This window comes from Azospirillum sp. Sh1, from assembly GCF_008365135.1.
Lineage (GTDB): Bacteria > Pseudomonadota > Alphaproteobacteria > Azospirillales > Azospirillaceae > Azospirillum > Azospirillum oryzae.
The window spans coordinates 1-57,671 of the sequence record NZ_VTTK01000042.1; the positions used below are offsets into that span (position 1 = coordinate 1).

46 protein-coding genes (1 of these 46 running past the window's edge) are annotated in these 57,671 nt (G+C 68.5%); 22 read left to right on the forward strand and 24 right to left on the reverse strand.

What is annotated here, in order from left to right; translation table 11 throughout:
• Positions 1–185 (forward strand): hypothetical protein (locus tag FZ029_RS33395; protein WP_211104245.1); only part of this gene is annotated, 185 nt, incomplete at its 5' end.
• A 419-nt stretch (positions 186–604) separates the two neighbouring features.
• The gene (locus FZ029_RS28175; RefSeq protein ID WP_149273017.1) at positions 605–2,302 is read left to right on the forward strand and encodes a monovalent cation:proton antiporter-2 (CPA2) family protein; all 1,698 of its coding nucleotides are present in this window, start codon (positions 605–607) and stop codon (positions 2,300–2,302) included.
• A gap of 5 nt (positions 2,303–2,307) precedes the next feature.
• On the opposite strand, the gene cysA is transcribed toward FZ029_RS28175, so the two are convergent.
• From cysA to FZ029_RS28195, 4 genes are read right to left on the reverse strand one after another with little or no spacing between them, the layout of a single operon-like run.
• Entirely contained in the window at positions 2,308–3,345 is a 1,038-nt protein-coding gene (gene cysA, locus FZ029_RS28180; RefSeq protein WP_149273019.1) for a sulfate ABC transporter ATP-binding protein, read from the reverse strand.
• 28 nt (positions 3,346–3,373) lie between these two features.
• On the reverse strand, positions 3,374–4,261 hold the full coding sequence (cysW, locus tag FZ029_RS28185; RefSeq protein ID WP_149273021.1) for a sulfate ABC transporter permease subunit CysW: 888 nt from the start codon (positions 4,259–4,261) through the stop codon (positions 3,374–3,376).
• Positions 4,251–5,153: a sulfate ABC transporter permease subunit CysT gene (gene cysT, locus FZ029_RS28190; RefSeq protein ID WP_149273023.1), complete on the reverse strand. Its 903-nt coding sequence runs from the start codon at positions 5,151–5,153 to the stop codon at positions 4,251–4,253. Before cysT ends, cysW begins: the two co-directional genes overlap by 11 nt.
• A 3-nt stretch (positions 5,154–5,156) precedes the next feature.
• Complete coding sequence (locus FZ029_RS28195) at positions 5,157–6,164, reverse strand: sulfate ABC transporter substrate-binding protein (RefSeq protein WP_149273025.1); 1,008 nt, start codon at positions 6,162–6,164, stop codon at positions 5,157–5,159.
• Positions 6,165–6,700: 536 nt separating this feature from the next.
• Here FZ029_RS28195 and FZ029_RS28200 point away from each other — a divergent pair.
• From FZ029_RS28200 to FZ029_RS28210, 3 genes are all read left to right on the forward strand, one after another.
• Positions 6,701–6,952 carry a hypothetical protein gene (locus FZ029_RS28200; RefSeq protein WP_149273027.1) on the forward strand — a complete coding sequence of 84 codons (252 nt, stop codon included), beginning with the start codon at positions 6,701–6,703 and terminating at the stop codon, positions 6,950–6,952.
• A gap of 61 nt (positions 6,953–7,013) precedes the next feature.
• A complete protein-coding gene (locus FZ029_RS28205) occupies positions 7,014–8,573 on the forward strand; it encodes a glycosyltransferase (protein WP_149273029.1) in 1,560 nt (519 codons plus the stop codon).
• A 3-nt stretch (positions 8,574–8,576) separates the two neighbouring features.
• Entirely contained in the window at positions 8,577–9,818 is a 1,242-nt protein-coding gene (locus FZ029_RS28210; protein WP_149273031.1) for a hypothetical protein, read from the forward strand.
• Between the two features lie 6 nt (positions 9,819–9,824).
• On the opposite strand, the gene FZ029_RS28215 is transcribed toward FZ029_RS28210, so the two are convergent.
• The 11 genes from FZ029_RS28215 to FZ029_RS28270 all read right to left on the reverse strand — a co-directional run bounded on the left by FZ029_RS28215 (position 9,825) and on the right by FZ029_RS28270 (position 28,453).
• A complete protein-coding gene (locus FZ029_RS28215; protein ID WP_149273033.1) occupies positions 9,825–13,259 on the reverse strand; it encodes a DEAD/DEAH box helicase in 3,435 nt (1,144 codons plus the stop codon).
• Between the two features lie 138 nt (positions 13,260–13,397).
• On the reverse strand, positions 13,398–14,192 hold the full coding sequence (locus tag FZ029_RS28220) for a hypothetical protein (protein WP_149273034.1): 795 nt from the start codon (positions 14,190–14,192) through the stop codon (positions 13,398–13,400).
• Positions 14,193–14,234: 42 nt separating this feature from the next.
• A complete protein-coding gene (locus FZ029_RS28225) occupies positions 14,235–15,422 on the reverse strand; it encodes a polysaccharide pyruvyl transferase family protein (protein ID WP_149273036.1) in 1,188 nt (395 codons plus the stop codon).
• 197 nt (positions 15,423–15,619) lie between these two features.
• Entirely contained in the window at positions 15,620–16,933 is a 1,314-nt protein-coding gene (locus FZ029_RS28230; protein WP_149199406.1) for a glycosyltransferase family 4 protein, read from the reverse strand.
• A 199-nt stretch (positions 16,934–17,132) separates the two neighbouring features.
• Positions 17,133–19,328 carry a hypothetical protein gene (locus FZ029_RS28240; protein ID WP_149273038.1) on the reverse strand — a complete coding sequence of 732 codons (2,196 nt, stop codon included), beginning with the start codon at positions 19,326–19,328 and terminating at the stop codon, positions 17,133–17,135.
• The gene (locus FZ029_RS28245; protein ID WP_149273040.1) at positions 19,325–20,713 is read right to left on the reverse strand and encodes a glycosyltransferase family 4 protein; all 1,389 of its coding nucleotides are present in this window, start codon (positions 20,711–20,713) and stop codon (positions 19,325–19,327) included. The genes FZ029_RS28240 and FZ029_RS28245 overlap by 4 nt, the downstream gene beginning before the upstream one ends.
• Positions 20,710–21,552: a class I SAM-dependent methyltransferase gene (locus tag FZ029_RS28250; protein WP_149273042.1), complete on the reverse strand. Its 843-nt coding sequence runs from the start codon at positions 21,550–21,552 to the stop codon at positions 20,710–20,712. The genes FZ029_RS28245 and FZ029_RS28250 overlap by 4 nt, the downstream gene beginning before the upstream one ends.
• Positions 21,549–23,840: a glycosyltransferase gene (locus FZ029_RS28255; protein WP_149273043.1), complete on the reverse strand. Its 2,292-nt coding sequence runs from the start codon at positions 23,838–23,840 to the stop codon at positions 21,549–21,551. Before FZ029_RS28255 ends, FZ029_RS28250 begins: the two co-directional genes overlap by 4 nt.
• A gap of 141 nt (positions 23,841–23,981) precedes the next feature.
• Complete coding sequence (locus FZ029_RS28260; protein ID WP_149273045.1) at positions 23,982–24,800, reverse strand: calcium-binding protein; 819 nt, start codon at positions 24,798–24,800, stop codon at positions 23,982–23,984.
• Positions 24,801–25,376: 576 nt separating this feature from the next.
• Positions 25,377–26,732 carry an HlyD family type I secretion periplasmic adaptor subunit gene (locus FZ029_RS28265; RefSeq protein ID WP_149273046.1) on the reverse strand — a complete coding sequence of 452 codons (1,356 nt, stop codon included), beginning with the start codon at positions 26,730–26,732 and terminating at the stop codon, positions 25,377–25,379.
• On the reverse strand, positions 26,729–28,453 hold the full coding sequence (locus FZ029_RS28270) for a type I secretion system permease/ATPase (RefSeq protein ID WP_149273049.1): 1,725 nt from the start codon (positions 28,451–28,453) through the stop codon (positions 26,729–26,731). The genes FZ029_RS28265 and FZ029_RS28270 overlap by 4 nt, the downstream gene beginning before the upstream one ends.
• A 546-nt stretch (positions 28,454–28,999) precedes the next feature.
• Here FZ029_RS28270 and galE point away from each other — a divergent pair.
• The 3 genes from galE to FZ029_RS28285 are packed head-to-tail and all read left to right on the forward strand — an operon-like array spanning position 29,000 to position 31,865.
• Positions 29,000–30,013: a UDP-glucose 4-epimerase GalE gene (galE, locus tag FZ029_RS28275; protein ID WP_149273051.1), complete on the forward strand. Its 1,014-nt coding sequence runs from the start codon at positions 29,000–29,002 to the stop codon at positions 30,011–30,013.
• Between the two features lie 48 nt (positions 30,014–30,061).
• The gene (locus FZ029_RS28280) at positions 30,062–30,622 is read left to right on the forward strand and encodes a winged helix DNA-binding protein (RefSeq protein WP_247892538.1); all 561 of its coding nucleotides are present in this window, start codon (positions 30,062–30,064) and stop codon (positions 30,620–30,622) included.
• 16 nt (positions 30,623–30,638) lie between these two features.
• On the forward strand, positions 30,639–31,865 hold the full coding sequence (locus FZ029_RS28285; protein WP_149273054.1) for a DUF2336 domain-containing protein: 1,227 nt from the start codon (positions 30,639–30,641) through the stop codon (positions 31,863–31,865).
• A gap of 5 nt (positions 31,866–31,870) precedes the next feature.
• Here the strand turns inward: FZ029_RS28285 and FZ029_RS28290 are convergent, their stop codons facing one another.
• Positions 31,871–33,214, reverse strand: coding sequence for a nitrate regulatory protein (locus FZ029_RS28290; protein WP_247892539.1), 1,344 nt, complete (start codon positions 33,212–33,214; stop codon positions 31,871–31,873).
• A 244-nt stretch (positions 33,215–33,458) separates the two neighbouring features.
• On the opposite strand from FZ029_RS28290, the gene FZ029_RS33225 reads away from it, so the two are divergent.
• On the forward strand, positions 33,459–33,653 hold the full coding sequence (locus FZ029_RS33225; RefSeq protein WP_211104246.1) for a hypothetical protein: 195 nt from the start codon (positions 33,459–33,461) through the stop codon (positions 33,651–33,653).
• A 113-nt stretch (positions 33,654–33,766) separates the two neighbouring features.
• Positions 33,767–34,981 (forward strand): alpha-hydroxy acid oxidase, encoded by a 1,215-nt coding sequence (locus FZ029_RS28295; protein WP_282184186.1) that lies wholly within the window; start codon positions 33,767–33,769, stop codon positions 34,979–34,981.
• Between the two features lie 82 nt (positions 34,982–35,063).
• On the opposite strand, the gene FZ029_RS28300 is transcribed toward FZ029_RS28295, so the two are convergent.
• Entirely contained in the window at positions 35,064–35,774 is a 711-nt protein-coding gene (locus FZ029_RS28300) for a hypothetical protein (protein WP_149273058.1), read from the reverse strand.
• Between the two features lie 177 nt (positions 35,775–35,951).
• Between FZ029_RS28300 and FZ029_RS28305 the strand changes: the two genes are divergently transcribed.
• A complete protein-coding gene (locus FZ029_RS28305; RefSeq protein ID WP_247892540.1) occupies positions 35,952–36,395 on the forward strand; it encodes a hypothetical protein in 444 nt (147 codons plus the stop codon).
• Positions 36,396–36,538: 143 nt separating this feature from the next.
• Here FZ029_RS28305 and FZ029_RS28310 read toward each other — a convergent pair whose 3' ends face one another.
• From FZ029_RS28310 to FZ029_RS28320, 3 genes are all read right to left on the reverse strand, one after another.
• Positions 36,539–37,603 carry an ABC transporter ATP-binding protein gene (locus tag FZ029_RS28310; protein ID WP_149273059.1) on the reverse strand — a complete coding sequence of 355 codons (1,065 nt, stop codon included), beginning with the start codon at positions 37,601–37,603 and terminating at the stop codon, positions 36,539–36,541.
• Positions 37,596–39,263, reverse strand: coding sequence for an iron ABC transporter permease (locus tag FZ029_RS28315; protein ID WP_149273061.1), 1,668 nt, complete (start codon positions 39,261–39,263; stop codon positions 37,596–37,598). Before FZ029_RS28315 ends, FZ029_RS28310 begins: the two co-directional genes overlap by 8 nt.
• A 220-nt stretch (positions 39,264–39,483) precedes the next feature.
• Entirely contained in the window at positions 39,484–40,587 is a 1,104-nt protein-coding gene (locus tag FZ029_RS28320) for an ABC transporter substrate-binding protein (protein WP_149273063.1), read from the reverse strand.
• Between the two features lie 182 nt (positions 40,588–40,769).
• Between FZ029_RS28320 and FZ029_RS28325 the strand changes: the two genes are divergently transcribed.
• From FZ029_RS28325 to FZ029_RS33760, 11 genes are all read left to right on the forward strand, one after another.
• The gene (locus FZ029_RS28325) at positions 40,770–41,435 is read left to right on the forward strand and encodes a response regulator transcription factor (protein WP_149273065.1); all 666 of its coding nucleotides are present in this window, start codon (positions 40,770–40,772) and stop codon (positions 41,433–41,435) included.
• Between the two features lie 13 nt (positions 41,436–41,448).
• Positions 41,449–42,909 carry a sensor histidine kinase gene (locus tag FZ029_RS34005; RefSeq protein WP_149273067.1) on the forward strand — a complete coding sequence of 487 codons (1,461 nt, stop codon included), beginning with the start codon at positions 41,449–41,451 and terminating at the stop codon, positions 42,907–42,909.
• A gap of 484 nt (positions 42,910–43,393) precedes the next feature.
• Positions 43,394–43,540 (forward strand): hypothetical protein, encoded by a 147-nt coding sequence (locus tag FZ029_RS33230; RefSeq protein ID WP_170307224.1) that lies wholly within the window; start codon positions 43,394–43,396, stop codon positions 43,538–43,540.
• A gap of 136 nt (positions 43,541–43,676) precedes the next feature.
• On the forward strand, positions 43,677–44,312 hold the full coding sequence (gene pncA, locus FZ029_RS28335) for a bifunctional nicotinamidase/pyrazinamidase (protein WP_149273069.1): 636 nt from the start codon (positions 43,677–43,679) through the stop codon (positions 44,310–44,312).
• 164 nt (positions 44,313–44,476) lie between these two features.
• A complete protein-coding gene (locus tag FZ029_RS28340) occupies positions 44,477–44,971 on the forward strand; it encodes a GFA family protein (RefSeq protein WP_149273070.1) in 495 nt (164 codons plus the stop codon).
• Between the two features lie 129 nt (positions 44,972–45,100).
• The gene (locus tag FZ029_RS28345; RefSeq protein WP_149273072.1) at positions 45,101–45,592 is read left to right on the forward strand and encodes a BLUF domain-containing protein; all 492 of its coding nucleotides are present in this window, start codon (positions 45,101–45,103) and stop codon (positions 45,590–45,592) included.
• A gap of 109 nt (positions 45,593–45,701) precedes the next feature.
• Positions 45,702–47,138: a mechanosensitive ion channel family protein gene (locus FZ029_RS28350; RefSeq protein ID WP_149273073.1), complete on the forward strand. Its 1,437-nt coding sequence runs from the start codon at positions 45,702–45,704 to the stop codon at positions 47,136–47,138.
• A gap of 536 nt (positions 47,139–47,674) precedes the next feature.
• A complete protein-coding gene (locus FZ029_RS28355) occupies positions 47,675–49,450 on the forward strand; it encodes an N-acetylglutaminylglutamine amidotransferase (protein WP_149273075.1) in 1,776 nt (591 codons plus the stop codon).
• 112 nt (positions 49,451–49,562) lie between these two features.
• The gene (ngg, locus tag FZ029_RS28360; protein WP_149273076.1) at positions 49,563–51,323 is read left to right on the forward strand and encodes an N-acetylglutaminylglutamine synthetase; all 1,761 of its coding nucleotides are present in this window, start codon (positions 49,563–49,565) and stop codon (positions 51,321–51,323) included.
• 185 nt (positions 51,324–51,508) lie between these two features.
• The gene (locus FZ029_RS28365; RefSeq protein WP_188052093.1) at positions 51,509–52,567 is read left to right on the forward strand and encodes an osmoprotectant NAGGN system M42 family peptidase; all 1,059 of its coding nucleotides are present in this window, start codon (positions 51,509–51,511) and stop codon (positions 52,565–52,567) included.
• A 62-nt stretch (positions 52,568–52,629) separates the two neighbouring features.
• Positions 52,630–53,292, forward strand: coding sequence for a nucleotidyltransferase domain-containing protein (locus tag FZ029_RS33760; protein WP_247892541.1), 663 nt, complete (start codon positions 52,630–52,632; stop codon positions 53,290–53,292).
• A 25-nt stretch (positions 53,293–53,317) separates the two neighbouring features.
• Here FZ029_RS33760 and FZ029_RS28375 read toward each other — a convergent pair whose 3' ends face one another.
• The 4 genes from FZ029_RS28375 to FZ029_RS28390 all read right to left on the reverse strand — a co-directional run.
• Positions 53,318–54,982 (reverse strand): hybrid sensor histidine kinase/response regulator, encoded by a 1,665-nt coding sequence (locus tag FZ029_RS28375; protein ID WP_149273078.1) that lies wholly within the window; start codon positions 54,980–54,982, stop codon positions 53,318–53,320.
• Between the two features lie 107 nt (positions 54,983–55,089).
• A complete protein-coding gene (locus FZ029_RS28380) occupies positions 55,090–55,857 on the reverse strand; it encodes a response regulator (RefSeq protein ID WP_149273080.1) in 768 nt (255 codons plus the stop codon).
• Positions 55,854–56,999, reverse strand: coding sequence for a chemotaxis-specific protein-glutamate methyltransferase CheB (cheB, locus tag FZ029_RS28385; protein WP_149273082.1), 1,146 nt, complete (start codon positions 56,997–56,999; stop codon positions 55,854–55,856). Before cheB ends, FZ029_RS28380 begins: the two co-directional genes overlap by 4 nt.
• Positions 56,996–57,671, reverse strand: the 3' portion of a protein-coding gene (locus FZ029_RS28390; protein WP_149273083.1) for a response regulator. 1,574 nt of this gene lie beyond the right edge of the window; the window shows 676 of its 2,250 coding nt (coding positions 1,575–2,250); its start codon lies off the right edge, out of view; its stop codon occupies positions 56,996–56,998. The genes cheB and FZ029_RS28390 overlap by 4 nt, the downstream gene beginning before the upstream one ends.

Genomic DNA, 57,671 nt, shown 5'->3' on the forward strand with positions numbered 1-57,671 from the left:
TACTGTTACAGTTTCTCTGCTCAAAAGATGCACAGACGATCCTCATTGTGCCGATCCCCTTCCGGAAACCCAACACCTCAAGGCCGCAACGGCTACCAACTGCCGCCGCCTGCGCATCCCTTCTCGACTTCACGATCTACAATGTCCAAGATCCAGCCCGATCACGACAGATCATCGACCGGTGAACCGGATCGATGCATCGTCAATTTGAGATCGGAGGAGCGCAAACCGACCGGTTTGCGCTGGCAGGCATCTTTTCTAGCTCTCTCAGCCGATCGGGTCAAGCCCTTTTTTTCGGCCTCTCCACCGAAGCGTCGGCGGAGCAATGAGCGGAAACGACCCTGCCCCAATCCATCGGGGCCTCGGCAATCGGCGTCTTCGCTTCCGCAAGGCCGCCGCCGGTCGAGGGCCGGGTATATACGCAGCCGATCGCGGCTCGTCCAGGACAAAATGCGACCGCCTTGCGATTTTGCGGTACCTCACCTGTCCCGAGATCGAAGCAGGCTGGCCAGCCGCGAAATGCGACCGTGCCGTGCCATCGCACTTGCGGGATAGGCGAGCGGGAGACGATACAGGGGCGCCCCTGCCCTTTCCCGATCCGGCCATGCACGACCCTACCCTTCTGCTCGACGTCCTGTTCCTGCTGCTGGCGGCGATCCTGGTGGTCCCGCTGTTTCAGGCCCTGCGCATTCCGGCGGTGCTGGGTTATCTTGTGGCGGGCGCGATGCTGGGTCCGCACACGCCGGGGCCTGTGGTCGATCTGGCGGTGCCCCAGGTGCTGTCGGAGTTCGGCGTCGTCTTCCTGCTGTTCGCCATCGGATTGGAATTGCCGGTCTCGCGCCTGCGCGCCATGCGGCATTACATCTTCGGGCTGGGGTTGATGCAGGTCGGGCTGACCAGCGCCGCCATCGGCCTTGCCGCCTGGTGGCTCGGGCTCTCGCCGGAAGCCGCCCTGATCGTCGGCGGCATGCTGGCTTTCTCCTCCACCGCCACGGTGCTGAAACTGCTGGTCGAGCGGGGAGAGACGGTCGCCCGCTTCGGCCGGATTTCCGTTGCGGTGCTGATCTTCCAGGATCTCGCGGTCGTTCCCCTGCTGACCCTGCTGCCGCTGCTGGCCGATCCGGATGCCAGCATTCCGCTGGCGCTGGCGCTTGCCGCGGCGAAGGCGGTGGCGGCGATCCTGGTCATCATGCTGCTGGGCCGCTTCGTCGTGCGGCCGGCTTATCGCTTCATCGCCTCCGCCGGCAACCCGGAGCTGTTCACCGCCACCAACCTGTTCGTTGTCCTGGCGGTCGGCTGGCTGACGGCCGAGGCCGGCATGTCGATGGCGCTGGGCGCCTTCCTGGCCGGCATGCTGCTGGCCGACACCGCCTATCGCCATCAGGTCGAGGCGGATATCGAGCCGTTCCGCGGGCTGCTGCTCGGGCTGTTCTTCATGACGGTGGGCATGTCGCTGGACCTGCCGGCCATGGCCGCCGAGGCGGAGACGATCGCAGCGCTGACCGCCGCTCTGCTGGTCGGCAAGAGCCTGCTGCTGTTCGTACTGTGCCGGCTGTCGGGGCTTGGGCTGGCGACCTCGCTCAGAATCGGATTGCTGCTGTCGCAGGGCGGCGAGTTCGCCTTCGTCCTGGTCGGCAAGGCGGTCGGCCTGTCGGTTCTGGACGGTCATACCGGCCTGCTGCTGTCCTCCTCGGTGGCGCTCAGCATGGCGGTGACGCCGGCGATCGGCGCGGTCGCCCAGCGCCTGGCCCAGCTGATCGAAGCGCGGATGGGGGCCGAGGCCTTCGGAATCGAGACCAGCGATCTGAAAAGCCATGTGCTGATCTGCGGCTATGGCCGCGTCGGCAAGGCGGTGGCCAGGCTGCTGACCGAGCACAACATCGCCTATGTGGCGCTGGACCTTGAGCCGCAGCGGATCGCCGCAGCCCGCCATGACGGGCTGCCGGTCTATTACGGCGACGCCAGCCAGGGCACCGTGCTGCGCGCCGCCGGGATCGAGCGGGCGCGGGCCGCCGTCATCACGCTGAACCGGCCGGATGCCGCCCACCGGGCGGTGGAGGCGATCCACGCGACGGCCCCGAAGCTGCCGATCATCGCCCGTGCCCATGATCTGGGGCAGAGCGCCACGCTGACGGGAGCCGGCGCCAGCGCCATCGTGCCGGAGACGATGGAGGCCAGCCTGCAATTGGCCGGCCTCGTCCTGCGCAGCGCCGGCGTCGATTCCGCCGCCATCGACCTCAGCCTGAAATCCTACCGGGACGGCAATTACCGCGCCCTGGCCGAGCAGAAGGTGGCTGAATAAAGGTCCTACCGCGCGAACACCCGCGCCCGGTCGATATGGACGGCACAGCGGTCACCGGCGACGATGCCGAGCGTGGCGAGGCGCTCGCGGTCCATCTCCGCTTCCAGCGCCAGACCGGCGAGGTCGATGTCGATGCGGGCGTCCGGGCCGACGACATGGATGCCGGAGATGCGCGCCGGACCACCGACGGCCGGTGTGACGCCGAGATCGTGCGGGCGAACATAGGCCACCGCCCGCCCCTGCACCCCGCCATCGGTCGCAATGGCGAGCGCGCCGTCGCCGACATGGGCGATGCCGCCTTCCACCGTGCAGTCGAGCCGGTTCACCTGCCCGAGGAATTCATAGACGAAGGCCGACGCGGGGTGATCGTAGACCTCCGCCGGGGTTCCGATCTGCTCGATCCGACCCTGGTTCATCACCACCACGCGGTCGGCCAGTTCAAGCGCCTCCTCCTGGTCGTGGGTGACGAAGACGGAGGTGACGTGGATGTCTTCGTGCAGCTTGCGCAGCCAGCGCCGCAGCTCCTTGCGGACCTTGGCGTCGAGCGCGCCGAAGGGCTCGTCGAGCAGCAGCACCTTCGGCTCGATGGCGAGTGCGCGGGCGAGCGCGACGCGCTGGCGCTGACCGCCCGACAGTTGCGCGGGATAACGACCGGCGAAGGGCGACAGTTGCACCAGATCCAGCAATTCGGTCACCCGCCGCCGGATCTCGGCCGAGCTTGGGCGCTGGCCGCGCGGCCGCACCTTCAGACCGAAGGCGACATTGTCGAAAACGGTCATGTGGCGGAACAGGGCGTAATGCTGAAAGACGAAGCCGACCTGCCGGTCGCGCGGCTTCAGCCCCAGCGCCTCCTCCCCATTCAGCAGCAGGCCGCCGGCGTCGGGGCTTTCAAGCCCGGCCATGATGCGCAGCAGCGTGGTCTTGCCCGAGCCGGAGGGACCGAGCAGGGCCAGAAGCTCCCCCGACCTCACTTCCAGATCGACGGAGTCGAGCGCGGTGAAATCGTTGAAGCGCTTGGTGATGCCTGAAACCTGGATCGCCATGGATTGCGTTTCCTCTGCCTGCCGGCGATCAGTGCCGGGTCGCCGCCAGCTCTTCCCCGAAGCGCCACTCCAGCGCGGTCTTCACGACCAGCGTGACCAGCGCCAGCATGGCCAGGAGCGAGGCGACCGCGAAGGCGGCGACGAAGTTGTATTCGTTGTAGAGAATCTCGACATGCAGCGGCATCGTGTTGGTCTCGCCCCGGATATGGCCGGAGACGACCGACACCGCGCCGAACTCGCCCATCGCGCGCGCGTTGCACAGCAGCACGCCGTAGAGCAGGCCCCACTTGATGTTGGGAATGGTCACCCGCCAGAAGGTCTGCCAGCCGGACGCGCCCAGCACCAGCGCGGCCTCCTCCTCGTCGGAGCCCTGTTCCTGCATCAGCGGGATCAGTTCGCGCGCCACGAAGGGGAAGGTGACGAAGATGGTGGCGAGCACCAATCCCGGCACGGCGAAGATGATCTGGATGCCCATGTCGCGCAGATAGGCACCGAACAGCCCGTTCATGCCGAACAGCAGGACATAGATCAGGCCCGAGATCACCGGCGACACCGAGAAAGGCAGGTCGATCAGCGTGATCAGCAGGTTCTTGCCGCGGAAATCGAACTTGGCGACGCACCAGGATGCGGCGACGCCGAACAGCAGGTTGGCCGGCACCGAGATGGCGGCGACGATCAGCGTCAATTCGATGGCGGCGACCGCGTCCGGTTCGGTCAGCGCCACCCAATAGGCGTCGAAGCCGTGGCGCAGAGCCTCCGCGAACACCGCCACCAGGGGCAGCAGCAGGAACAGCGCCAGGAACAGCAGGGCACCGCCGATCAGGAGAATGCGGACCCAGGCCGGCTCGGTCAGGGCCGACCGGGCCGGCGCCACCGCGATGGAGGCTGGGGCGGTCAAGCTTGTATCAGCGGGCATGGCGTGACCTCATCCATTGCTGGAGGAGATTGAGGATCAGGAGCATGACGAAGGACACCGCCAGCATCGCCGTGCCGACCGCGGCTGCCCCGGCATAATCGTACTGCTCCAGCTTGATGACGATCAGCAGCGGCAGGATTTCGGTCAGGCCCGGCATGTTCCCGGCGATGAAGATGACCGAGCCGTATTCACCGATACCGCGGGCGAAGGACAGTGCGAAGCCGGTCACCAGGGCCGGCATAATCGCCGGGACGATGACGCTGCCGAAGGTCTGCAGTCGCGACGCACCCAGCGAGGCCGCGGCCTCCTCCTCCTCCGGCGGCAGATCCTGGAGAATCGGCTGCACGGTGCGGACGACGAAGGGAAGCCCGATGAAGGTCAGCGCGATGGCGATGCCGAGCGGCGTGAAGGCGACCTTCATACCGAACAGCTCGTTCAACGGCTTGCCCAGCCAGCCGTTCGGGGCATAGAGCGCGCTGAGCGCGATGCCGGCCACCGCCGTCGGCAGGGCGAAGGGCAGATCGACCAGCGCATCCACCAACCGCTTGCCGGGGAAGTCGTAGCGCACCAGCACCCAGGCGACCAGGAAGCCGAAGATCGCATTGGTCAGCGCGGCGGCGAATGACAGCCCGAAACTGACCTCGAAGGCTGCCAGCACCCGCGGCGTCGTCACCGCCGACCAGAAACCGCTCCAGCCGAGACCGCTAGACCTGACGATCAGCGCCGCCAGCGGAACCAGCACGATGACGCTGAGATAGCTGACCGTGAAGCCCAGCGTCAGCCCGAAACCGGGAAGGACGCTGGGCTTCCGGAAGAGGGGAACGGGGGCGCGGACCGTCACCGCGTCCCCCTTTCCTGCCAGAGCGGTGTCGCTGTCGGCAGCGGCGACCATGGGTCAACGGCCCTTTTGGAAGATCTGGTCGAAGACACCACCGTCCGAGAAGTGCTTCTGCTGTGCGGCACGCCAACCCCCGAATTGGTCGATGGTAACCAGCTTAACATCGGCGAAGCGTCCCGCATACTGGGCCGCCAGTTCCGGCGACCGCGGACGGTAGAAGTTCTTGGCGGCGATCTCCTGTCCTTCGCGGGTGTAGAGGAACTGGAGATAAGCCTCCGCCACCTTGCGGGTTCCCTTGCGGTCGACGACCTTGTCGACGACGGCGACCGGCGGTTCGGCGAGGATCGACAGGCTGGGAACCACGATCTCGAACTTGTCGGCGCCGAATTCCTGCAGCGACAGAAACGCCTCGTTCTCCCAGGCCAGCAGGACGTCGCCGATTTCACGCTGGGTGAAGGTCACGGTGGCGCCGCGGGCGCCGCTGTCCAGAACCGGGACGTTCTTCAGCAGCTCCGCCACGAATTCCTTGGCCTTGGCCTCGTCGTTGCCGTTGGCCTGCATCGCGTAGGCCCAGGCCGCCAGATAGTTCCAGCGCGCGCCACCGGAGGTCTTCGGGTTGGGCGTGATGACCTGGACGCCCGGCTTCACGAGGTCGTTCCAGTCCTTGATCCCCTTCGGATTGCCCTTCTTCACCAGGAACACGATGGTCGAGGTGTAGGGGGAGCTGTTGTTCGGCAGGCGGCTCTGCCAGTCCTTCGGCAGCAGGCCGGCGTCGGCGATGGCGTCGATGTCATACCCAAGCGCCAGGGTCACGATGTCCGCGTCCAGCCCGTCGATGACCGAGCGGGCCTGCTTGCCCGATCCACCATGCGACTGACGCACGGTCAGGATCCGGCCGGTTTCCGCCTGCCAGGTCTTGGCAAAGGCCTTGTTGAACTCGACATAGAATTCCCTAGTGGGATCGTAGGACACGTTCAGCAGCGTATCCTTGGAATCCGCGGCGGCGACACCCAACCAGGCCACCGTCAGGCCGGCGGCGAGAAGAGTGAGACGACGAAGCGACATGGCAGGGACCTCCTTCGGTGGCTGCCGATTTCCACTATATTCTTTCGTGGTATATCCGGCGCTTTTTCTATCACTCTCGTAGAGTTTGCATGCGGAAAGCGTGCTTGGGAAGCGGTTTTTTGCGTTCGGCTGCGGGAAAACCGCGCGCGGTCATCAACCCGTTGGCGTTACGGCGAAAAGTGGCTGAGGGAACTCCGTTCGGCATGGCGCGGTCATTCTCGTGCCGGACGGGGGATCATGATCGGAACCGGCAACTTTGCCGGTCTTGCCCTGTTGAGTACCGAAATCGACACTGTCAGGAGCAAACACGATGGCTGGCCCTTTCCGGAAAGTGGGCACTGAACTCCCGAAGGCCGGCACCTCTCGGGGCATGGGGCGCCCCGCCATGTGGAGCATTCTGGGTATCCTTGCCGTACTGGCCCTGCTGCTGCTGTTCTTCCCGACCTGGTAACGGCGGCCGGCGGCGATCCCGGTCTGCGGCGATCTGGAGGTTTGCGAGGACCCGCGCCTCCGGATCGCAAGGCTGAGATGCCGCCTTGCTGGTGGACCCGCAGGCTGCCTACGCCATCGTGGACGAAGGGCAGGGGCTGTCGGGCAGTTCCTTCGGCGCCGCCGCCGACTGGCTGGATCGGCTATTGGATCTTCGCGGCTGGCAGCGACCCGCCGGCGGCCGGCGAACACCGCCGGTACGAGGAGCGGCAACGGCGATATTGTTTGCCGCCGAAGGGCGCGGGATGATTGCATTGACACCCGGCGGCGTCACTCCTATGGGTGGAAACGGATGCTGACCGTGTCCCGCCCGTCGAGGCGCCGCCGGCGGTCATCGTGCCAACCGGGACCGTTCGAACGATGCATGCCTCCGACTTCCACGCCGCGACGATGACCGACCTGATCGCCCGGCTGCACGGTCCGGCCGGGACCGGGGAAGCTTTGAAGGCGATTTCGGAAAGCTGCGAAGCTGCGAGGGCGACAGGACTGGGCAGCGATGCCGGGGCGATGGACGCGCTGGACGCCGCGACCATCGGCCTGGACCCGATCCTGCGGGAATCGGCGCTGGCCGCCGTGTCCGGCGACCTGCGGCGATACCTGCACATCCTGGACATGCTGGACAATGTGCTGGATCTGGCGTCGCTGGAGGGGATCAACCAGATCTACTGGTCCATGCAGCGCCAGCTTTTCCTGATGCGCATGGATATGGCGTCCGTACCCGATTTCGTCGCGGAGCACCTGTTTGCCTTCTACGAACGCTTTCTGCGGCAGATCGCGTTGCGTCTGGGGCTGACCCCGGCGGCAAGGCAGGCGGGGATGCCCGATACCGGGCGGGTCGTCATCGTGACGAACCAATTCCTTTCGGCCGAACACCAGCCGTCGCGCGACCTGCTGCTGCTGGCGGTCCGGCTTCAGCGCGACCTTGGCCGGACGGTCCTGGTGCTCAACACCAACATGATGCCGGACCGCTATTACAGCCCGTTCGTCCCGCCTTTCGCCGCCGCGCTGGAAGAGAGGCTGTCGGGGGAGCAGACGATCCGCTGCGGCGGCGAGCGGATCCGAATGCTGTCGTCCACCGCGCCCGGCATCACCGCGGAGAAGCTGGGCTGTTTCCTGTCGGCGGTGGAGGCGTTCGACCCCGATCTGGCGATCGCCTTCGGCGGCTCGGTGATCGTCGCCGACCTGCTGGAATGCGCGCGTCCGCTGATGTGCATCCCGACGACCAGCGGGCGGATCGTCTCGCTTGCCGACATCGTGCTGGATTTCGGCGGCCACGCGCCGCCGGCCGGCGACGGGCGGCTTGCCCGGTCCTGGCGTCCGTCGCGCTTCGGCCTGTCGCTGCGCCGCACGGGGGACACCGCCACGCGCGCCGAGTTCTCTCTGCCGGACTCCGCGTTCGTCTGCGTCGTGGTCGGCAACCGCCTGGATGCCGAGGCCGACGGCGCGTTCCTGGACCTGCTGGGGCGGATCCTGGACGCCGTGCCGCAGGCGCTGGTGCTGTTCGCCGGCGGGGTGGAGACTTTGCCCGGACGGCTGGCTGCGGACGGACATGCCGGGCAACTCCGCAGCCTCGGCCATGTCGCCCGGATGGAGGCGCTGATGTCGGTCTGCGACCTGTTCGTCAATCCGCGCCGCACCGGCGGCGGAGCGGGGGCGGCGCAGGCGATGGCAGGCGGCGTGCCGGTGCTGTCCTTCGACGGTGGAGACGTCGCCAGCGTGGCCGGTCCGTCCTTCCTGGTTGCCGACGACGCGGCTTTCGTCGCCCGCGCCGCCGCCCTGGCTGGCGATCCGGCGCTGCTGGCCGAAGCGCGGACGGAGGCCCGCGCCCGCATCGCCGCGGTGGAGCGGGAGGGCGCCGACAATGCACAGCTCTCCGCCTACATGGCCGAGGCTGCCGGCCTGTTCGCAGCGCGGAGATAGTGCATGCGCTTCCTGCTTTGCGGACAGGGAACGTCGGAAATCCTGTGGTCCATCAATGCGGCCCTGGTCGATCTGGGGCACGAGTCCGTGCTGGCGCTGCCCGACATCTCGCAGGATGTGATCGACCGCCGCATCGACGTCCTGTTCGTGCTGAACCTGTTCGAGATTCCCAGGCCGACGGTGGAGATGCTGCGCGCCTACATCGCGCAGTTCGGTGGCCAACCGGGCAAGGGGCCGGCCATCGTCCACATCTGCCTGAAGCACCCGCTGGAGGAGATCGGCGCCGGCACGGCGGAGCAGATCCGCGATGCCGACCGCTGGATGGCCGACAACGACGTTTCCATGTGGTGCATGTGCCAGGGTTCGGCGGCGCAGGCCGTCCGCCTGGGGCTGAGCCGGGTCTTCCACGAGCCGCTGGGGGTTCATCGCACGATCTGCACCGCTCCGGCAGCGGACGGAACGGTGGACCTCTACAAGCGCTGGATGGCGCAGGACACGCCCGGACTGCGGCGCCACCCCTATGCCGCGATGAAGGGGCAATCGGATGCCGGGGCCGACGCCGAAGCGTCGGCGCGCGACCGTTTCCTCTATCTGGGACAGGGCTGGCCGGAGCATCTGGAGTCCGGGCGCGACCCGGTTCCCCCGGCTATCCAACGCAATGCTGAGGCGGTGGCCGCGGCGATGATGGAGCGGCCGATGCTGCACCGGCTGCAGGCCATGGATTCCTGTGGTCTGGCGGACCGGTCAGCGGATCCGGCCTGGACCCTTGAGTTCAATCGGGCCTTCACCATCGCCTTCGCGGTGGAGAACCGGCGCCGCTTCGCCACGGCGTTGCGCCGTGGCCTCGGCGATGGATTCTCGCTGTGGGGCAATGGTTGGGAGCGGTTCGGCCTCAAATCCGGCCCGGTTTCGGCGGCACCGCGCAACGCCTATCCCACCGCGGCGGCCTGCCTGGATTTCGGCAGCCTCGCCTACGACACGGCGATCTTCCCGAGGACGCTGGAGATCGTCAAACGGAATGGGCTGCTGGTGAGCTGGCGCCATGCCGACACCGCCCGACTGTTCGGACAGCACGAGACCGAGCTGACCTTCACCGGCGAGGACGACGCGGTGCGCCTGCTCTCCGCGCTGGCCGGCGACGCCGACCGCCGCGCGAGGCTGCGGTCGGCGTATCTGGAATATTGCTTCGACACCCTGGCGCTGACCGCCATCCTGCCACGGGTCATCGCACGCGCCTGCAACTGACCGGACCTATCCCCGCTTTCGCCGTTGCGCCTTGCGGACGATCGCCTCGATGCAGTCGAGCACGCGGGCGGCGTTGGCAATCCGGCCATCGGCGTCCGGCGCCTCCAGCGCGGCGGACAGCCGGTCGTCCTGGGCACGCAGAAAGCCCTTGGAGCGCTTTGCCACTGTCACGGCCTTTGCCGCGGCGCGCTCGCCCCGCAAGGTCACCGCCACGCCCGCCGGGCCGCAGCCGAGCGACGCGATGCCCAACGCCCGGCAACGGCACCGCAGATCGGCGATGGCCAGCAGCCGCTCCACCGGATCCGGCGGTGTGCCGAAGCGGTCCTCCATCTCCTCGCGCAGGGCGTCAAGCTCGCCCGCCTCGCGGGTGCGGGCGATGCGGCGGTGCAGGCCGATGCGCAGCTCCTCCTCCGGGATGTAGGCGGACGGGATGCAATGCGGCACCGCGACCGTCACCTCCGGGTCCCAGCGGTCGTCGGACTGGCGGCGCAGTGCCCGCAGGGCATCGGCCAGGATGCGCTGGTAGAGTTCGGTCCCCACGGCACGCAAATGGCCGCTCTGGTCCTCGCCCAGCAGGTCGCCCGCCCCACGCTGGTCGAGGTCGAGCATGCTCAGCACGAAGCCGCCGCCCAGGCTCTCGATCACCTCCAGCGAGCCGAGCCGGCGCGCCGCCCGCTCCTCCAGCGGATGGTCGGGGTCTGTCAACAGATAGGCGTAGCCCTGCACCGCACCCCGCCCGACCCGGCCGCGCAGCTGGTGCAGCTGGCCCAGCCCGAACAGGTCGGGGCGGAACAGCAGCAGCGTGTTGGCGCGCGGGATGTCGATGCCGGATTCGATGATCGGCGTCGCCAGCAGGATGTCGCTTTCGCCGTCGACGAAGCCCATCACCGCATCGTCCAGCGCCGCCGCGCCCAGCCGGCCATGCGCGACCGCGATCCGGGCCGACGGCACCAGCCCGCGGATCCATGCCTCCAATTCACCGAGGTCGGCGATGCGCGGAGCGACGCAGAAGGCCTGCCCGCCGCGCCCCAGTTCGCGCAGCAGGGCGGCGCGGGCGGTGGCCGGGTCGCGCGGAGTGACGGCGGTGCGCACCGGCCGGCGGCGGGCCGGCGGCGTGTCGATGATGCTGAGCCCGCGCAGCCCCGCCAGGGCGCCCTGCAGCGTGCGCGGGATCGGCGTGGCGCTGAGCGCCAGACTGTGGACGCCCTTGGTGCGCCGCTTCAGCGCCTGCTTCTGGGCGGCGCCGAAGCGCTGTTCCTCATCCACCACCATCAGGCCGAGGCGGTCGAACCGGATATCCTTGGACAGCAGCGCATGCGTGCCGATGACGATGTCCACCGATCCGTCGGCCAGCCCGGCGCGCACGCGGTCGGCCTCGGGCTTGGTCATGGCGCCGGTCAGCGGCTCCACCGTCACGCCAAAGCCGGCGAAGCGGCGTCGGAACACATCCAGATGCTGGCGGGCGAGGACGGAAGTCGGTGCCATCACCGCCACCTGATGGCCGGCAAACGCCACCGCCGCCGCCGCGCGCAAGGCCACCTCCGTCTTGCCATAGCCGACGTCGGCGCAGACCAGATGGTCCATCGGATGCCCCCGGCGCATGGCGTCCAGCACGGCATGAACGGCGCGCCGCTGTCCTTCGGTGGGATCGAAGCCGAAACGGGCACCGAAGCGGCGCATGCGGTCGGCCGGCGGGTCGATGACCGGGGCCACTTCGCGGGCGCGGCGGCGGGCCTCGCGCAGGATGCCCTTGGCGGTCTCGGCGATCTCCGCCTCCAGCACGGCCCGGCGTTCCAGCCAATGGGCGTTCTTCAGGCTATCGAGCCTGGCGCCGGTGTCGGCGGATCCATGGCGCCACAGCCGGTCGAAATCGGCCGTCGGCACCAGCAGCCGGTCGTCATGGGCGTAGTCCAACACCAGGAAATCCGCCGTCGAATCCTCATCATCGCCGGACGCGATGGTCTCCAGCCCGATCAGCCGGCCGATGCCATAGTCGAGATGCACGACGAAGTCGCCGGTCGCCAGTTCCGACGGGGCCAGCGGCGGCCGGGCCGGGGCCTCGCCGCCGCGCTCCTCGCCGTGGCGCGGCGCCGCCAGAACGGTCATGCCGTCGCAGACGAAGCCGTCGGTGGTCCGCAGCGGCAGCACGGCGCAGTCGCCTGCCGCCAGAGGCGGGTCGGGCCAACGGTCCAGATGCGGCACAGGGCGGCCCAATGCCGAAGACGCCCGTTCGGCCAGCCGGTCGGCCTCGCCCGCACCACCGCCGGAACGGGCGGCGAGCAGTACGGCCCTGCCCTCCCCGGCCAGGGTCGCCGCGCGCCGCAGCAGCGTTCGTTCGGTCCGTATCGGCTCCATGGTGGGACCGGCCTTCACCTCCACCGACAGCACGGAGCGGGTGGCCAGCTTCTCCTCCAGCATGTCGGCGTCGATCAGCCGGCGCTCCAGTGCCGGGACCGGCAGCAGGCAGGGATCACCGCGGCGGATGCGCCGGTCCGGCCCGGCATTGGTCAGATTGTCGGCGGCCAGATCGTCGGCCCGTGCCTCGATACGATCGCGCGCGCCGGCATCCAGCACGACCAAAGCATCCGGCAGCAGGTCGAGCAGCAGCGGGCAATCGTCGAAGACGTTGGGAAGCTGAAGGTCGAAGCCGTAGGGGCGACGGCCCTCCTCCAACTGCCGCCGCAGACCGTCCGGCAGGGTGGACCCAAGTCCGGCGAGGCTTGCCGCCAGCCGGTCGAGCATCTCCGCCCCGACGATCAGGTCGCTGACCGGGCCCAGCGTGATCCCGTCGATCGACGTCACCGACCTCTGGGAAACCGGATCATACAGGCGCAGTTCGCGCACGATGCCGTCGGCGATGTCGCAACGGACGGGGCGGTCGCAGTCGCCGGGGAAGACCTCCACCACCGAGCCGCGGATCGCGACCTCGCCGGGCTCGTCCACCCGGTCGTCCAGCACATAGCCGGTCCGGGCGAACCAGCCGCGCCACGCCGTCTCGTCATACGCCATGCCCCGCGTCAGGCGGAAGCGTCCCCCCGCCCAGGCGTCCGACGGCGGCAGCCGCTGCAAGGCCAGATCGGCCGAGGCCACGACCAGCCGGCCGGCGTCGGGCCTCCCCCCTTCGGCAAGCCGCATCAGGCCGGCGGCGCGACGCCCCAGCACGGCCCGCGACGGCGCGGCACGGTCACCGGCCGCCGTCTCGTCGATGGGCAGCAGGACGACATCGAGGTCAGGGAACAGGTCGCCCGCCAGTCGCGCCAGCCGGGTGGCTCGGGAATCGCTGCGGGCAAGCAGCAGGACGCCGCCGGGCCGGCGGGCGAGTGCCGCCAGCCGAACGGCCAGTTCGCCTTCGCTCTGCACGGAAACCATGGCGGGGGACGACGCCGCAACCGGGGGCGGCGCGTCGGGCGACGGATCGGCGACGGGAACTCCGTCAAGCATGATGGGCGTACATGGTGGGCAGGCTCCGGTCGTTGGCACCGCACGCCCCTCGGGAAAAGGGACGGCGGAGCTGCGGAGGTTCAACACCGCCGGGACACCCGCGGTTGCCTACCCTTCAGTCTAGCGGAACCTTCCGGTTCAGTGCAGCACCAGCCATCCGACCAACACCGCCAGGAAGGCGCCGGCCGTCGACCCCAGCACCGTCAGCAGCGGCGACCAGCCCGCTCCGTCCGTCTTTTCCGCCGATGCGCTGTCCAGGCCGCGCAGGCTCTGGTCCATCCGCATCAGGAATACCTCCAGCCCGCCGACCCGCTCCGTCAGTTCGCGCAGGGAGTCGGCCAGAGCGTCCGACCGCTCGCCCTGTGCGGCTTCCAGGCGGGAGGCGTCGGCGCGCAGGGCCGTCACCCCCTCGCCCGCATCGCGCAGCAGGCGGCCGATGGTCTGCTGGGCGGCGGCAAGCTGGCGCTGGTCGCGGCGGAGCGCGTCGATCCGCTCGCCGATGCGCTGCAGATGCGGCGCCAGCAGTCGGTCGAGCCGCTGGTCCTCCGGGTTCGGCTGGGCAAAGGTCGCCGTCTCGCCGGTGGATGGCGACCGCACCACCGCCACCACCCGCGAGGGATCGGCGCCTTCCGGCAGGGTCACCTCCGCTTCGAAGGCATGGGCACCGTCGCCGATGCCGCCGCCGGCCAGATCGGGCCGCGGCCGGTCGGCCGCCACCCGCGCCAGGGTTTCCGGCGGTCCGCCGTCCCGCTCCAGCCGCAGTTCAACCTCCAGCCGGTCGGCCGGATGGTTGCCGTCCCAGGCCCAGCCGAACACCCGGCCACCCTGCAGAGCGTCGATATGACCGACGATGGCCGCCGCTTGCGGTGCGTCGATGGGATCGGCCACGGGGGTGGTCTCGCACAGTTCGACAATCTTGGCGGTGGCGGACATGGGACCGGCTTCCGGTTGTTGTGCTGGAGAGGGCGCTTGCGCTTACGCTGCCTTGCGGTCGGTGGCGCGTCGCAGAGTGTGGCTGGGCATGCGGTGGGGCACGTAGTTCTCGTCCAGGAACTCCCGCATGTCGCGATAGCGCTGGTAGTAGGTGCGGTTGAACTTCTCGAACAGGCTCTGGTCCCAATATTCCTCAAGGACGAAGGGCTTGTCCGAATAGACGTTGTAGCAGGGGATCGCGAAGGTTTCCGCGAACTCCGCCGTACGGCTGTCATAGCTGAAGTAAACCGACGGCGTGGCGTTCGACAGGGCCATCAGGTTGCCGTGCAGGCGATAGCCGAGCACGAGATCCTTCGACCGCACCAGATTCTCATAGTCGGCGACGACGTCAGAATACCACAGGCGCTCGCGGTACAGCGCGTCCATCTCGTCGTCGAAATACCACTGCTTCAGCCAGGCACTGTCATGCAGATGGGCCCAGGCCTCCGCCTTCTGCTCCTCGGTGCCCCACAGCAGCTTCTTTTCCTCCACCTCGCCCTGCATCATCAGGACGGTGTCGAAGCGGCGGGAGATGTCCTTCACGAAGTCGCGGTGGCGCTCCAGATACTTCCGCACATCCGGCGAATAATGCTTGGAGACCTCGCGGCGCATGGTGATGCCGACCTTGCGCACGCTGTTCAGATCCGGCAGGTCGATGCGCAGTTCCGGGTCGCGGTTGCGGAAGGCGGTCGGGCAGCCGACGATGCGGGTGTTCTTGATGCCCAGATCCCACAGCACTTCGGCGGTGTAGGTGCCGCGCACGCCCAGCGTCGTCGACTTGTCGGCGATCATCCGCCAGATGCGCTTGCTTTCCTCGGTCAGCGTCAGCTTGCCGGTGGCGGGCGCCTGGGCACCGACGCCGAAGGCGATGACGGGGATGCGCAGCTTCGAGAGCACCTGGATGGTCGCCGCCGGCCAGTCCATCGAATCGTGGATGTAGTTGCTGCCGCGCAGGAAGACATAATCGTATTCCGCGTTGATCCGGTCGACCACCTCCTGGCGGAACTCGCGGATCTCCAGCACATCCAGCTTGTCATAGGTCAGCAGCTTCAACGAGGAGTCGAAGACGAACGCGTCACCGATGTTGTGGTAGTGATCGATACTGCGCTGGATGTCCTGGTAGCTGTACCAACGCACGCAGTCGTGATCATAGACTTCGCCCGACGGAATCATGACGAGAATGTTGGCCACGGCGGCTCTCCCTGGGTTGGGCGACAATAGGGGCGGATGATGCCCGGATCACCGCCGGGCTAAATCGAATCTTCACACAGGACATGCGATACAAGTCCTGCGATTTTCGATCCAACATTACCAATTTTTTCTACGATATGCGCAACCAAATCTTCTGGATATTCGAAAATATCACAGCGCATTCCAACATTCCCTTATCACGCCCGCTGCGCCACCGCGCGCTCTGGCATCGACGGCGCGGCGCCGCTGGCGGCCAGCAGCGCGTCGAACACCTCCGAGTGCTGGCGCGCGCACTCGGCGCGGTCGATGGGGCGGCGAATGCGCAGGCGCAGGCGGTCCCACAGGTCGGGCGTGGTCAGCGCCTCCGTCATGCGGTCCACCAGATCCTCGACGCTGCCGTTGCGGAAATGCAGGCCGTCGACGCCGTGGGTCACCTTCTCCGCCATGCCACCGATGTTGCTGGCGATGATCGGGCGGCCGTGCAGGAAGGCCTCCTGGATGACGACAGGCGAGTTCTCCCACCAGATCGACGGGATGATCATCCAGTCGACGTCCTTCATCAGGCCCGGCAGTTCGGCCGAGCGGTAGCTGCCGTAGAAGCGCACCCGGTCGCCGGCCTTCTCCACCGCATCGTTGAAGCGCTTCTGATAGGCTTCCGGCTGGCGTTCCAGGTTGCCGCCGAAGATCATCAGCGCACCGTCCTCGCCCCAGGCCTTGTCGGAGATGCGCGACACCGCCTCCACCAGCAGATGGGCGCCCTTGAACTCGGTCAGCTGACCGAAGAAGGCGAAGCGGTTGCGCTTGCCGGCGCGGGTGACCGGACGCGGCGGGGCGATGCCCTCGATGGTCAGGCCGTTCTCGATCATGCGGAACTTCTCGCGCGGCAGACCCCAGTCGACATAGCGGTCGATCAGGAAGTTCGACGGGCTGATGTAGAAGTCGGCCTGCTCCAGGAACGTCTTCAGAAACAGCTCGCGCTTGAAGAACTCCGCCTCGCCGATGTGCGGGAAGCAGCCGGCGCAGTCGGCCGGGCTGGCGCGGTAGCACAGCGCGTTGCGGCTGGTCTTCACCATCTGGCCGTGATGGTGGCAGATCGACAGGTACTCGTGCAGCGTCACCACGATGGGCACGCGCGGCAAGGCTTGGCGCACCGCCTGGATCGTCTCGATCCCGAGGCCCAGGAAATGGTGGAAGTTCACCACGTCGGGCTGAAGGTCGCGGACGTAGCGGACGAAGTCCTTTTCCAGCCCCGGCAGGTTGCGGTTGGACAGGCGGAAATGGTCGTAGTCGTTGGCGTAATACAGCACCTCCCGCTCCTTCTGGCGCAGAGCCATCAGGGCGGAGCCGCGATGCTGGGCGATGGGCGGCGCCACGCGGGCCAGATAGTGGCTTTCCCAGCCCGGCAGGTCGTGCAGGCCGTTGTGCAGGTTGTAGGAGGCGACCTCACCCCCGCCCAGCGAGAAGGAGGGGTGGCCATGGCTGATGATCAGCGCGCGCTTGGTCTTGCTCATCGTGTGACCGTCTGTCCTAAGCGGGGGTGGTGAAGTGGTTGTGTCGCTTGCCCGCTGTTGCCCCCTCCCCATCCCTCCCCCGCTCCGCGGGAGAGGGGGCAGGACGCTTGCTGGGCTTCTGCAACGGAGTGGCGGCAGTCCCCTCTCCCGCGAAGCGGGGGAGGGTTAGGGAGGGGGAAAAAGGTTGAGGGGCAAAGCACTACGCCGCGATCGACGCCTTCCAGCGCTCGGCAAAGTTCCATTCGTCGACCAGCGCGCTCATGCGCTCCAGCCTGGGGTCGCGGGCAGTGCGGGACTGTTCGTCGACGGCCACCAATCGAACCTTCGGCAGCCACAGACAGGACCCGCCGGCCGCCCGAACCCGCAGGCACAGGTCCAGGCCTTTCGGCTCCGACCCGAGATAGCGGCCGCCGTCGGCCATCACCCGCACCAGCAGGTCGCGCGGCAGCAACGCGCAGTCGGCCGAGGCGGCATCGACCGCCGACGCCTCCTGCTCCTTCAGCCAGTCGCGGGGGTAGCCGGCGAAGCGGCGCTCGTAGGTGACCATGCCGTCCGGACCCTCAACCGCGACGATGCCGGCGAAGCGGACGGAATGGTCCTCGTACAGCAGGGTCGGGCTGACCATCACCGGCGCCAGCGCGGCGGAACCCACGGCGTTCGGCTTGCGAATCGCCCGTTCCAGCGCCGACAGCCAGCCGCGCTCGGTCGGCAGCACCGACGGCGACAGCAGAAGGACACGGTCGGCACGGGCATGCGGCAGGGATGCCGCCACCGCCTCGAAGGGGTCGGCGGCGGTGGGTGCAGCGACGAAGCCGACCGACAGACGGTAGAAGCCGGCGGCCTGCCGGACCATGCCGGCCAACCGCTCATGGGTGCCGGCACCGGCCACCACCAGAATCTCCGCCTCGGCGAAGTCCGGGTCGTTCGCCATGCGGGCGAGGTTGAGATCGACATCCTCCCGCCCGTCGCAGACCGGCAGGACCACCGACACCCGCGGGCTCTTCAACGCGCGGCCCATCGGATGCAGGACGGAGGACGGGGCCGGCTGCCCCGACGCCGCGGTACGCAGCATTGGACCCAGGTGGGTGGAAACGACGCGGTCGATGGCCGGGCTGTCGGGGTTGACCGCCCCCAGCATGCGGCGCAGCGATTCGCCGGTCGGCGGCTGGCAGGGCAGCGGCAGGAAGGCGATGCCGTCGGCCAGCGTCAGCTCCAGATGGAATTCGGCGTCGGCGGAAATGCCGGCCGGCTCGCGGGCGAAGGCGGTGAAGCCGTGGGCGTCGTTGCCCGGCGGCAGACAGCCGGCGAACAGCGGGTCGTGGGCGAAGGCGTCCGACACGTCCTTGCGGGCCAGCCGCGACCAGTCGGCGTCGAGCCGAGCCGTCAGGCCGCCGCCCTTCACCGTCACCGCGCGGACCGCCTGGGTGGGGTCGAGCAGCCAGCCGCAGACGAACAGTCCGGCACCCGGCACCCGCACCGCCATGTCCAGCCCCATGCGCACCGGAGCCTGGATCTGCGACACCGTCTCCACCCCATTGTAACGGGCGGCGATGGCGGAGGCGACACCGCGGCGGGCAGCATCGCCCTGCAGTTGGCCCAGCATGTCGCGGGCATGGGCGGAGGCGACGCCGTCGGCCAGCAACTGCCGGTGTTCGAAGATCGCCAGATGGCGCCAGCCGTCGGCGGCGCGGAAATGGATGCGGCGGATGGTGTCCGGCGCGGCGACCGGGCCTTCCAGAACGGTCAGCAGACCGGAAGCATCGTCGGGCAGGTCCGGGCGGTGGAAGGGCGCGGCGGAACTGGCATGGGGGCGCAGATCGTCGGCCTCGACCAACACGGGAGCGGTGCCGGCCGGGAAACCGTGCGACCAGCCCTGCACCATCAGTGCGCCGTCGCGGAAGCGGCCCAGCACCTCGGCGAAGCCATCCGGGCGGGAGGCTTCATGCGCTAGCCCCGACAGCAGGCGGGTGCGCCGGTCGCCGTCCCCCGCCTCGCCCTCGCCCATCTCCGGGCCGGACAGCAGGGTCACGGCGACGTCCAGCGCCACGCCGAGCGACTGCGGCTGCACCTCGCGCAAGGCGGCGACCAGATGGGCGGGGTTGGTGCGGACGTTGGACAGGCGCGGCAGCAGCAGATGCTTGCCACGGGCGTCCTCGATCTCGATGCGGGACGGGCGCATGTGGGCCAGACCGGTAACGCGGATGGCGCCCAGGAACCAGCGCTCCCCCGCCCCGTCGGTCCAGCAGCCGCCACGAAACCGGCCGTCGATCATGCCGTCCAGCATCACCATGCTGTCGGCCGGCAGGGGCTGGTCGATCGCCCCGAACAGCATCAGCGTATCCTCGTCCAGCAGGACGGCGGCGGTGATGTCGGCCTTGGTGCTGCGGTCCTTCATCGGTTGCGGTTCCCCTGGATAAGAGCGGCGGGTGCCGGCGAGAGAAGCTCGCCGTAAAGCGCGAGGTGGAGCGACGCGGCCTCCTCCGTCGGGCGGACGGCGGGGATGTTGGCCGACAGCCGGTCCCACAGGCCGGGCTCGGTCATCGCGCGGGTCATGACGCGGGCAAGGTCGGCGGGGTCGTTCGGGCGGACATGCAGGCCGTCGACGCCGTCGCGCACCGCCTCCGCCATGCCGCCGATGCCGCTGACGATGACCGGCCGGCGGTGCTGGAAGGCCTCCTGGATCACCAGCGGCGCGTTCTCCCACCAGATCGACGGCATCACCACCCAGTCGGCGGCGGCGATCAGCGCCGGCATTTCCTGCGGCCGGTAGGGTCCATGGGCGGTGGCGAGGCCGTTCGCCGCCTCGAAGCCGTCGGCTACCCGCTGGCGGAACTCCGGCGCCTGATAGAGGCTGCCGCCATGGACGGCCAGCGACGGGGACAGGCCGTGGCGCGCCATGCGGGCGACGGCGTCGAGCGCTACGGTGACGCCCTTGAACGGGTTCAGGTTGCCGAAGTAGGCGAAGGCGTCGCGCGCCGCACCGGGGGCGAGGTCGCGCGCCGGGGCCGGCTCCACCGCAGGGCGGCTGTTCGCCATCACCTCGATCCGATTAGGGTCGAGGCCCCAGGCGACATAACGGTCGCGCAGGAAGCGGCTGGGCGCCAGGAAACGGTCGACCAGCCCGAACATCGCCTTGATGTGCTTCTCGCGCAGCAGGAACTGGTCGGCCGGCCGGTCGGGAAAGCAGCGGTGGCAGGCATCCGGCGACGCCTTGCTGCAAAGAGCGCGTCCGGCCTCGCCGTGCGGCGGGGTGACCATCTGCCCGTCATTGGCGCAGATCGGGTAATAATCGTGCAGGGTGTAGACGATCTTCGCGTCGGGGCAGACGCGGCGGATCAGGAACAGCATCTCCACGCCCAGCAGCAGCGTGTGATGCACATGCACGATGTCGGGCCGGAAGGCGCGCAGCAGGTTCGACAGGTCCGGGACCAGCCCGTGCAGGTCGATCTGGCACTGGTGGAAATGGTCGAAATGGCCGGCCCACAGCAGCACCTCGTCGGCGCTGCGGCCGAGCGTCTGGAAGCCGGTGCCAGGACGCGGCGCGCGATGGGTGTCGTTGGTGCAGGCCAGGAACAGGCATTCCGCCCCCGCCGCCTTCAGGCCGCCGAACAGCTCGTGCGCGAAGATCTCGGTGCCGCCGGGATGCAGGCTGGGGTGGTTGTGCGCGATCAGCAGAACCCGCGGCGGCCGGGCGGCGACCAGCGGGCGCGCCGGCTGGCGCGGGGCGGGTCGAGCCGAGACATGACCGGCGGGGAGCAGCGGAAGGCGGCGGCGGCTCATGGCGCGCTCCCCTTCTCCAGAACCAGCAGATCCTGGAAATTCTCGGCCTCGCGCTGGCCGCTCCAGTGCCCGCGCATCACGGGACGCGCCGTCCGCAGGCCATGGGCGGCGAAGCGGCCGAGCAGGAACTCCTCGTCATAGGCGACGGCGGCGTTGGGATGCTCGGGATCGGCCAGCAGTTCCACGCCCGGCGCATCGCGGCCCGGCTCATCGCGGAAAGGCGGGCGGGCGGTGCCCTTGGCGATGCCGGTGTGGGCGGTGGCGTCGGCCAGGAACAGGCTGAGGAAGCAGCGCCCGCCCGGCTTCAGCACCCGCGCGATCTCCGCCGCATAGCGCTCGGTGTCGGCCGTGCGCAGGTGGGTGATGACAGAGGTCAGGATGACGAAGTCGTAAGCCGCCGCCTTGAAGGGCAGCGTCGCCGTCTCTCCCTCGATCCGGCCATCGGGATTGTACAGGCCGTTGGCGACGTCGAGATGGTGGAAGCGGAACTCCGGATAGGCCGGGGTGATGGTCGAGGCGCACCAGCGGATGCCGTCCAGCACGATGTCGATGCCGTCGTAGGACGAGTCCAGATACTGGGTCAGCGGCAGCGCCATGCGGCCGACGCCGCAGCCGATCTCCAGCACCTTGTGGTCGGGACGCAAGCCGCCCAGCCGGACGAAATGGCGCAGGAACTCCGCCCCGATGGCACGGAAATCGCCGTCGCCGATGAAATGCAGCTCAGGCGGCGGCACCGGCAGGAAGCGGTTGCGCGCGATCTGGGCGCAGAGCCATTCCAGCCGCGGATCGGTCTGGCGGCGCAGGACGGCAAGCTGCGGGGTCGGCAGAAGCGCATTCATCGGATCACCTGTGCGGTCTTGCGGGTGCGGCCTGTCTTGGAGGGCCGCACCTCGTCGTCGGCATTCCAGTCGCGCGCCATCAGCTCGACCATGCGGTCGGCCCAGCGGCGGCCATGGAGCCAGCGGTTGTATTCGGAGGCGACGCCGCGGGTGTAGCCCTGGTGCCGGCCGATGGAGCGGCGTTCCAGATGGTACAGTTCGACCGCCGGGGCATAGCGGATGTCGAGACCCTGGCCGCGGATGCGCAGGCACAGGTCCGAATCCTCGAAGTCGCCGATGATGTAGTCCTCGCAGAAGCCGCCGGCGGCGGTGTAGGCGGCCCGTGTCGTCAGCAGGCAGGCGCCGGTCACGCCCGGAACCGAGCGCGGACGGCAGGCGGCGGCGAAGTCGCGCGGCAGGCCCTTGAAGTAATGATGGTTGTACCAGGCGCCCTGCAGGTCACGGTCGAAATAGAGGCCGGCATGCTGAAGGCTGTCGTCATCGAAGAGCAGCTTCGGACCCACCGCGCCGATGCCGGAGCGCTCCTCCAGCGCCGCGACCAGCTGCGGCAGCCAGCCGGCACGGTCGGGAACCACGTCGGAATTCAGGAACAGCAGGCGGTTGCCGCGGGCGACCGCGACGCCGGCGTTGTTGGCGGCGGAGTATCCGTAATTGGCGCTCTGCACCAGCAGCAGCATCGGCAGGCCGTAGAGGCCATGGAAGCCGCGCAGCAGATGCACGACCTCGTCGCGCTGTTCCGGGCTGTCGAGCACGAAAACCAGTTCGGCATCCGCCATATCCTGGTCCGTCGCGAAGCACGCGATCTGGAAGCGCAGGAATTCCAGCGTGCGGTAGAGCGGGATGATGACCGACACCGCTGGCTTGGTCTTGCGCTCGCCATAGACGACCAACTCCGGCTCGCCACGGGTGGCGAGATGGGCGGCGTGCAGCGGGGCGACGGCCGGGCCGATGACGATCTCCAGCAACTCGGGCGTGGCGAAGCGCGGCGGCAGGCTGCCCAGCACGGCGGCGCGGGCGTCGGCATCGGCCCGCGGACGAGGCGGCGGGACGAGGCGCAGCGCACCGCCCGAGGCCAGCCGAAGCTCCGCCGTCACCTGAAGCGCCTCCGCCGGTTCGGGATTGCCCGGCAGATGCAGGACGAAGCCGCTGCGGTCGATACCGCTGGTGCCGTAAAGCTTCGCCACATCCTCGCGCGGGAAGCGGTGGGCGAAACGCTCCACCCGACGCTCGCCGCCGAAGGGGGTGCGCACCACCAATTCCGCCGCCAGTGCATGCGGATCGTGCAGCCACCCGGCAAGGAACAGCCCGCCGTCGGACGTGGGAACCGCGAGGTCGAGCGAGGCGCCGATCGGCCGCTTGGCATCGGCCGCCTGCCGGCGCGGCAGCGGGGCCAGCGCCTGCAACTCGCTGACCGCCGAGGCGGCGGACGCATCGCTGCGGCCACGCTGGGCGAGGCAGGTCAGCAGATAATGGCGAAGGGTGGCGGGCGTGTCGGGACGGGCGTTCAACCGGTCGGTCAGCGTCGGCAAGCCCACCGGCTCTTCCGGGAAGCGGCGGCAGGCGACGCCGTTGGCGCCCAGCACCACCAGCAGGTTGCCCGGCGCGCACAGCCCACGGTCGATCAGCAGATCGAAGGCGATGCGCCCTTTCCCCGCCGGATCGGCACCAATGCAGACATCGAACGGCGCCCGTACCACTGCGTTCGGCGACAGCACCACCAGACCGGTGATGGCGCCGAAGCGGCCGGACAGTGCGCCAGCACAGAGCACGAGGTTGCCACCCGCCGTTGCCCGCACCGCCAGATCGGCCGGTTCCGCCGCGCGGTCCAGCACCAGCCGGCGGCAAAGCACGGCGAAGGCGGCATCGCGGCGAAGGGCCGGAGTGGAGCATGCGAAGTCGAACAGGAAGCGCAACACCCGCAGCCGGGCGGCACCGTCCAGACTGCCGAGCAGCCCGGCGGGGTCCAGGTCGGCGGCGCCGGTTTCGGTGCGAAGCTCGGCGATCACGCGGTTGTTGGCGATGAAATGGATGGGCATCCGCGGGTCACGCGGTGCCGGCAGGATCGACAGAACACGCCGCCCGCCCCATCCGGTCTCGACGGTCAGCGTGGTGAAGGGCGGACGCACCGGCTCGCCGTCGACGCTCGGCGTGATCGGACCGACGGGGCCGGTCGTGCCGTCCGCCGTCCCGTCCATCGTCCAGGAGACGAGGAGGAAGCCGCGGCCCAGCGCCAGACGTTGGGCGGGGGCGATCGACACCGAATTCGGCAGGACGGCGATGACGGTCATTGATTGGGATTCCGGCAGCGTCGATGGATTTGAAAGTCGTAAAGGCGGACTTCGGGCAAAGGGGGACCGGCGGCGGCTTTGACACCACCGGTCCGTCCTTCTCAGGCGTCGCTTGAAAAGCGTCGCTCGATCAGTGCCCGGTTAGTGGATGACGAAGAAGTCGTTCGGGTGGTTGTGGATGTCCGCAGCCGAGACACCCTTCAGCGTGATGCTGTCGCCATGGCCGAGGTCGATCACGGCGTCGCCATGCTGGTCGGTGACGCGGGCGGCCAGATCGGCGGCGTCGGTCACCTTCAGACCGTTGATGTTGCGGGAGATCTGCAGGACGTCCTCGCCAGCCTTGAAGTCCAGGACCACGTCCTGGCCACCACCGCCGGAGAAGATGAAGACATCGTGGCCGGCGCCGCCGGACAGGATGTCGTTGCCCTTGCCGCCGTCCAGGATGTCGTTGCCGTCATCGCCGAACAGCACGTCGTTGCCGTCGCCGCCGGACAGCATGTCGTTGCCGGTGCCGCCATGCAGGATGTCGTTGCCCTTGCCGCCGTCCAGGATGTCGTCGTGGCCGCCGCCGGACAGGATGTCGTCACCCTTGCCGCCGGTCAGAATGTCGTTGCCGTCCCCCCCGGACAGCACGTCATTGCCGTTGCCGCCGTCCAGCACGTCACGACCGGCGCCGCCGATCAGAACGTCGTCACCATTCCCCCCCAGGATGATGTCGTCGCCCGAACCGCCGTCGATGATGTCGTTGCCGTTACCCCCCAGCAGCACGTCCGCCGCAGTGCCGCCATGGATCACGTCCGCACCGTTCCCCCCGAACAGAGCGTCATGTCCATCGCCGCCGAGCAGAGTGTCACTCCCGTTGCCCCCCAGCACCAGGTCGTTCCCCTGTCCGCCAACCAGCAGATCGTCATGATTCGTGCCGACATGCACGTCGTAGCTGCCCCCAGGAACCGTAGCCATCGTAGGTGTCTCCTTGCGATGTGATTGGGATTGTTGGGCCGTCTTTCGGCCTCGCTCGAAAGGCTGAGCTCGCCTTTCGGTGTAACCAAATCTATAGGGCGGATAGTGTGATAAAACGCGGGCACATGGAAGAGAAAGTTGAGTCAAGACAACTGATTCTTGCAGTAGAACGCATTGTCGATATTTTCAAAAAGACAGTTAGTCTGATTTGCATCGAAATTCTAAGCAGTTTCCGTTTTAAAAAATGATGGTCAGACCCGCATTTCCGCCATTGCAAAGCCGCGGACCGGCTGAAAATCCAGCAAAAAGCCCAAATCGTTAAAAGAAGGTTTTTAAAATCCGGTGGTCCACTTAAAGCCACAGTCGAGCCCCAGCTGACGGTCGGGGCGCTTTTCGCATCGGATTGCATGCTGCGCTTTTCTCAGCCGTCATTCCCGCCAAGGGGATGTGCAAAAGGGCCGGCGTGGGGGACGCCGGCCCTTCCACGGGGCCGCTTGGCAGGGGATGGACACCCATGCAAGGACCCCAGCCCACACCGGCCCGAACGGGGGAGGGCCGGGGGGATGGCGGTTCCGCTTACCGCTCGCGGAAGGCCCTCTGCAGGCCGTCGGTCAGCGGTGTCAGGAAATAATCGATGGCGCGGCGGGCGTGTCCGTGGATCATCACTTCGGCCGGCATGCCGGGATGCAGCTCGACATTCGGCAGGGCCTTCAGCTCCGCCGCATCCATGCTGATCCGCGCCGCGAAGTAGTAGGCGCCGGTGCGCTCGTCCTCCAACTGGTCGGCCGACAGCGACACCACCTGCCCGGCGACCGGCGGCACGGCGCGCTGGCGGTAGCCGGTCAGCTTCACCATTGCCTTGCTGCCGACCTCCACATTCTGGACGTCATGCGGTGAGACGCGCGCCTCCACGATCATCGCGTCGTCCTGGGGCACGATGTCGAGGATGCCGGCTCCGGTGGGGATCACGCCGCCTGGGGTGAAGAACTTCAAACCCGTCACACGCCCGGCCTGGGGTGCGGTGACCGCCTGGCGCAGAAGCACGTCATCGGCGCTGCGCAGCCGTTCGGACAGGTCGGAAACGCTGGCCTGGGCCGCCTGCAGGTCGGTCGAGACCTCCGACCGGCGGGTGTTGCCGATGTTGATCATGGTCAACTCGGCGGCGGCAATGGCCTGTTCCGCCTTGGACTTGTTCGCCATCAGCTCGCCCAGCCGGCCTTCGGAATCGGCGACGTTGCGCTGAAGCTCCAGCATCCGCGGCTTGCGCTCATATCCCTTCGCCAGCAGGCCCTGCACCACCCGCAACTCGTCCTGGGTGTAGCGCAGACGGTCGGCGGTGGCGACGCGCTGGGCCTCCAGCGCCACGATCTCGTCGCGCAGCTGGGAGATTTGCTTGCGCTGAATTCCCAGTTGGGCCTCGTAGCTGTCATGGCGGGACCGGAACAGCCGTTCCTCCACCGACATCGCCTCCGCCGCCACCGGGTTGTCGCGAGCGGCCTTCATCAGTTCCCCTGCGAACAGGGGATTCGGTGCGTCCGACTGTTCGGCACGCAGCCGGCCCAACTTTGCCAACGCGGTCCAATACTGCCCTTGCAACTGCGCGACCACGGCCTGGCTTTGCGTCGAGTCCATCCGCAGCAGCACCTGGCCGGCCTGCACGAGGTCGCCGTCCTTGACCAGAAGATCGCGCAGGATGCCGCCCTCCAGATGGGAAACGGTCTTGCGGTGGCTTTCCACCATCACCGTGCCGGCGGCAAGGGCGGCGCTGTCCAGGCTGGCGGTGAAGCCCCAGGTCAGGAAGCCGCCGAAGCCGACCAGCACGGCCAGCGCGCCCGCCAGCGCGGTGCCGCGCAGCGACGGTTCGACCGGCGCCATGTCGATGGTGGCAGTCCAGACGGGCTGGGACGACAGGAGGGGCGTGTCGCTGCTCATCGCTGTTCTCCGCTGCGGACAAGGCGGGTCACGCCGGCGGGGACGCCGCCCGGCTGGACCAGTTTCAGGACGTCGCTGCGGGCGCCGAAATGCTCGACGGCGCCCTCTTTCATCACCACCAGCTTGTCGGCGATGGCGACGATGGAGGGGCGGTGGGCGATCATCACCACCGTCGTGCCGTCGGCCTTCACCTTGTGAACGGCGTTCAGCAGAGCCTGCTCGCCCTCATGGTCGAGGTTGGAATTGGGTTCGTCCAGCACCAGCAGGCGCGGACGGCCGAACAGCGCGCGGGCCAGCGCGATGCGCTGCCGCTGGCCGCCGGACAGCGAAAAGGCGCTGTCGCCCACCGGCGTGTCGTAGCCGAAGGGCAAGCGGCCGATCATCTCGTGCACCCCCGCCAACCGGGCGGCGCGGACGATCTCCGCCGGATCGGCGCTGGCCATGCGGGAAATGTTCTCGCCGATGGTGCCGTCCAGCAATGCCACCGACTGCGGCACGTAGCCGACATATCTGCCGAAGCTTTCGCGCTCCCACAGATAGGTGCTGGTGCCGTCCAGATAGATGCCGCCGGCCGTCGGCTGCCAGACGCCGACCAGCAGGCGGGCCAGTGTCGATTTGCCGGCACCCGACGGGCCGATGACGCCCAGCACCTCCCCCGCCTCGATCGCGAAGGAGACGTTGCGCAGCACCGGGCGGCTCAGTCCGGCCGGCACATGGCTGACGCGGTCGACGGTCAGCGCGCCGGTGGGTTGCGGCAGCGGCATGGTGGAGCGGGCCGAGGCGCCGTTGTTCAGCAGGTCGCGGATGCGGCGATGCGCCTCCAGCGCCTTCACCCACTGGCGCCAGCCGTCCACCAGCTGTTCGAAGGGGTGCAGCAGCCGCCCGGTGATGAGGCCGGCGGCCATCATGCTGCCGGGCGTCACCAGATTGTCGATCACCAGCGTGGCGCCGGCCGCGATCACGCCGACCTGCAGGATCATCCGCAGCGAGCGGGAGGAAGCGGCCAGCCCGCGCGACAGCGTGGCGCCGCGGTCGATCATTCCGGCCGATCCGCTCTGCGCCGCCTGCCAGCGCCGGGCCAGGGCCGGCAGCATGCCCATCGCCTCGATGGCTTCGGCGTGGCGGACGGTGCCGGCGATGTCGGCGAAGACGCGGGCAGAGGCCTCGTTCGCCTGGGCCATCGGCCGGCGGGTCAGCATGTCGGTCAGCACGCCCATCACCAGCAGCACCAGCGCCGAGATGATGGCGAGCACACCATAGACCGGGTGCAGCAGGAACAGGATCGCCAGGAAGATCGGCGCCCAGGCCAGTTCCAGCGGAGCAGTGACGGCACTGCTGGTCATGAAGCTGCGCAGGTCGTTCAGGTCGCGCATGGTCTGCGCCGCATTGCGCGGCCCGCCCGACAGCGCGTCGACGATGGAGGCCTCCAGCGCCGGGACGTTGAAGCGGTGCGCGATCACGGCGCTGGTCACCAGGAAGGCGCGGGCGCGGATGAAGTCCAGCACGCCGTACAGCGCCAGCGCCCCCACCGCGATGATCGCCAGCATCGTCAGCGTTTCCAGGCTGCGGCTGCTCATCACCCGGTCGTAGACCTGCATGGTGAAGAGCGGCAGCACCAGCATCAGGACATTCACGAACAGGCTGAGGACACCGGCCAGCAGCAGGCCCTGTCCGATCTTCCGGTAGGCTTGGGTCAGCAGGGGCCGATCCACGGAACTCATCTTCGATCCTTCCTGAAGGAGGATTCGCCACCTGATGCGGCGCTGGAAATCGGGGAAAACAGGAAAAGCTGCCGGCGGCGACGGACGCGGGACAGGAAGCCGGCTGGGGGGATGCCGGATGCGGACTGCCCGGTGACCGGGCGACCGCCTATGCTGGGACAGATCCTGACGCGGGGGGAGCGTCTACGGATTTGGCACGCTCAAGCTTTACACCGGAGACATTTTAGAGACGTGTGACAAGTTTTGGCTGGCACCTCTTTCCAGCATCCGAAAAAGGGGTATGGAATGGCACTTAAGTCACTGACAGAAAAAGAAGAAATTGGGATTCACCTAAGGTCTTAGGCCCTTCGGGGGAGTTTCCCCAGCCATCTGGTCAGACGCTGCCGACATCGTGCATGCTGCGCTGCATGAGTTTTGCGCAAGGCGCCGTGATCCCCCCATCCGGCCCCTGCACCGCCCTAAACCCGCTCCCCGTTTTCCTTCCACCACGCCGGCCGCCCGATTCCGGTTGCGGCCCGAAAACCGGTTCAAGGAAACCCACACTCCATGACGACCTCCCAAACCATCCTCGTCACCGGCGGCGCCGGCTATGTCGGCAGCCACTGCGTGGCGGAGCTTCTCGACCGCGGCCACCGGGTCGTGGTGTTCGACAATCTGCGCCAGGGCCATGCCGCAGCCGTTCCGGCCGAGGCGAGCTTCATCCAGGCCGATCTGGCCGACGAGGTGGCGCTGGCCCGCGTGTTCGGGGAATGGCGCTTCGATGCGGTGTTCCACTTTGCGGCCCTGTCGGTCGTCGGCGAATCGATGCGCGACCCGCACGCCTACCTGCACGGCAACACCGTCACCTCGTTGAACCTGATCCGCGCCGCGGTGAAGGCGGGGGTGATGAAGCTGGTCTTCTCCTCCACCGCCAACCTGTTCGGCTCGCCCAAGCGCATCCCCATCGACGAGGATGAGGCGATCGATCCCGGCAGCCCGTATGGCGAATCGAAGTTCATGATCGAGCGCGCCCTGCACTGGGCGGACCGCTGCCATGGGCTGCGCTCCGCCTGCCTGCGCTACTTCAATGCGGCCGGCGCCCATCCCAACGGCAAGCTGGGTGAGGATCACAGCCCGGAAACGCACCTGATCCCGCTGGTGATGGACGCCGCCACCGGCAAGCGCCCGCACATCGAGATTTTCGGCGACGACTACGACACGCGCGACGGAACCTGCATTCGCGACTATATCCATGTCTGCGATCTGGCCGACGCCCATCTGCGGGTGCTGGACGCGCTGGACGAGCGGTCGGTCCGCTACAACCTCGGCAACGGCACCGGCTACAGCGTGCGTGAAGTGATCGCGTCGGTGGAGCGCATCACCGGCCGCAAAGTGCCCGTGAAGGTCGGCCCGCGCCGCCCCGGCGACTTGCCGGTGCTGATCGCGTCCTCGGAGCGCATCCGCCGCGACCTCGGCTGGCAGCCGCGCTTCCCGGAACTGGACAGCATCATCGGCAGCGCCTGGGCGTGGCGCAGCGCACATCCCAACGGCTTCCGCGGCCTTGCCGCCGCGGCGGAGTGAGTCAGCAGGAAGGACGACGGCAATGGTAGAGCCGGGATCATGGACGCGATGAGCAACCTGAACTGGGACGATGACGACGCGCCCGAACCGGGAGCGGACGACACATCCGCCGACCGGACCGGCGGCAAGCCCGGCGAGGCTCTCGACCTCGCCGACTTCCACGGCATGGCGCGGCTGATCGAGCGGATGCACCGCCGCTATCTCGATGTCGTCCGTGTCGGGCTGTCCAAGCAGGGCGTCGAGGACATCGGGCCGGTGCAGGCGCTGATGATCATGCTGATTGGCGAGGACGAGCTGTCGGTCCGCGACCTGATGGAGCGCGGCTATTACCTCGGCTCCAACGCCTCCTACAGCCTGAAGATCCTGGTCGACGCCGGATACATCAACCGGGCCGCCAACCAGCGCGACCGCCGCACCGCCCGCCTCCAGCTGACCGACAAGGGCCGGGAGCTGTGGGAAGGGCTGCGGCGGATGGAACAGGCGCAGGCCGAGGCGCTGGTCCGCAACGAGACCGAGGTCCGCGACCTCAAGGCCAGCTACCGCACGCTCCGCCGGCTCGACCGGCTTTGGGGCGACATGGTCCGTTATTCCTGCCTCGATTTCGATTGAGCGAAGGTTTTCTCCGATGCCGCAGCCGGGTGCCATGATGCCACACGCCGCCGCCCACCCCGACGCCCCCCACCCCAACGGCCTGTCGTCCAAGGATGTGGAGCGGCTGCTCGTCGCGCCGAACGCGGAAACGCGGATCGAGACGATGAACAAGCTGTTCCACGACCTGGAGTCGGGCGCGCTCAGCCCGGCCGAACGGTCGCTGGCGATCGAGGTGGTGCATTGCTTCGCCGGCGACGCCCAGGTGGCGGTGCGCGAGGCGGTGGCCTGGCAGCTGCGCAACAGCCCGCTGCTGACCGGGGATCTGGCGGAACGGCTGGTGCGCGACGTCGGCCGGGTGGCCTTCCCCATCCTGCGCGATGCCGCCGGTCTGACCGACGACCTGCTGCTGGACGTGCTGTCCGATCCCGATGCCGGCAAGCATGTGGCGGTCGCCAGCCGATCCAAGGTGTCGGCCCGTGTCTCCGGCGCGATCGCCGAGCGCGGCAACGTGATCGCCGTGACCGCGCTGCTGCGCAATGACGGCGCCGAGGTGCCGGACAGCGCGATGAGCCGCGCGCTCGACCGTTTCGGCCGCGTCCGCATGGTCAGCGAGGCGGCGGCGGCCCGCCCCGGCCTGTCGCTGGCGATGGTGGAGCGGGTGGTCGCCTTCGTCTCCGACAGCATGCGCACCACGCTGATGCAGGCCCATGGCCTGTCGCGCGAGCTGGTCGAACGGCTGGTGGAGCGCGGGCGGGAGGCGGCGACCATGCGCATGCTTCGCCCGGTGCTGCGCGGGGCCGAGGACATCGACGCGGTGATCCAGTGGCTGCACACCAACCGCCGCCTGACGCCGGTCCTGCTGTTCCGCGCGCTGTGCGCCGGCGACCTGGCCCTGTTCGTCGCCGGCATGGCGCTGCGCGCCGGCATCCCGCAGGAGAATGCCCGCCGGCTGGCCTGGGACGACGGCGAGCTGGGCATGGCGGCGCTGATGAGGAAGGCGACCGTCGCCCCCGGCCTGACCCATCCCTTCCAGGTCGCGGTCGGCGTCGCCAAGCGGATGGAGTATGAGGGCGAGGAGAACAGTCGCGAGGATTTCCAGGCGGAGGTCATCAGCGAGCTGTTCACCGCCTGCACCCCCACGAACGACTGGATGGTCGACGACCTGCTGCTGCAGCTGTTCGACCAGAAGTCCGAGGAGGTGATCGACCGGGCGCTCGATCAGGCGGGGCTGCCCTTCTCCCCGGTGCGGACGGTGCAGTAATCAGGTCATCCGCCCGCGGCCCCTCCCCCCGCCGTGACGCCGCGAAGGATGTCGGACATGCTGAGGATGGCCTCCGCCACCTCGATGATGCGCTTGTTCTGGTTCATCGCCGTCTTGCGGATCAGCTTGTAGGCCTCCTCCTCCGACAGGTTGCGGGTGGACATCAGCAGGCCCTTGGCGCGGTCGACCACCTTGCGTTCGTTGAGCGCCGCCTTGGCCGTCTCCAACTCCAGGCTGACATCGCGCAGGCGCTGGGACTGCGCCTGGACGACGTCGAGGACGGAGCGCATCAGCTTCGGCCGCAGCCCGTCGGGGGCGTAGAGGCCGGAGGCGTCCTGGCCGGAAAGACCGGGATCGGCATCGACCAGCACCATGGCGACCGGCACCACCGCGTCGGGGGTTCGGCCGTCGGCCTGTTCCAGATCTGCACGGGCCTGCGCCAGCTTCGCCTCGCACAGGTGGCGGAGATCCTCGGTCAGGCGATCCTCCACCGTCTTCAGCAGGTCCATGCGGCGGGTGGAACGTTCGAACCAGACCTCCGGGGTGATGCCCGACAGCTCGCCATGGCGGGCATCGTCGGAGAGCGCCACCGCGCGCATCCGCTCCACCTCCGCCACCGCCGGGTCGGCCAGGGCGGTGCGGAAGGCGGCGGCGTGGTTGGGTTCGGCGAACTCCGCGAAGATGCGGAAGGCGCGGTTCTGCGCATCGACCAGTTGGGCGAGGCGCACATGCTCCGCCCCGTCGAAGCGCCCGCGCGAGAAGCCGGCGCTGGCGGTCGCCCGCTCCTGCCCGGCGAATTCCTTGCCCTGGACGATGTTGAACAGGGCGACCAGGGCGCGGGAGATTGCCGGGTCGGCGGCGATGTCGGCGGCCTCGAACACCACGGACAGCAGATGGCCGATGATGTCGGTGAAGGCCTTCACCGAATCCTGCGGCACCAGAGCCAGCGACGACACCTGACCGCGCAGGCCCGGCAGCCCGTCCAGCGCGTGGAGCGCGATGGCGACGCGGCTGTAGAACTGCGCGCCGGAACTGAGGCGGTCGAGCTGTTCGTCCACCAGATCCAGCCGGTCGCGCAGTACCGCCTCCAGCGCCCTGGCGTCGGCCTGCCAGCGGGCGCGGTCGTCGGCGAAGCGGCTGCCGCTGGAGCCCAGATAGATGGAGGACGCACCGCGTTCCTTCTGCAGGGCGTGGATCAGGGCGCTGAGATCGCGGACCAGGGCGCTGACCGCCAGAAGCTGTTCGACGTCGCGGATGCGGCACAGCTTGGCGGCGCGAAGAAATCTCGTCGCGGCGGCGCTGGTCCCGCTTTCGGCCCCGCTTCCCCCCGCCTGCTGCTCCATATCCATGCGGTCCGTTCCCCCGACATCGCCCTGTCCCATGACCCTGTACGCAATGGATATGCCAGCGGGAATGAACACTGCCGACAGGCCGTGCCGGGGGAAGCGAGCCGGCTGCGCGTGCGCGCTGTTGCCCAAGAATGGGGCGGCTCTGCCGGAAAAATGGGCGGACCGGCGATGCAATGATGTGCGGCGCAACATCGGGCGGCCTGCGCTGTTGATCCGGGAGTTTCCCCATTTCGGAGTCGCCCCCATGATGACCAGGAACCCGTTCATGAGCGCTTGGCTGTCGTGGGCCAACCGCGCCACCGGCATGTGGACCTCCGCCGCGATGTCGGCGGCCAAGCGCAACCAGTCGACCGCCCAATCGGCGATGATCAAGGCCATGATGACGCCGCCGAAGGCTGGCCACTCCAAGCCCAAGCGGAAGGCCAGGCCGGCGCGCTGAGTGGCGGGCCGGCCAAAGGGCAGCCTTGCCGCAACCACGGCTTGACGGTGCGCGGAGGGAGTGGCCAAATCCACCCCCTTCCGTTTCACGCGCAACCGTTCGAGACACGCCCCATGACCTCCGTTCGCATGCCTTCGTCGCGGCCGCCGTCGCGCTGGGCGAACCTGTTCACCGACCGGCCCGTCACCTGCATCGAGGATCTGCGGCAGCTGGCGGAATGGCGCGTGCCGCGGATGTTCTACGATTATGCGGATTCCGGCTCCTACACGGAGTCGACCTACCGCGCCAACGAGTCCGACTTCGGCCGGATCAAGCTGCGCCAGCGCGTGGCGGTGGACATGACCAACCGGACGCTGGCCAGCACGATGGTCGGCCAGCCGGTGGCGATGCCGGTGGCCCTGGCCCCGACCGGCCTGACCGGCATGCAGCATGCCGACGGCGAGATCCTGGCCGCCCGCGCGGCCGCCAAGGCCGGCGTTCCCTTCACCCTGTCGACGATGAGCATCTGTTCCATCGAGGACGTGGCGGAGAACACCGACAAGCCCTTCTGGTTTCAGCTCTACGTCATGCGCGACCGCGCCTTCATCGACAAGCTGATCGACCGCGCCAAGGCGGCTGGCTGCTCGGCGCTGGTGCTGACGCTGGATCTGCAGATCCTCGGCCAACGGCACAAGGACATCAAGAACGGGCTGTCCACCCCGCCGAAGCTGACCATCGGCAACATCCTGGACATGGCGACCAAGCCGCGCTGGTCGATCAACATGCTGCGGACCCACCGCCGCACCTTCCGCAACATCGTCGGCCACGCGACGGGGGTCAGCAACCTGTCGTCGCTGTCCTCCTGGACGGCGGAGCAGTTCGACCCGACGCTGAACTGGGACGACGTGCGCCGCATCAAGGACCGCTGGGGCGGCAAGCTGATCCTGAAGGGCATCCTCGACCCGGAAGACGCCGTGATGGCGGCGGACACCGGCGCCGACGCGCTGATCGTCTCCAACCATGGCGGCCGGCAGCTGGACGGCGCGATTTCCTCCATCGCCGCCTTGCCGGCCATCGTCGAGGCGGTGGGCGACCGCATCGAGGTGCTGATGGACGGCGGCATCCGCTCCGGCCAGGACGTGGTCAAGGCTCTGGCGCTGGGCGCCAAGGGCACCTTCATCGGCCGCGCTTTCCTCTATGGGCTGGGTGCCGGCGGCGAGGCTGGCGTGGCCCAGTGCCTGGAGATCATCCGCAAGGAAATGGACGTGACCATGGCCATGTGCGGCCTGCGCGACATCCGGCATGTGACCTCCAACATCCTGGCCGGGAAGCCGAACTTCGGGGTTTGACCGGGGCATTGTCTCCGTCTTGGCCGGCGGCGGGTTGGAACGGCGTGGAACGTTTTCCCGATGCCGTTTCAACCTGACGCGGTCACGGCCGCCCCGACGGGCGCCAGGAGAAGGCACCGGCGGCACGGCGGCTTACCGGGCCGGGGTTGAGATTGGGGTACTCTTCATACTGGTTGAGGGTCCAGGGGAAGACGCCCTTCGGTCCCGCCGCCTCCGGCTGGGCCAGAACGGCGGCGACCATGGCCGGGCTGGGCGGCCGGCGTTCGCGCAGCGCGCCGGGGATGTCGTCGTCATCCAGTTCGGGGACGGTGACGGCGGGCGGGTCTTCCGGGCGGGTCGCCCGCGTCCCTTCATCCGTCCTGCCCTCCGGGATATCCCGCGAGGCGTTGCGGGCGGTCTCAAGGCCGGGGATGAGGCCGAGCCGTTCGGCCAGCCAACGGACGGTGGTGGGATCGCCGGAGGTGACCAGCCGCTCGATCTGTTCGGCCACCAGAATGCGCAGCGAGGACAGGCGGAGTTCGGCCTCGCGGTTCAGCGCCTGACGCTCCCACCAGACCCTGTGACGAAAATCCTTGGAACCGTAATAGGCCCGCCAGAGCGTGGTGCGGCTGCAGCCCATGGCGCGGGAGACCTGAAGGAAGCTGTTGCCGCGCGCCAGCATGCCGGCGGCCATGATCCATTGTTCCTCGTGGAACTGCGATCCGGGGACCAGAGAGCCGTCGGACGGGGTCGGCGGCTCTTCGGCCCAGCGGGGGAACTGATCGTTGGTGAAGCTGCGGCTGTCGATGGGCATGGCGTGGCTCCGCGGAATAGAGGGGACCGCGAGGAGTTTATAGGTATTTTATCCCATTGGAAGGATTGTTTGCTAAATCCAACGCGCCCACCGACTCATGAATCCCGCGGGTGGAAAGTTACTTTCAGAGATATTGCGCTTCCGGGACGCGGAGGTAGCCCTGGATGCTGGGCCGGGGTGCGGTTCCTCGACGGCGCGCCGCAGGAGATCGGCGGGGTGGGCTTCGCCGGGGTGAAGGGCTTCGGCGGCGGGTTCGGCAACCGGATGCTCGACAGCTTCGGCGAGCCGGCGATCAAGCAGTTCGTCCACGAGGCGGTGAACGAGGCGATGCGGCTGGAAAGCGCGCTGCGGCAGCTGGACACCGAGCGGGTGTTCGTCGTGCTGCACTATGCCCCGATCGCCGCGACGGTGGAGGGGGAGCCGACGGAGATCTTCCCGTTCCTGGGCTCGTCGCGGCTGGCGGAGACCATCGACCGCTTCGACAATGTGCGGGCGGTGGCGCATGGGCATGCGCATCACGGGAGCTATACCGGGAAAACGCTGCGGGGGACGCCGGTGTATAACGTGGCGCAGACGATCCCGAAGGAGACGGGGCGGCCTTATGCGCTGATCGAGGTTTGAGTGTGTTAGGCGGTGCCCCCTCCCTAACCCTCCCCCGCTGGCGCGGGAGAGGGGACTGCCGCCGCTTCGCATAAGGCACCCTCTCCCGCCAAAGGCGGGGGAGGGTTGGGGAGGGGGCAAAACGCCGACGAACGTAAACCCCCTCAAAACACCCAAAGCTGCTCCGGCGGAAGGTGCAGCCAATGCGTCCCGGCCGCCAGCGGACGCCCGAACGCGCGCAGCGTCTGGTCGCCGCAGCGGAACACATGCTCCCAATGGCTGCCGAGATAGACCGAGGTCTCCAGCTCCGCCGGGATGCGGTTCTCGCCCTCCCCTCCCCCTGGGCCGTCCACCACCTCGACCTGTTCCAGGCGGATGACGCCGGTGGCCTCGTCCGACACGCCCTTGCCGGCGCGGTCCTTGCCCCACAGGGGAATGCCGGACAGGTCGATGCGGGCGTAGCCGCCGCGCTTGTCCTGCACGCGGCTCAGGATCTGGTTGTTGACGCCCATGAACTCCGAGGCGAACAGGCTGACCGGCTCGGTGTAGAGCTGTTCCGGCGTGCCGGCCTGGACGATGCGGCCACCGTCGAGCAGGACGATGCGATCGGCGATCGCCATCGCTTCCACCTGATCGTGGGTGACGAAGACGGCGGTCAGGTTCATCCGCTTGATCAGGTTGCGGATCCAGATGCGCGCCTCCTCCCGCAGCTTGGCGTCGAGGTTCGACAGCGGCTCGTCCAGCAGGATGACCGGCGGGTTGTAGACCAGGGCACGGGCCAAGGCCACGCGCTGCTGCTGGCCGCCCGACATCTGGTGCGGATAACGGTCGCCGAGATGGCCCAAACCGACACCGTCCAGCACGGTGGCGACGCGCTGCTGAAGCTCCGCCTTCGGCACGTTGCGCAGGCGCAGGCCGTAGGCGACGTTCTCGAACACCGTCTTGTGCGGCCACAGCGCGTAGGACTGGAAGACCAGCCCGAGGCCGCGTTTTTCCGACGGCACGTTCAGGCCGGCGGCGGCGTCGAACACCGGCTGGTCGCCGATGGAGATGACGCCCTTCTTCGGCTCCTCCAGCCCGGCGATGGAGCGCAACAGCGTGGTCTTGCCGCTGCCCGACCGGCCGAGCAGGGCGACGATCTCGCCCTGAGCGAAGGTGGCGGTGATGCCCTTCAGGATCTCGTTGTTGCCGTAGGACAGGTGCAGGTCGTCGATGATGAGCTTAGCCATGGGAGCGTTTCCCGAAGAGCGACATCAGCAGCAGGCCGCCGCCGATCATCGCGATGTTGACGGTGGAGAGCGCGGTGACGAGATCGACGGCGCCGGTGCCCCACAGCGAGACCAGCAGCGAGCCGATCACTTCGGTGCCGGGGGCCAGCAGATAGACGCCGGTCGAGTATTCGCGCATGAAGGTGACGAAGATCAGCAGCCAGCTGGAGAACAGCCCGACCTTGACCAGCGGGATCGTCAGGTCGCGCGACACCCGGCCGGGGCTGGCGCCGACGATGCGGCCGGCCTCCTCCAGCTCCGGGCCGATCTGCAGCAGGGCACCGCTGACCAGACGCATGCCGTAGGCGAGCCAGACCAGCGTGTAGGCGACCCAGATGGCGATCATGGTCTGGCGCAGCGGCGACAGGAAGGGCGTGAACAGGAAGACCCAGAAGATCGCCAGACCGGCCACCAGACCCGGCATGGCGCGGGGCAGCAGGACCAGATAGTCCATCAGCCTGGTCCAGCCCGACTGCCAGCGGTGGGCGGCGAGGTTCAGCATCGTGTAGACGCCGACTGACAGGGCTCCGCCGACCGACGCGATCAGCAGCGTGTTGACGATGCCGCGGGTCAGGTTTGGGAACTCCATCAGCTCGCGGAAATGCGCCAGCGTCAGCACGTCCAGCAGATTGACGCCCTCGCCCCAGCTCGACACGAAGGCGCGCAACACCAGACCGCTGAGCGGGACCACCACGGTGAACAGCAGCCACGCGGTGATCATCGCCGCGGCCGGCCAGCGCCAGACGCCGATGGAGACCGGCTTCTGCGCCGCGGCCTTGCCCTTGACCGAGACATAGCGGTTGGCGGCGCGCAGCAGGAAACGCTGGAGGGCCACCAGCGGCAGGGCGATGCAGATGATCGCCACCACCACCACCGCCATCAGCTGGTAGGACGGCGTGCCGAGCTTGTTGGTCAGCTTGTAGAGGTAGGTCGCCAGCACCAGGATGCCTTCGGGATCGCCCAGCACCAGCGGCAGGCCGAACAGCTCGAAGCCCAGGAAGAAGACGAGTACGGCGGCGTAGAGGATGTTCGGCATCACCATCGGCAGGCTGACGGTCAGCGCCGTGCGCAGCGGGCCGGCGCCGGTCATCCTTGCCGCCTCCTCCACGTCGGAGCCCAGGCTGCGCAGGGCCGACGAGGTGTAGAGAAAGACGTGCGGAACGTGGGTCAGGCCGGCGATGACGATCAGCGTCGTCTTGGAATAGAGGTACCAGGGGACGAAGCCGAAGACGCCCTTGAACCACAGGGTGACGAAGCCGGCCGGGCCGAGGCTGACCACGAAGCCGAAGGCCAGCACCACCGACGACACGAACATCGGCACCAGGATCACCGGTTCGATCCAGCGGCGGCCCGGCAGGTCGGTGCGGGTCATCAGGAAGGCCAGCAGCGCGCCGACCGGCACGGCGATGGCGGTCATGCCGAAGGCAATGACGGCCGAGTTGTAGAGGGCGTCGAAGAAGTCCTCGTCGTCCAGGACAAACTCGTAGGCCGACAGGGTGAAGGAGATCTTGGGCTGGAAGAACGGCCCGTCGAGGAAGCTCTGGTAGACGACCAGCCCGATCGGGGCCAGCACGGCGATCGCCATGGCGACGATCACCGCGATGCGCGTCGCGCGGTTCATGGGGGGATTTCCTTGAATTCGGCGGCTTTGGCGCCCTCCCCAGGGGGATCCCCCCTCTCACCCCCGGGGAGAGGGTCGGGGTGAGGGGGAGGCGTGGGGTGGATTAGGGGGGACGCGGGGCGTTTTCCGGCGAACTAGGCCACGCCATGCATCCCCCTCACCCTAACCCTCTCCCCGGGGGGGAGAGGGGACTCTGGCGGGGTCGCGAGGAGGTGCTAAATCACTTCCCCTGCAGGGCCTTCTGCCAGTCCTTCAGGAACTTCAGGCGCTTCACCTGATCGAGGTAGGTCAGCAGCTCCGGGCCGACATGGATCGGGCGCAGCGTGCTTTCCGGAATGCCGGCGGTCGGGTTGGCACTGGCAAGATCAGTGCGGATAGATCCCATGTAGCGGGCCTGCATCGCCTGCTGGCCGTCCTTCGACAGCAGATAGTCGAGGAACAGCTTGGCGGCGTTCGGGTGCTTGGCGCCCTTCGGGATGAAGGCGATGCGCGACATCACGATGGTGTAGTCGGTAGGCAGCACGACGCCCAGCGACTCCGGATCCTTATGCTGGCGCTCGAAGACGTAGGAGCCGATCATGTTGTAGCCGATGGTGTGCTCGCCAGACGTCAGGCGCTCGATCATCGCGCCGGAGGAGGTGTAGAGCTTCACGCCCGTCTGCCCCATCGCCTTCACCAGATCCCAGGTGCCCTTGCTGGCCTGCACGTCCTGGGTGATGTAGAGGAAGCCGACGCCGCTGCGCTCCGGATCGTAGGAGGTGACCTTGCCCTTGTAGGCGTCGGGCTTCTCAGCAAGCAGCTTGGCGAGGTCGGCGTGGGTCTTCGGCACATCGGCGGCAGGCACGACGCGCTTGTTGTAGGCGAAGACGATCGGCTCGGCGGTGGTGCCGAAGGCCTCGTTCTTCCAGTTGGCCCAGTCGGGGATGTTCTTGGTTTCCGGCGACGTATAGGTCTGGGCGTAGCCGTCGTTGACCAGCTTCATCTGCAGGTCCATCGCCGACGACCACATCAGGTCGGTGGTGCCGGTGTTGGCCGCCGCCTCGCTGATGAAGCGGTTGTACATCTCGGTCGAGTTCTGGTCGGCGTATTCCAGCTTGATCTTGGGATAGAGAGCCTCGAACCCCTTCAGGAGTTCCGACACGGCGGCCGCGTCGGTGGCGGAATAGATGCTGAGCGCGCCTTCCTGGTTCGCCGCCTCGATGATCTTGGCATAGGCGGGGTCGTAGCCGGCGGGGACCGACTGCGCCATGGCGGTGCCGGCGGTGAAGGCGGGCACGGCGACGTTCAGGGCGGTCGCGACCAGAAGGGCCAGTTTGGTGCGCATCTCTTCCTCTCCTGCGGTTGGTTTCCACGGCGCCGTTGCGGGCCGGGTTGGTTGGGCTTACAAGCGACTTTGTCGTGACTATAGGCAATCAACCTGTCGCCAATCTGTCGCGGATGAAAATTGTTGGTGGAACGGAACAGGTGCGATCGGATGATGGCCCATTCGGATGATAGGCGGCTCCCTTGCGCATCCTGATCGTGGAGGACGATGCCGCTCTCGCGCGCGGGGTGATCGGGGCGCTGAAACTGGCCGGCTATGCCGTCGACCATGTCGCGTCGGGGGAGGAGGCGGCGCGGCTGGAGCGGGCGGAGCCCTATGGGCTGGTGGTGCTGGACCTGGGGCTGCCCGACCTGTCGGGGTTCGAGGTGCTGACGCGAATCCGCCGCCGCGGTTCCACCGTACCGGTGATGATCCTGACCGCGCGGGAGGCGGTGGCCGACCGGGTCAAGGGGCTGGACCTGGGCGCCGACGATTATCTGCTGAAGCCCTTCGACCCGGCGGAGTTCGAGGCGCGGGTGCGCGCGCTGATGCGGCGCGGCCAGGGCACGCCGGTGCCGGAACTGGTGTGCGGGGGGCTGCGCTACGACCGCTCCACCGCGACGGTGACGCTGAACGGCCGGGTGCTGGATTTGCGCAAGCGCGAGTTGGCGGTGCTGGAGGGGCTGATCACCCGCGCCGGCAAGGTGGTGCCGAAGGACCGGCTGGCAGGCGAGGTGTTCGGCTTCGACGAGCCGGTGGCGCCGAATGCCATCGAGCTGTATGTCGCCCGGCTGCGCAAGAAGCTGGAACCCGACGGGCCGCAGATCCGCACCATCCGCGGGCTGGGTTACCTGATGGAAAGCGCCTGATGGATTGCGGCTGATGGCAGCGATTCGGGCGGGCAGACCAGAGCGCGTGCCGTCGCTGCGGCGCCGGCTGCTGACCCGGCTGCTGGTGCCGCTGGGGGCGCTGGCGGTCGGGCTGGGCGTCGGCGGGTCGGCGCTGATCCACGGCTTCGTACAGTCCACCCATGACCGGCTGCTGGCCGGCTCGACGCTGGCCATCGCCGAGCGGCTGGCGGTGGACGACGACAATGGCGAGGTCACGGTCGACCTGCCCGCCGTCGCCTTCGGCATGCTGGAGAGCCAGGCGCGCGACAGCATCTATTACAACGTCGCCCATGAGGGCGGGGTCATCACCGGTTATCTCGATCTGCCGCTGCCGGACATCTCGAAGATGCCGACCAACGTCACGGTGTTCCGCGACGCCACCTATCGCGGCCATGCCGTGCGGGTGGCGGCGCAGATCCGGCGGCTCTACGGCGTGCCCCTGCCGGTGCTGGTCCAGGTGGCGGAGACCACGGCCGGGCGGCGCGCGGTGGAGGTCGATCTGCTGCTGTGGCTGACCCTGCTGGAGGTGGCGCTGGTCGGCGGCAGCGGGCTGCTGGTGTGGGGGGCGGTGGGGCGCGGGCTGGCGCCGCTGGGGCGGTTGCGGCGGGTGATCGACAGCCGCTCGGCCCGTGGCGTGACGGGGGGCGGACTGGCGCTGGTGCCGCTGCCGCTGGCGGTGGTGCCGGTGGAGGTGCTGCCGCTGGTGATCGCCATCAACGGGCTGCTGGCGCGGCTTGACCAGTCCATCGGCACCATGCGCCGCTTCACCGCCGATGCCTCGCACCAGCTGCGCACGCCGCTGGCAGTGCTGCGCACCCATCTGGCGCTGCTGCGCCGCTTCGGCACCGACAGCGCGGAAGGCCGCGCCGCGCTGGACGATGTCGAGGGGGCGGTGAAGCGGCTGGAACGGCTGCTGGTGCAGTTGCTGGCACTGGCCCGCGCCGACGAGGACGCGCCGGCGGTGCCGGCCACGCCGGAGGTGACCGACCTGCGGCAGGTGGCGATGGAGGTCGCTGCGGAGCAGGTGCCGGCGGCGCTGGCCCAGGACATCGAGGTCCGGTTCGAGGCGCCGGAGGACGGGGACGCCGACCTGCGGGCCGTGGGCAACCCGGTGCTGGTGGGCGAACTGCTGGGCAACCTGCTGGACAACGCCATCCGCTACAACCATCCAGGCGGCACGGTGACGGTGCGGGTCGGGGCGGGGCCTGTCCTGGAGGTGGAGGACGACGGCCCCGGCATTCCGGAGGCCGAGCGCGAGCGGGTGTTCGAGCGCTTCTATCGCCTGGACCGTCCGGGCGAGCCGCCGCGCACCGGCAGCGGGTTGGGCCTCGCCATCGTGCGCGCTCTCGCCGACCGGCTGGGGGCGGCCGTGCGGTTGGACGCCGGGCAGGACGGCCGGGGGCTGAAGGTGACGGTGATCCTGCGGCCGGCGGAGGGGGGGCATACACCGTAAAGGAAATGGCCGAGTTGTTCCGACACGCCGCAGGATCATCCACCACTTTTTCAGCGTCATTCCCGCGAAGGCGGGAATCCAGCCGTTTTAGCCATTTCATTGCGGAGCTTCCTGGATCCCCGCCTTCGCGGGGATGACGGCCGAGAGAGGCGGCTCAAAGCGGATGGGGTGACATTCAGATGGCCGCCCCTCCCCCCAAGCTCTGCCATGACAATTTTGTTAACCAGAGCTGCGCGGATATTTCGCCGGCTTCCATTGCCAGTTCGCAGCTGCGGGACTATCTGACCGCTCCGCGCAGACTGTGCCGGCAAGGTGTTGGAAGTAAAGACTGTCCGGGCAACGGACGATTATTTTCCCTCATCCCGGTCCGGCTCACGGAAGAAAGAAGCGGCGCCCGGCGTCTATTGCCGGGAAGACCGCGGAATAAGGGTCCGGCCGCTCACAGGCGGGTGGCCGAAAGAGGTTAGGGAAAGGGTCAGTCACTATGCTTTGCAACATCGTCACCGTCGCCTCGCTGGGCGTCCTTCTGCTGTCGGGCATCGGCTTCAGCGTCACCAAGGCGCCGAAGCAGGACCGCCAGCATCAAACTGACATGCCGCGCCGCATGGCGGACGAAAACATCATGGGATGATGCGTATCGCTGCCGCCGCCCGGCGGGAGCGCTTGTTTGTTGCCCTCTCCCGAACCGGGGAGAGGGCGGTGGAACCGACCGGCGGATGTGCCTACACTCCAGGCGACCGTTTTCATTCGCCGGATGGACACAACCGATGCCCGCCCTCATTCCGCAGCCGGCCGACGCGCTGGTCCTGATCGACATCCAGAGTGATTTCTGCCCCGGCGGCGCTCTGGCGGTGGCGGATGGGGACGCGGTGGTGCCGGTGGCGAACCGGCTGGCGCGGCGGTTCGGCACGGTGGTCCTGACGCAGGACTGGCACCCGGCCGGCCACCGCTCCTTCGCCAGCGCCCATCCCGGCGGCGCGGCCTTTTCCGAGGTCGAATTTCCCTATGGGCCGCAGACGCTGTGGCCGGACCATTGCGTGCAGGGGACGCCGGGGGCGGAGTTCCATCCGGAGTTGGACACCACGCGGGCCGAGCTGGTGCTGCGCAAGGGGTTCCGGACGGCGATCGACAGCTATTCGGCCTTCTACGAGAACGACCGCAGCACGGCAACCGGGCTGGCGGGCTATCTGCGCGAGCGCGGGATCGCGCGCGTGGTGCTGGCCGGGCTGGCGACGGATTACTGCGTCGCCTATTCGGCCATGGACGCGGTGCGCTGCGGATTCGCGGCGGTGGTGGTCGAGGATGGCTGCCGCGCCATCGATCTGAACGGATCGCTGGAGAAGGCGCGGCACAGGTTGGCGGAGTGTGGAGTGGTGTTCTGCCGGGAGGCGGAGGTGGGTTGAGTGCTGAATCCCCTCTCCCGCCCCGGGAGAGCGAAGGGTGAGAGGTGATGCAAGGAACCATGCGGTTCGGAATTCTTGGATTCCCCCTCACCCTCCCCACCTTCGGAGGGTCCCCTCCCTCTCCCGGGACGGGAGAACGCACCCATTCCGCGGAGACCACTGCCATGAAGCTTTCCGGTTCCTGCCGCTGCGGCGCCGTCCACTTCACGCTGAACTCGCCGACGCCGGTGCCCTACATGCGCTGCTACTGCACCATCTGCCGCAAGAGCGCCGGCGGCGGCGGATACGCCATCAATCTGGGCGGCGACGCCGACACGCTGGAGGTCGAGGGGCGCGACGCGGTGGCGATGTGGCGGGCGCCGATGGAGGACCCCGACCATCCGGGACAGACCCACCTCGGCCCGTCTCACCGGCATTTCTGCAAACACTGCGGCACGGCGCTGTGGGCGGAGGATCCGGCCTGGCCGGAGCTGGTCCATCCCTTCGCGTCGGCCATCGACACGCCGCTGCCGACGCCGCCGGAGCGGGTCCACATCATGCTGGACTTCAAGGCGCCGTGGGTGGAGGTGCCGACGGGTCCGAACGACGTGCATTTCACCCGTTATCCGGAGGAATCGCTGGAGGACTGGCACCGGCGGCACGGATTGCTCGACCGCTGACGGCACCTGCCGCCGAGACCCATCCGGTTCGGGATATGCCCGGCGGCTGCGACACCGACTCTACGAAAGAAAGGGTTACTACGCCCCCGTTGCCTCGCCATTTTTATAAACAAAAATGGGAGGAGCGCCATGCTGACTCTGCTATATCGGAGTGATGCGGTCTCTCTGCTGCCTTTTTCGGCTTTGGCGGACATTTGTGTACGAAGCTCCGCAAAGAATCGACGTCTGGACATCACCGGCTTCCTTATCGAACATGAGGGGACGTTTCTTCAGGTCCTGGAAGGCGAGCCGAAGGCGGTGAACGAACTCTTCGACCGCATCTCGCATGACGAGCGGCACTGCAACATGGCGGTGCTGGGGCGGTGGGAACGGACAGGACGGTCCTTCGGCTTCTGGGCGATGAATTTCGGCCCGCTGGACGATCCGTCCTTCTGGCAGGGGGAGTTCGCCGACCTGCGCGACGGCGATGCCTTCCGGCGCAAGAGCGGCGATGCCGAAACCGCGCTGGCGGTGCTGTGCCGCGCCTATGCCTTCGCCGGCATGGTCGCGGGGTCCGATCCGGTGATCGGCGGCTTCGTGATGGGATACCCACGGGCCTTGTCGGGTCCGGCGGGCGTCTGAACCGTCAAGCCGCTGATTGAATTGACCGCTTGACGGGACGGCGCTTGCTCGTGCCATCGTCGCCCCTCGCCCGGCCGAGGATGGCCGGCCGCCGAGGAGAAGCCCGTCGATGAACGCCTTGCGGCGTCTGTCCGCCCCTGCCCTGGTCCTGGCCCTTCTGGCTGCGCTGGTCGCCGTCAAGCCCTGGCTGCACAGCCATCTGGAGTCCTTCGTCGGGCCGCCGTTGAGCGGCGGGTTCGACATCGCCGTCGCGTCGGCCGCGTGGCTGGTCGCCGCCTGGGGCGGGGCGCGGGTGATCGACATGCTGGCGGCTGGCAACGGCGGCCGGCCGCCGCGCATCCCGCGGCTGCTGGCCGACCTGCTGCGCTTCTTCGTCTATGGCGTCGCGGTGCTGGCGATCCTGGCCTTCGTGCTGGAACAGCCGGTGACGGGGCTGCTGGCGACGTCGGGCGTCGCCATCGCCGTGCTGGGCTTCGCGCTGCGCAACATGATCGCCGACATCTTCGCCGGCATCGCCCTGAACATCGAGCATCCCTACCGGCTGGGCGACTGGCTGGAGCTGTCGCCCGGCGTCGCGGGACGGGTGGACGAGATCAACTGGCGCGCCACCCGCCTGATCGCCAGCGACGGCACCGCCATCGTCGTGCCGAACGGCATCGTCGCCGGCAGCCGCTTCGTCAATTACAGCCGCCCCAACCCGGCCTTCCGCGCCACCGTGCCGATCCTGCTGGACCAGGAGGTGCCGGTGGAGCGCGCCAAGCGCATCCTGCTGTCGGGCCTGCTCTGCGCCGACGGCGTGCTGCCCACCCCGCGGCCGGACGTGATCGTCGAGGCGGTGACGCCCAACGGCGTGTCCTATCTGGCGCGCTTCTGGACCGACGACGGCGGCCGGGTGTCGCTGGTGCGCGATGCCGTGCTGACGGCGGTGCTGTCCAACCTCGCCCACGCCGGGATCGAGCCGGCCCGCCCCAAGCAGGAGGTCCGCCGGCGCCAGCCGGGGCCGCCCGACAGCGGTCTGCTGCGGCGCGGGCTGCTGCGCCAGTTGGAACTGTTCGACGCCTTCGACGACAAGGAGGTGGACGCGCTGGCCCAGGCGATGCGGCAGTTCCACATTCCCGCCGGAAGCGCCGCCGTCCGCCAGGGCGATGCCGGCGAATCGCTGTTCGTCATCGCCGAGGGGGTGTTCGACGTCCAGATCGCCGCCCCCGCCCTCTCCGATGCGGAGGACGCTCCGCACCCCGGCGTGGTCCATCTGACGCGGCTGCGGCCGGGCGACCTGTTCGGCGAGATGTCGCTGCTGACCGGGCAGCCGCGCAGCGCCTCGGTCGTCGCCTGCACCGATGCCGTGGTGTTCGAGCTGTCGCGCGGCCATCTCGACCCGGTGCTGAGACGCCGTCCGGAACTGGCGGAACGGCTGGCCGAACTGATGGCCGAGCGCCAGACCCGCAACGTCAGCCAGTCTAAGCGCCAGCAGGGCGCCACCCCGCCGCCGCCGGTGGAATCGCAGGCGCTGCTGGCGCGGTTGCGGGGCTTTTTCGGGCTGTAGGAAATGGCTCCCTCTCTGTGGGGACGTCAACGCTTGAGCGGCGCTACAGCGACCGATAAGCAATTGGAGAAAATGAACTTTGCATCATCCCCGCGAAGGCGGGGATCCAGGCTTCCCGCCAGAGAACAGCGCGGAATAGCTGGATTCCCGCCTTCGCGGGAATGACGGCCGAGAGACGTTTCATCAATCCGAGACACTGCTTCACCCCGGAAGTGGTGCGTGCCATAGGCTGGTGAGAGCGGAGAAGTCCGCCGTCCCCGATCGGTGGCAAAATTGGAACTCCATCCCTATCTAAGCAGTCCCGGCCATTGTGCGGCCGGCTGCGAGCGATGATGCCCGACGGTCTTCGACATGGAACCTCGGGCGGTGTGGGCCGTTATGGCGCGCGGGTGCCGGCAACGATTTTACGATCGGAGCATCGTCTATCGCTCGCAACGGGTGGCGGCCGCATTCCGCAGCCGGCGCCCCCGGTGTTTGGCCCTTCTTGCGGGTCGAGCGCCCCTTCGTCCTGAACCAACGAGGAGGCTCGACAGCCGATGTGCGGACTGAGTGGTGAAATTCGTTTCAAGGCCGGCGAGGCGGCCAGCACGGTGGCGGTCCAGGCCATGTGCGACAAGCTGGCGCCGCGCGGGCCGGACGGCCACGGCCTGTTCGCCCATGGGCGCGTCGCCTTAGGACATCGCCGGCTGAAGATCATCGATCTCAGCGAGGCATCGCAGCAGCCGATGGTGGATGCGGCCCTGGGGCTCGCCATCGTCTTCAACGGCTGCATCTACAATCACCGGGAACTGCGGGAAGAGCTGGTCGGGTTCGGCTACCGCTTCTTCTCGGAGGGCGACACCGAGGTTCTGATCAAGGCCTATCACGCCTGGGGTCCGGATTTCGTCAAGCGCCTGAACGGCATGTTCGCCTTCGCCATCTTTGAGCGCGACAGCGGCCGGGTGGTGCTGGGCCGCGACCGGCTGGGCATCAAGCCGCTGTACTTGGCGGACATTCCGGGCGGCCTGCGCTTCGCCTCCACCCTGCCCGCCCTGGTGGCATCGGGCGGGATCGACACCGACGTCGATCCGGTGGCGCTGCACCATTACATGAGCTTCCACGCCGTCGTCCCGGCGCCCTACACGATCCTGAAGGGCGTGCGGAAGCTGCCCCCCGCCACGGTCATGATCGTGGAGCCGGACGGCAGCCGGCGCGAGAACACCTATTGGTCGCTGACCTTCGGGCCGCAGTCCGGCGACGAGGGCCGCGATTTCGCCGACTGGCGCGAACTGGTGCTGGAGACGCTGACCCGCGCGGTGCGCCGCCGGCTGGTCGCCGACGTTCCGGTGGGCGTGCTGCTGTCGGGCGGGCTGGACAGCTCGCTGATCACCGCGCTGCTGGCCGAGAACGGGCAGAGCGGACTGAAGACCTTCTCCATCGGCTTCGAGACGGTGGGCGACGAGCGCGGCGACGAGTTCCAGTATTCCGACATCGTCGCCAAGCATTTCGGCACCGATCACCACCGCATCTTCGTCGACAGCGCCCGCGCCCTGCCGGAGCTGACCGACTGCGTCCGCGCGATGTCGGAGCCGATGGTCAGCCATGACAACATCGGCTTCTTCCTGCTGTCGCAGGAGGTGGCGAAGCAGGTGAAGGTCGTGCAGTCGGGCCAGGGCGCCGACGAGGTGTTCGGCGGCTATCACTGGTATCCGCCGCTGCTGGCGAGCAAGGACGCCGTCAGCGATTACGCCCGCGTCTTCTTCGACCGCGATCAGGCGGAGATGGCGGAGGCGCTGGACCCGCGGCTGGTCGGCGAGGACCATTCCCGCCGCTGGCTGGAGCAGCGCTTCGCCATGCCCGGCGCCGACCGGCCGGTGGACAAGGCGCTGCGGCTCGACACCACCGTCATGCTGGTGGACGACCCGGTGAAGCGGGTCGACAACATGACGATGGCCGCCGGGCTGGAAGCGCGCGTGCCCTTCCTCGACCACGAACTGGTCGAGCTGGCCGCCCGCATCCCGGCGGAGATGAAGCTGCCGGAGGGCGGCAAATACGTCCTGAAGGAAGCGGCGCGGCGCGTGGTGCCTGCCGCGGTGATCGACCGGCCCAAGGGCTATTTCCCGGTGCCGGCGCTGAAATACCTGCGCGGCCCCTTCCTGGAGCGGGTGCGGGACGTGCTGAACGCCCCGGCGGCGCGCGAACGCAGCCTGTTCCGGCGCGAGTATCTCGACCGGCTGCTGGCCGATCCGGAAAGCCACATCACGCCGCTGCGCGGGTCGAAGCTGTGGCAGGTGGCTCTGCTGGAATTCTGGTTCCAGGAACAGGGCCTGTAAGCAGGCGCCTCAAAACGACAGACGCTCTGCCGGCACGTCCGGGCGCGGGACCGATCCGCGCCCCCGGATGTTGCCACTGCGGGGAGCCGCATCCGACGACCAGGGGGAACCCATGAGCTACGCCCGCGTGAAACCGCACCGGCTGGAACGCGCCGCCAGCGCCACCCTGCGCCACACCCGGCGCTATACCGGCCGTCCGCCGGCGGGAGAAACTGAGGCCGACGCGCCGCGCGCCGACGTGGTGGTGGATTGCGGGTGGGGCCGGCTGATCTTCGCCCACACCTTCGACGATCTCGACCGCATGATCGAGACGTTGCGGCAGGAGACGCCCGGCACCCGCGACATCGTGTTCTATCTGCAGGACCCGCATGTCGCCCTGTCGCGCGCCCCGCAGGAGCTGTTCCTCGACCCCTCCCACACCTTCCGCCTGTGGCTGACCGACTATCGCCCGTCGCGGCGTCGGCCGAAGGGCTACAGCGTCCGCCGGCTGCGCACGCGCGAGGATGCCGAGGGGGTGCAGCGCATCTATGCCCGGCGGCGGATGGTCCCGGTTTCCTCCTCCTTCCTGGTGGCGTCGCGCAACAGCCGGGTGCTGACCCATTTCGTCGCCTGCGACGATGCCACCGGCGAGGTGATCGGATCGGTGACGGCGGTCGATCACGCCCATGCCTATGGCGATCCGGAGAACGGCAGTTCGCTGTGGTGCCTGGCGGTCGATCCGCAGGCGTCGTTTCCGGGGATCGGCGAGACGCTGGTCCGCACGGTGGCGGAGCATGTCCAGGCGCGCGGGCGGGCCTTCCTCGATCTGTCGGTGCTGCATGACAACGAGAACGCCATCGCGCTCTATGAGAAGCTGAACTTCCGCCGGATTCCGGCCTTCGCGCTGAAGACCAGGAACCCGATCAACGAGCGGCTGTTCACCGGCCCGCAGCCGGGCGAGCAGTTGAACCCCTATGCCACCATCATCGTCAACGAGGCGCGGCGGCGCGGTATCGGCGTCGATGTGCTGGATGCCGAGGCCGGTTACTTCTGCCTGACCTGGGGCGGCCGCAGCGTGGTCTGCCGCGAATCGCTGAGCGAACTGACCAGCGCCGTCGCGATGAGCCGCTGTGACGACAAGGCGGTGACGCGCCGCGTGCTGGAACGCGCCATGCTGAAGGTGCCGGCCCAGGCGGTGGCGGGGGATGCGGAGGAGAACGCCGCCTTCCTGGCGACGCATGGCCGCATCGTGGTCAAGCCGGCGCGCGGCGAGCAGGGACGCGGCATCACCGTGGATGTGCGGGACGCCGAGACTATGGAGCGCGCCGTCGCGTCGGCCCGCCAGCATTGCGACACGGTGCTGCTGGAGCAGTTCTGCGAGGGGCGGGACCTGCGGATCATCATCATCGACAAGAAGGTGGTGGCCGCCGCGGTGCGCCGGCCGGCCGAGGTCACCGGCGACGGCAGCCACACGGTGCGCGAACTGATCGAGGCGCAGAGCCGCCGCCGCGCCGCCGCCACCGGCGGCGAAAGCCACATTCCGATGGACGCGGAGACCGAGCGCTGCCTCGCCGCCGCCAGCAAGAGCCTGGACGACGTGCTGACGGCCGGCGAGGTGCTGCCGGTGCGCAAGACGGCGAACCTGCACACCGGCGGCACGATCCACGACGTGACCGACAGCCTGCACCCGGAATTGGTGGAGGTGGCGACGGTGGCCGCCCGCGCGCTGGACATCCCGGTTGTGGGGTTCGATTTGCTGGTGGAGTCGCCCGACCGGCCGGGCTACGTGTTCATCGAGGCGAACGAGCGGCCGGGCCTCGCCAACCACGAACCGCAGCCGACGGCGGAACGTTTCGTCGACCTGCTGTTTCCCCAGACGCGGGGGGTGCTGTAGCGAATTCGCCCTCTCTCCCCCGGGGAGAGGGAGGGGCCCCACGAAGTGGGGAGGGTGAGGGGGATGCACTGCGTGGCTTCACGAGAATCCACGCCACGCGTCCCCCTCACCCTAACCCTCTCCCCGGGGGGGAGAGGGGATCCTCAGCAAGGCGGGAGAAGTTTCAGCAGGAGGAAAACTCAACCATGGCCGTGCCGCTGCCCATCGATATGGGCTATGTCACCGACATCCTCTACCGGCTGCTGACCACGCCCAGCCCGACCGGCTACACCACCGACGTGGTGCGGCTGTGCTGTGCCGAGCTGGAGCGGATGGGCATCCATTACGAGCTGACGCGGCGCGGCGCCATCCGCGCCGACCTGAAGGGCGTGCGGGCCAGTCCCGACCGGGCGCTGGTCGCCCATGTCGACACGCTGGGCGCCCAGGTAAAGATGCTGAAGGACAATGGCCGGATGGAGCTGGTGCCGATCGGCCACTGGTCGTCGCGCTTCGCCGAGGGGGCGCGCTGCACTGTGCTGACCGACCGCGGCCCGTGGCGCGGCACCATCCTGCCGCTGAAGGCGTCGGGCCACACCTTCAACAAGGAGGTCGACACCCAGCCGGTGAATTGGCAGCAGGTCGAGTTGCGCGTCGACGCCCCCTGCCGCAACCGGGCGGAGCTTGAGGCGCACGGCTTCAACATCGGCGACATCGTCGCCATCGACCCGCAGCCGGAATTCCTGGAGAACGGCTTCATCGTCTCGCGCCATCTCGACGACAAGGCGGGGGTGGCGGTGATGCTGGGCGCGGCGAAGGCGGTGGTCGATGCCGGGGCCGCCCTGCCGGTGGACTGCCACCTGCTGTTCACGATCTCCGAAGAGGTCGGGTCGGGCGCGTCCTCAATCCTGCATCAGGACGTGGCGGAGATGGTGACCATCGACAACGGCACCACCGCCCCCGGCCAGAACAGCAGCGAATATGGCGTCACCATCGCCATGGCCGACAGCACCGGCCCGTTCGACATGGCGCTGACCCACTCCCTATTGACGTTGTGCAAGGCGCAGAACATCCCGCACCAGCGCGACGTCTTCCGCTATTACCGCTGCGACAGCGCATCGGCCATCGAGGCCGGCAACGACATCCGCACGGCGCTGGTCTGCTTCGGCATCGACGCCTCGCACGGCTATGAGCGCATCCATGCGAACGCGCTGGAAAGCCTGGTGCGGCTGCTGGTGCTGTACCTGCAGAGCCCGCCGCGGGATTGATAGGCGGGATTGAGCGGAGCGGTGCGGGCCTGCTAGACTGTCATCGCTTAAGAGGGGACGGTATGCAGGGCATCGACCGAGACAGCCATCTTCCCGCGCCGACGGTGCCGGACGAACTGCTTCGCCCGGTCATCGCCCATTTCCAGCCGCGGAAGGTGATCCTGTTCGGATCGCAAGCCCGGGGCGATGCCGGAGACGACAGCGATTACGACCTGTTCGTGATCGTCGAGGACGATACGCCGCCGGAACGGCTGTCCTGGCAAAGCAAGTACGAAGCCCGTAGGACCTATCACCGGGCGGTCGACATCGTCGCCTGCCGTGCTTCGGTATTCGAGCGCAAGCGCGGCATGGCAGGGTCGCTTTCGAACATTGCCGACCGGGAAGGTGCGGTCGTCTATGCGGCTGATCCAGGCCCGCCGAGGGTGATCGGAGATGCACCCTCTCCCCCCCGGGGAGAGGGTCGGGGTGAGGGGGAGGCACCGAGTGCCTTTCCCAAGAATCCTCGCTGCGCTTCCCCCCCCCCCCCACCCCCTCCCCCCCCGGGGGGGGGGGGGGAAGGGGGCAAACCGGCCGCCCGCCCCCCCCCCCCCCCCCCCCCCCCCCCCCGCGGCGGGCGGGGGGGGGGGGGACCCCCCCCCCCCCCGGGGGGGGGGGGGGGGGGGGGGGGGGGGGGGGCACCGAGTGCCTTTCCCAAGAATCCTCGCTGCGCTTCCCCCTCACCCTAACCCTCTCCCCGGGGGGGAGAGGGGACTAATGGGCCAATCCGGCCGTCCCGTCCCGCCGCACCTCCTCCAGCACGCGGCGCAGGTCGCCGGGGTGGAGCGGCTTGTGCAGGAAGGCGCAGCCGCGGCGCTGGCCTTCCAGCAGGGATTCGGGCGCGGTCTCGCCGGTGAGGACAACCGCGGGGATGTCGGCCTTGAACAGCTTGCGCACGCGGTCGATCACGTCGAAGCCGGAGACCTTTCCCGGCAGGCGCAGGTCGGTCAGGATGGCGTCGGGCGGGCCTTCCAAGCCATCGACGGCGGCGAACACCTCGCGCATGTTGGATGCGGAGACGAAGGCGCAGCCCCAGCTTTCCAGGGTCAGCAGCAGGCCGGACAGGACCATGCTGTCGTCGTCCACCACCAGGATGCGCATGCCGTCCAACGGCACCGCCGCCCCCTGGTCGGCCGAGGCCGTCGCGGACGGGGTGTCGGCGAGCGCCTCCTCCCCCTCCAGGCGGTCGACGGTAACGGCGAAGACCGAGCCGCGGCCGGAACGCGACCGCACGTCGACGGGCGCGCTCAGCAGAACCGACAGGCGCCGTACGATGGCGAGGCCGAGGCCGAGGCCGCGCGTCGGGTCGCGGGCCGGGTTGGTCAGCTGGTGGAACTCGTCGAAGATGACGTCCAGCTTGTCCTGCGGAATGCCGAAGCCGGTGTCCCACACCTCGATCCGCCATTGCCCGTCGCGCTTGCGCAATCCCAGCAGGATGCCGCCGCGCTGGGTGTAGCGGATGGCGTTGGCCAGCAGGTTGCGGACGATGCGGCCAAGCAGGACCGGGTCGCTGCGGGTGACCGCCCGGCAAGGCAGATGGACGCGCAGGCGCAGGCCCTTCTCTTCCGCCTGGGGACGGAATTCCTCGGCCAGCGACTGCAGCATCGCGTCGAGCGACACCGGCTGCAGGTCGGCCTCCACCGTGCCGGCGTCCAGCGTCGAAATGTCGAGCAGGGCGTTCAGCAGCTGCTCGCCCGCCGTCATCGCGTTGGCCAGCATGCCGGCGGTGCGGGTCGCCCGCGCGTTGCCCTCCACCTGGGTGGTCAGGGCGTCGAGGAACAGGCGCATCGCCTGGAAGGGCTGGCGCAGGTCGTGGCTGGCGGATGCCAGGAAGCGGGAGCGCGCCGCCGTGGTGCGCGCCACCTCCGCCCGCATGGTTTCCGCCAGCTGCGCGATGGCGCCGTCCAGCGTCGCCGTCGCCAGCACCCCAACCACGCGGCCGTCGACCAGCAGCGGCGTGGCGTGCAGGCTCAGCGGCGGCTCGGTCGGCAACTGCAGCGGGGCGCCGTCGGGCGGCGGCGCCGGACCGTCAGTGCCTTTCGCCCGGTAGAGCGGGCGCAGCGCGTCGGCCACCGCCGCCCAGCCGCCGGGCAGCAGGGTCGGCCCGCTCTCGTCGCGGATGGCGGCGCGCGGGTGGTTCAGCAGAGAGGCAAGCGCCTCGTTGCAGCGGACGGCGGCCATCTCCGGCCCGCCGATCACGAGCATGGTCGGCACCGTCCCGGCCGCGCAGACGCGCCGCGCGTTGTCGAGACACTCGCGATAGCGCAGATCGGTCGGGGACATTGGGGTGGCCGCAGATCGGTGCATCGCCTTGGAGTCTCTCACATCGGTGTCGCTGGAGATCGGGGTGTCGTGGAACGGCTGAAGGCTGATCGCCATCGTGTTGAGCACCGGCACCGGTCGGACCGTCGGACAGTTTCGAAAAGCCCGCAGAGAATAAACGGACAAGCCGGCTTCCGAAATCACACGATGGCTCTACTCCCTTCCTATGCGGAAGGTGCAAGCCGCGGCAACCGCATCAGATGGTCCTCCACGAAGTATTTGCGGCGCAGAAGCGCCATCAGCCGGGTCTTCAGGACATCCATCTCCTGCGCCTTGCCGACGAAATCGTCTGCGCCGGCGTTCAGGCTGATCATCAGCTGTTCCTCGTCATCCTGGCTGGTCAGGATGACGATTTGGAAGAACAGGCCGCGCTGGCGCCGGAACCTGTCGAATCTCTCGCAGAGCTGGGTGCCGCTGGTCCCCGGCATCACGAGGTCGAGGATGACGCAGTCGAGCCCGCCGCCGGCCAGCGCCGTCACCGCCTCGTCGGCGTTGCGGGCGGCGGTGACGGTGCAGCCCTCCAGCTCCAGCTCGGCGCGCAGGAACTCGCGATAGGTCGCGCTGTCGTCGACGATCAGGATGCGGGCGCGGCGGAAGATCTCCGGCACGGTCGGCGGGGCGCTGCGCCGCTCCAACAGCGCGCAGGCCTCCTCCACCAGCGCCTTGGGGTCGGAGGGATCGTGCTCGCCGTCGCCGCGGCCGAGCACCATGACGGCGGCATCGCTGCGCGCGCGCAGGTCGGCAAGGCCGGTGGGGCCGGCAAGGTCGCCCTCGACGATCAGCAGATCCTGCGAATTGCCGGCGATCTCGGCCAGGGCCGGCTCCACGCCTTCGACGCAGACGGTCTCGACGCCGCGTTCCTCCAGCAGAAGCTTCATCAGAAGCCCCTGGGTCTGGGAACCCATGACCACCAGGCTGCGGAGTCCGTTCATGGCGCCATCTTCTCGTCGGAGGTCAGTTGCAGCAGCCGTCCGGCCACCCGGTCGAGAGGCAGTTCCTCCACCGCGCCGCCCAGGCGCACGGCGGTGCCCGGCATGCTGTGGATCACCGCCGTGGAGGCGTGTTCGGCTATGGTGTAGGCCCCCACCCGATGCATGTCCACCAGCCCCCTCGCTCCATCCTCACCCATGCCGGTCAGCAGCACGCCGATGCCGGAGGCGCCATAGGCGCGCGCCATCGACTGGAACAGCACCTCGCCCGACGGACGCTGGCCGCACACCGCCGGGTCGCCGGACAGGCCGATGGCGCCGTTGTCCACCAGCATGTGCCGGTCGCCCGGCGCCACATAGACCGTGCCGGGCCGCGGCTTCACCCCCGCCTCGCCCAGTTGCACCGGCAGCGGGGAGACGGTGCCCAGCCAGTTGGCGAAGCCCTCCATGAAGGGGGCGCCCATATGCTGGACCACGAAGACCGGCAGCGGAAAGCCGGCCGGCAGCTCCTTCAGGACTTTCGACAGCGCCGCCGGCCCGCCGGTGGAGGCGACGAGGCCAAGCCCACGGAAACGGCGGACGCGGCCGTCGGCCGTCACCGCCGCCTCGGGCAGGCGGCCGTCCGGGGATGGGGTTTCGCCGGGGGCGCTGTAAGAACGCGCGCCCCGCGCGGTGATGCGGTGGCGGATGACCTTCACCTGGCTCATGATGACCAGCTGGGTGCAGAGATGGTGCGCCACCGTCTGGTAGTCGGCGCGCGCCATGCTGCCCGGCTTCTCCACCACCGCCAGCGCGCCGGCCTGCAGCGCCCGCATCGGGATGTCGAGATCGCGCACGTCGGACGCCACCACGACGATCGGCAGCGGGGTCTGCCGCATGATGCGGCTGGTCACCTCGAAGCCGTCGATGCCCGGCAGGCGGATGTCGAGAGACACCACGTCGGGGGCGTTCTTCTCGATCATGCGCAGCGCCTGCTCGCCGCTGGAGGCGATGCCCGCCACTTCCAGCCGCGGGTCGGCGCCGATGACGTGGCTGAGCAGCTGCTGGATGACCGGACTGTCCTCCACCACCAGCACGCGGATACGACGGTGTCCGACGGTGGGGCTTCCGACGGCGGGAGGTCCGGAGTGCGCCGCCCCGCTCACAGCAGCCGCCGGATGCCGGCCAGAAGCTCGTTCTGGTCGAACCGCGTCTTGACGATGTAGGCGTCCGCCCCCAGCCGCAGGCCGCGCTCGCGGTCCTCGTCGCTGGCGCGCGAGGTGACGAGGATCACCGGGATCTCCTCCAGCCGCTTATCGGCCTTCACCGCCTGCAGCAGGGCGAAACCGTCCATCCGGGGCATCTCGACGTCGCTAATGATCAGGCCAACCTCCATCCCTTCGGAAAGGCGCTCCAGGGCCTCGCGCCCGTCCACGCACAGCGTCACCCGATAACCATGGGCTTCGAGGATGCTCTTTTCCAGCGTGCGGGTGGTGATGCTGTCATCGACGACCAGGATATGCGCCCGGGCAGGGGTAACCTCTTCCGCCGGGCGTGCCGGGGGCGGCAGGACGCTGCCGGGCAGCGGCATCAGGCCGGAGATGTTCAGCACCAGCGCCGGCCCGCCATCGTCCATCAGCACGGTGCCGAGATAGCGGCCGCTGTCGAGCCCGGTCTCCTCAGCCGCTGTCACCACCGTCTCGCGCGTCGCGACGAAGCGGTCGACCGCCAACGCCAGCCGCCGGTCGGCCGCGCGGACGACCACCAGGGCCAGCGAGCGTTCGGCGGTGGGCACCACCGGCGCCTCCATGCCCAGCAGGGCGGCCAGCGAGGTGACG

Bases quoted from the DNA above. Each gene is read 5' to 3' on its own strand.
- FZ029_RS28175 (WP_149273017.1), top strand. From the start codon at position 605: ATGCACGACCCTACCCTTCTGCTCGACGTCCTGTTCCTGCTGCTGGCG.
- cysA (WP_149273019.1), bottom strand. From the start codon at position 3,345: ATGGCGATCCAGGTTTCAGGCATCACCAAGCGCTTCAACGATTTCACC.
- cysW (WP_149273021.1), bottom strand. From the start codon at position 4,261: ATGCCCGCTGATACAAGCTTGACCGCCCCAGCCTCCATCGCGGTGGCG.
- cysT (WP_149273023.1), bottom strand. From the start codon at position 5,153: ATGGTCGCCGCTGCCGACAGCGACACCGCTCTGGCAGGAAAGGGGGAC.
- FZ029_RS28195 (WP_149273025.1), bottom strand. From the start codon at position 6,164: ATGTCGCTTCGTCGTCTCACTCTTCTCGCCGCCGGCCTGACGGTGGCC.
- FZ029_RS28205 (WP_149273029.1), top strand. From the start codon at position 7,014: ATGCATGCCTCCGACTTCCACGCCGCGACGATGACCGACCTGATCGCC.
- FZ029_RS28210 (WP_149273031.1), top strand. From the start codon at position 8,577: ATGCGCTTCCTGCTTTGCGGACAGGGAACGTCGGAAATCCTGTGGTCC.
- FZ029_RS28215 (WP_149273033.1), bottom strand. From the start codon at position 13,259: ATGCTTGACGGAGTTCCCGTCGCCGATCCGTCGCCCGACGCGCCGCCC.
- FZ029_RS28220 (WP_149273034.1), bottom strand. From the start codon at position 14,192: ATGTCCGCCACCGCCAAGATTGTCGAACTGTGCGAGACCACCCCCGTG.
- FZ029_RS28230 (WP_149199406.1), bottom strand. From the start codon at position 16,933: ATGAGCAAGACCAAGCGCGCGCTGATCATCAGCCATGGCCACCCCTCC.
- FZ029_RS28240 (WP_149273038.1), bottom strand. From the start codon at position 19,328: ATGAAGGACCGCAGCACCAAGGCCGACATCACCGCCGCCGTCCTGCTG.
- FZ029_RS28245 (WP_149273040.1), bottom strand. From the start codon at position 20,713: ATGAGCCGCCGCCGCCTTCCGCTGCTCCCCGCCGGTCATGTCTCGGCT.
- FZ029_RS28250 (WP_149273042.1), bottom strand. From the start codon at position 21,552: ATGAATGCGCTTCTGCCGACCCCGCAGCTTGCCGTCCTGCGCCGCCAG.
- FZ029_RS28255 (WP_149273043.1), bottom strand. From the start codon at position 23,840: ATGACCGTCATCGCCGTCCTGCCGAATTCGGTGTCGATCGCCCCCGCC.
- FZ029_RS28260 (WP_149273045.1), bottom strand. From the start codon at position 24,800: ATGGCTACGGTTCCTGGGGGCAGCTACGACGTGCATGTCGGCACGAAT.
- FZ029_RS28265 (WP_149273046.1), bottom strand. From the start codon at position 26,732: ATGAGCAGCGACACGCCCCTCCTGTCGTCCCAGCCCGTCTGGACTGCC.
- FZ029_RS28270 (WP_149273049.1), bottom strand. From the start codon at position 28,453: ATGAGTTCCGTGGATCGGCCCCTGCTGACCCAAGCCTACCGGAAGATC.
- galE (WP_149273051.1), top strand. From the start codon at position 29,000: ATGACGACCTCCCAAACCATCCTCGTCACCGGCGGCGCCGGCTATGTC.
- FZ029_RS28280 (WP_247892538.1), top strand. From the start codon at position 30,062: ATGAGCAACCTGAACTGGGACGATGACGACGCGCCCGAACCGGGAGCG.
- FZ029_RS28285 (WP_149273054.1), top strand. From the start codon at position 30,639: ATGCCGCAGCCGGGTGCCATGATGCCACACGCCGCCGCCCACCCCGAC.
- FZ029_RS28290 (WP_247892539.1), bottom strand. From the start codon at position 33,214: ATGGATATGGAGCAGCAGGCGGGGGGAAGCGGGGCCGAAAGCGGGACC.
- FZ029_RS33225 (WP_211104246.1), top strand. From the start codon at position 33,459: ATGATGACCAGGAACCCGTTCATGAGCGCTTGGCTGTCGTGGGCCAAC.
- FZ029_RS28295 (WP_282184186.1), top strand. From the start codon at position 33,767: ATGACCTCCGTTCGCATGCCTTCGTCGCGGCCGCCGTCGCGCTGGGCG.
- FZ029_RS28300 (WP_149273058.1), bottom strand. From the start codon at position 35,774: ATGCCCATCGACAGCCGCAGCTTCACCAACGATCAGTTCCCCCGCTGG.
- FZ029_RS28310 (WP_149273059.1), bottom strand. From the start codon at position 37,603: ATGGCTAAGCTCATCATCGACGACCTGCACCTGTCCTACGGCAACAAC.
- FZ029_RS28315 (WP_149273061.1), bottom strand. From the start codon at position 39,263: ATGAACCGCGCGACGCGCATCGCGGTGATCGTCGCCATGGCGATCGCC.
- FZ029_RS28320 (WP_149273063.1), bottom strand. From the start codon at position 40,587: ATGCGCACCAAACTGGCCCTTCTGGTCGCGACCGCCCTGAACGTCGCC.
- FZ029_RS34005 (WP_149273067.1), top strand. From the start codon at position 41,449: ATGGCAGCGATTCGGGCGGGCAGACCAGAGCGCGTGCCGTCGCTGCGG.
- FZ029_RS33230 (WP_170307224.1), top strand. From the start codon at position 43,394: ATGCTTTGCAACATCGTCACCGTCGCCTCGCTGGGCGTCCTTCTGCTG.
- pncA (WP_149273069.1), top strand. From the start codon at position 43,677: ATGCCCGCCCTCATTCCGCAGCCGGCCGACGCGCTGGTCCTGATCGAC.
- FZ029_RS28340 (WP_149273070.1), top strand. From the start codon at position 44,477: ATGAAGCTTTCCGGTTCCTGCCGCTGCGGCGCCGTCCACTTCACGCTG.
- FZ029_RS28345 (WP_149273072.1), top strand. From the start codon at position 45,101: ATGCTGACTCTGCTATATCGGAGTGATGCGGTCTCTCTGCTGCCTTTT.
- FZ029_RS28350 (WP_149273073.1), top strand. From the start codon at position 45,702: ATGAACGCCTTGCGGCGTCTGTCCGCCCCTGCCCTGGTCCTGGCCCTT.
- FZ029_RS28355 (WP_149273075.1), top strand. From the start codon at position 47,675: ATGTGCGGACTGAGTGGTGAAATTCGTTTCAAGGCCGGCGAGGCGGCC.
- ngg (WP_149273076.1), top strand. From the start codon at position 49,563: ATGAGCTACGCCCGCGTGAAACCGCACCGGCTGGAACGCGCCGCCAGC.
- FZ029_RS28365 (WP_188052093.1), top strand. From the start codon at position 51,509: ATGGCCGTGCCGCTGCCCATCGATATGGGCTATGTCACCGACATCCTC.
- FZ029_RS33760 (WP_247892541.1), top strand. From the start codon at position 52,630: ATGCAGGGCATCGACCGAGACAGCCATCTTCCCGCGCCGACGGTGCCG.
- FZ029_RS28375 (WP_149273078.1), bottom strand. From the start codon at position 54,982: ATGGCGATCAGCCTTCAGCCGTTCCACGACACCCCGATCTCCAGCGAC.
- FZ029_RS28380 (WP_149273080.1), bottom strand. From the start codon at position 55,857: ATGAACGGACTCCGCAGCCTGGTGGTCATGGGTTCCCAGACCCAGGGG.